The 57,671-nt window shown below is 38.6% G+C and carries 54 protein-coding genes and 1 tRNA gene; 24 read left to right on the top strand and 31 right to left on the bottom strand.

The window, feature by feature from the left end; translation table 11 throughout:
* Positions 1-134 precede the first annotated feature (134 nt).
* Together queA and L1283_RS10060 are read left to right on the top strand one after the other, a co-directional pair.
* The gene (gene queA, locus L1283_RS10065) at positions 135-1,184 is read left to right on the top strand and encodes a tRNA preQ1(34) S-adenosylmethionine ribosyltransferase-isomerase QueA (protein ID WP_075993349.1); all 1,050 of its coding nucleotides are present in this window, start codon (positions 135-137) and stop codon (positions 1,182-1,184) included.
* 86 nt (positions 1,185-1,270) lie between these two features.
* Positions 1,271-1,954, top strand: coding sequence for a 2-C-methyl-D-erythritol 4-phosphate cytidylyltransferase (locus L1283_RS10060; protein ID WP_145327018.1), 684 nt, complete (start codon positions 1,271-1,273; stop codon positions 1,952-1,954).
* A gap of 4 nt (positions 1,955-1,958) precedes the next feature.
* Here L1283_RS10060 and L1283_RS10055 read toward each other — a convergent pair whose 3' ends face one another.
* The 8 genes from L1283_RS10055 to L1283_RS10020 form a co-directional block, all read right to left on the bottom strand.
* Entirely contained in the window at positions 1,959-2,114 is a 156-nt protein-coding gene (locus L1283_RS10055; protein ID WP_104382583.1) for a lmo0937 family membrane protein, read from the bottom strand.
* A 79-nt stretch (positions 2,115-2,193) separates the two neighbouring features.
* Positions 2,194-2,961 carry an MBL fold metallo-hydrolase gene (locus L1283_RS10050; protein WP_088162196.1) on the bottom strand — a complete coding sequence of 256 codons (768 nt, stop codon included), beginning with the start codon at positions 2,959-2,961 and terminating at the stop codon, positions 2,194-2,196.
* Between the two features lie 356 nt (positions 2,962-3,317).
* Entirely contained in the window at positions 3,318-4,445 is a 1,128-nt protein-coding gene (locus L1283_RS10045; protein WP_075993352.1) for a glycosyltransferase, read from the bottom strand.
* 6 nt (positions 4,446-4,451) lie between these two features.
* A complete protein-coding gene (locus L1283_RS10040) occupies positions 4,452-5,402 on the bottom strand; it encodes a glycosyltransferase family 2 protein (protein WP_075993353.1) in 951 nt (316 codons plus the stop codon).
* Between the two features lie 98 nt (positions 5,403-5,500).
* On the bottom strand, positions 5,501-6,103 hold the full coding sequence (locus L1283_RS10035; protein ID WP_075993354.1) for a DUF4199 domain-containing protein: 603 nt from the start codon (positions 6,101-6,103) through the stop codon (positions 5,501-5,503).
* A gap of 4 nt (positions 6,104-6,107) precedes the next feature.
* Entirely contained in the window at positions 6,108-6,782 is a 675-nt protein-coding gene (locus L1283_RS10030; RefSeq protein WP_075993355.1) for a hypothetical protein, read from the bottom strand.
* A 5-nt stretch (positions 6,783-6,787) separates the two neighbouring features.
* Positions 6,788-8,056, bottom strand: a complete 1,269-nt coding sequence (locus L1283_RS10025) for a dihydroorotase (protein ID WP_088162198.1) — start codon at positions 8,054-8,056, stop codon at positions 6,788-6,790.
* 215 nt (positions 8,057-8,271) lie between these two features.
* Positions 8,272-8,841 (bottom strand): UbiX family flavin prenyltransferase, encoded by a 570-nt coding sequence (locus L1283_RS10020; RefSeq protein WP_075993357.1) that lies wholly within the window; start codon positions 8,839-8,841, stop codon positions 8,272-8,274.
* A 349-nt stretch (positions 8,842-9,190) separates the two neighbouring features.
* Between L1283_RS10020 and L1283_RS10015 the strand changes: the two genes are divergently transcribed.
* Positions 9,191-9,841: an ankyrin repeat domain-containing protein gene (locus L1283_RS10015; protein WP_088162200.1), complete on the top strand. Its 651-nt coding sequence runs from the start codon at positions 9,191-9,193 to the stop codon at positions 9,839-9,841.
* On the opposite strand, the gene L1283_RS10010 is transcribed toward L1283_RS10015, so the two are convergent.
* Together L1283_RS10010 and ribD are read right to left on the bottom strand one after the other, a co-directional pair.
* Positions 9,838-11,121 carry a DUF2851 family protein gene (locus tag L1283_RS10010; protein ID WP_286848449.1) on the bottom strand — a complete coding sequence of 428 codons (1,284 nt, stop codon included), beginning with the start codon at positions 11,119-11,121 and terminating at the stop codon, positions 9,838-9,840. The genes L1283_RS10015 and L1283_RS10010 overlap by 4 nt on opposite strands.
* A gap of 66 nt (positions 11,122-11,187) precedes the next feature.
* Complete coding sequence (gene ribD / locus L1283_RS10005; protein ID WP_088162202.1) at positions 11,188-12,234, bottom strand: bifunctional diaminohydroxyphosphoribosylaminopyrimidine deaminase/5-amino-6-(5-phosphoribosylamino)uracil reductase RibD; 1,047 nt, start codon at positions 12,232-12,234, stop codon at positions 11,188-11,190.
* 34 nt (positions 12,235-12,268) lie between these two features.
* Between ribD and prmC the strand changes: the two genes are divergently transcribed.
* The 3 genes from prmC to L1283_RS09990 all read left to right on the top strand — a co-directional run bounded on the left by prmC (position 12,269) and on the right by L1283_RS09990 (position 15,141).
* On the top strand, positions 12,269-13,129 hold the full coding sequence (prmC, locus tag L1283_RS10000) for a peptide chain release factor N(5)-glutamine methyltransferase (RefSeq protein WP_145327017.1): 861 nt from the start codon (positions 12,269-12,271) through the stop codon (positions 13,127-13,129).
* A 115-nt stretch (positions 13,130-13,244) separates the two neighbouring features.
* Positions 13,245-13,317: transfer RNA gene (locus L1283_RS09995), tRNA-Lys, on the top strand.
* Positions 13,318-14,103: 786 nt separating this feature from the next.
* Positions 14,104-15,141, top strand: a complete 1,038-nt coding sequence (locus tag L1283_RS09990; RefSeq protein WP_286850908.1) for a LacI family DNA-binding transcriptional regulator — start codon at positions 14,104-14,106, stop codon at positions 15,139-15,141.
* A gap of 95 nt (positions 15,142-15,236) precedes the next feature.
* Here L1283_RS09990 and L1283_RS09985 read toward each other — a convergent pair whose 3' ends face one another.
* The 4 genes from L1283_RS09985 to L1283_RS09970 are packed head-to-tail and all read right to left on the bottom strand — an operon-like array spanning position 15,237 to position 18,108.
* On the bottom strand, positions 15,237-16,082 hold the full coding sequence (locus tag L1283_RS09985; protein WP_088162205.1) for a hypothetical protein: 846 nt from the start codon (positions 16,080-16,082) through the stop codon (positions 15,237-15,239).
* A complete protein-coding gene (locus tag L1283_RS09980; RefSeq protein WP_070567719.1) occupies positions 16,079-16,462 on the bottom strand; it encodes a GntR family transcriptional regulator in 384 nt (127 codons plus the stop codon). Before L1283_RS09980 ends, L1283_RS09985 begins: the two co-directional genes overlap by 4 nt.
* Position 16,463: 1 nt before the next feature.
* A complete protein-coding gene (locus L1283_RS09975; protein WP_145328624.1) occupies positions 16,464-17,273 on the bottom strand; it encodes a hypothetical protein in 810 nt (269 codons plus the stop codon).
* Positions 17,257-18,108 carry an ATP-binding cassette domain-containing protein gene (locus L1283_RS09970; protein ID WP_088162207.1) on the bottom strand — a complete coding sequence of 284 codons (852 nt, stop codon included), beginning with the start codon at positions 18,106-18,108 and terminating at the stop codon, positions 17,257-17,259. Before L1283_RS09970 ends, L1283_RS09975 begins: the two co-directional genes overlap by 17 nt.
* 723 nt (positions 18,109-18,831) lie before the next feature.
* Between L1283_RS09970 and L1283_RS09965 the strand changes: the two genes are divergently transcribed.
* Positions 18,832-19,308 carry a hypothetical protein gene (locus tag L1283_RS09965; protein ID WP_088162208.1) on the top strand — a complete coding sequence of 159 codons (477 nt, stop codon included), beginning with the start codon at positions 18,832-18,834 and terminating at the stop codon, positions 19,306-19,308.
* Here L1283_RS09965 and L1283_RS09960 read toward each other — a convergent pair whose 3' ends face one another.
* From L1283_RS09960 to L1283_RS09950, 3 genes are read right to left on the bottom strand one after another with little or no spacing between them, the layout of a single operon-like run.
* Positions 19,309-20,085 carry an enoyl-CoA hydratase/isomerase family protein gene (locus tag L1283_RS09960; protein ID WP_088162209.1) on the bottom strand — a complete coding sequence of 259 codons (777 nt, stop codon included), beginning with the start codon at positions 20,083-20,085 and terminating at the stop codon, positions 19,309-19,311. It lies immediately after the preceding gene.
* On the bottom strand, positions 20,086-20,925 hold the full coding sequence (locus L1283_RS09955) for a hydroxymethylglutaryl-CoA lyase (protein ID WP_286848105.1): 840 nt from the start codon (positions 20,923-20,925) through the stop codon (positions 20,086-20,088).
* A 6-nt stretch (positions 20,926-20,931) separates the two neighbouring features.
* Positions 20,932-22,080 carry an acyl-CoA dehydrogenase family protein gene (locus tag L1283_RS09950; RefSeq protein WP_070567729.1) on the bottom strand — a complete coding sequence of 383 codons (1,149 nt, stop codon included), beginning with the start codon at positions 22,078-22,080 and terminating at the stop codon, positions 20,932-20,934.
* A gap of 154 nt (positions 22,081-22,234) precedes the next feature.
* Between L1283_RS09950 and L1283_RS09945 the strand changes: the two genes are divergently transcribed.
* Positions 22,235-23,842, top strand: a complete 1,608-nt coding sequence (locus tag L1283_RS09945; protein ID WP_088162211.1) for an acyl-CoA carboxylase subunit beta — start codon at positions 22,235-22,237, stop codon at positions 23,840-23,842.
* A 91-nt stretch (positions 23,843-23,933) separates the two neighbouring features.
* Here the strand turns inward: L1283_RS09945 and L1283_RS09940 are convergent, their stop codons facing one another.
* Entirely contained in the window at positions 23,934-25,862 is a 1,929-nt protein-coding gene (locus tag L1283_RS09940; protein ID WP_088162212.1) for an acetoacetate--CoA ligase, read from the bottom strand.
* A 122-nt stretch (positions 25,863-25,984) separates the two neighbouring features.
* Positions 25,985-27,031, bottom strand: a complete 1,047-nt coding sequence (locus L1283_RS09935) for a ferredoxin--NADP reductase (protein ID WP_075993369.1) — start codon at positions 27,029-27,031, stop codon at positions 25,985-25,987.
* A 261-nt stretch (positions 27,032-27,292) separates the two neighbouring features.
* Between L1283_RS09935 and L1283_RS09930 the strand changes: the two genes are divergently transcribed.
* Positions 27,293-28,009 carry a superoxide dismutase gene (locus L1283_RS09930; protein WP_075993370.1) on the top strand — a complete coding sequence of 239 codons (717 nt, stop codon included), beginning with the start codon at positions 27,293-27,295 and terminating at the stop codon, positions 28,007-28,009.
* A 53-nt stretch (positions 28,010-28,062) separates the two neighbouring features.
* Here L1283_RS09930 and L1283_RS09925 read toward each other — a convergent pair whose 3' ends face one another.
* Complete coding sequence (locus tag L1283_RS09925) at positions 28,063-28,461, bottom strand: SRPBCC family protein (protein ID WP_075993371.1); 399 nt, start codon at positions 28,459-28,461, stop codon at positions 28,063-28,065.
* 19 nt (positions 28,462-28,480) lie between these two features.
* On the bottom strand, positions 28,481-29,131 hold the full coding sequence (gene pyrE / locus L1283_RS09920) for an orotate phosphoribosyltransferase (RefSeq protein WP_070567741.1): 651 nt from the start codon (positions 29,129-29,131) through the stop codon (positions 28,481-28,483).
* 22 nt (positions 29,132-29,153) lie between these two features.
* Between pyrE and L1283_RS09915 the strand changes: the two genes are divergently transcribed.
* The 4 genes from L1283_RS09915 to gloA2 all read left to right on the top strand — a co-directional run bounded on the left by L1283_RS09915 (position 29,154) and on the right by gloA2 (position 32,177).
* Positions 29,154-29,741, top strand: coding sequence for an NUDIX domain-containing protein (locus tag L1283_RS09915; RefSeq protein WP_232475558.1), 588 nt, complete (start codon positions 29,154-29,156; stop codon positions 29,739-29,741).
* A 58-nt stretch (positions 29,742-29,799) separates the two neighbouring features.
* Positions 29,800-30,516, top strand: coding sequence for a 3-ketoacyl-ACP reductase (locus L1283_RS09910; protein WP_286848099.1), 717 nt, complete (start codon positions 29,800-29,802; stop codon positions 30,514-30,516).
* Positions 30,517-30,635: 119 nt separating this feature from the next.
* The gene (locus L1283_RS09905) at positions 30,636-31,697 is read left to right on the top strand and encodes an NADH:flavin oxidoreductase/NADH oxidase (protein WP_088163629.1); all 1,062 of its coding nucleotides are present in this window, start codon (positions 30,636-30,638) and stop codon (positions 31,695-31,697) included.
* Between the two features lie 87 nt (positions 31,698-31,784).
* The gene (gene gloA2, locus L1283_RS09900; protein WP_145328632.1) at positions 31,785-32,177 is read left to right on the top strand and encodes an SMU1112c/YaeR family gloxylase I-like metalloprotein; all 393 of its coding nucleotides are present in this window, start codon (positions 31,785-31,787) and stop codon (positions 32,175-32,177) included.
* Between the two features lie 64 nt (positions 32,178-32,241).
* Here gloA2 and infB read toward each other — a convergent pair whose 3' ends face one another.
* The 4 genes from infB to L1283_RS09880 form a co-directional block, all read right to left on the bottom strand.
* The gene (gene infB, locus L1283_RS09895) at positions 32,242-35,382 is read right to left on the bottom strand and encodes a translation initiation factor IF-2 (RefSeq protein ID WP_429626087.1); all 3,141 of its coding nucleotides are present in this window, start codon (positions 35,380-35,382) and stop codon (positions 32,242-32,244) included.
* A 103-nt stretch (positions 35,383-35,485) separates the two neighbouring features.
* Positions 35,486-36,727, bottom strand: a complete 1,242-nt coding sequence (nusA, locus tag L1283_RS09890; protein WP_070567754.1) for a transcription termination factor NusA — start codon at positions 36,725-36,727, stop codon at positions 35,486-35,488.
* Between the two features lie 5 nt (positions 36,728-36,732).
* Positions 36,733-37,197, bottom strand: a complete 465-nt coding sequence (rimP, locus tag L1283_RS09885) for a ribosome assembly cofactor RimP (protein WP_075993376.1) — start codon at positions 37,195-37,197, stop codon at positions 36,733-36,735.
* A 237-nt stretch (positions 37,198-37,434) separates the two neighbouring features.
* On the bottom strand, positions 37,435-38,211 hold the full coding sequence (locus tag L1283_RS09880) for an XRE family transcriptional regulator (RefSeq protein ID WP_075993377.1): 777 nt from the start codon (positions 38,209-38,211) through the stop codon (positions 37,435-37,437).
* 102 nt (positions 38,212-38,313) lie between these two features.
* Here L1283_RS09880 and L1283_RS09875 point away from each other — a divergent pair, with 102 nt between their 5' ends.
* A complete protein-coding gene (locus L1283_RS09875; protein ID WP_429626086.1) occupies positions 38,314-38,637 on the top strand; it encodes a GIY-YIG nuclease family protein in 324 nt (107 codons plus the stop codon).
* A 72-nt stretch (positions 38,638-38,709) separates the two neighbouring features.
* Here the strand turns inward: L1283_RS09875 and L1283_RS09870 are convergent, their stop codons facing one another.
* On the bottom strand, positions 38,710-41,106 hold the full coding sequence (locus L1283_RS09870; RefSeq protein ID WP_286736060.1) for a penicillin-binding protein 1A: 2,397 nt from the start codon (positions 41,104-41,106) through the stop codon (positions 38,710-38,712).
* A 383-nt stretch (positions 41,107-41,489) separates the two neighbouring features.
* On the opposite strand from L1283_RS09870, the gene rpoN reads away from it, so the two are divergent.
* The 3 genes from rpoN to L1283_RS09855 all read left to right on the top strand — a co-directional run bounded on the left by rpoN (position 41,490) and on the right by L1283_RS09855 (position 45,079).
* A complete protein-coding gene (gene rpoN, locus L1283_RS09865; RefSeq protein ID WP_075993380.1) occupies positions 41,490-42,956 on the top strand; it encodes an RNA polymerase factor sigma-54 in 1,467 nt (488 codons plus the stop codon).
* Positions 42,957-43,036: 80 nt separating this feature from the next.
* On the top strand, positions 43,037-43,912 hold the full coding sequence (locus tag L1283_RS09860) for a carbon-nitrogen hydrolase (RefSeq protein WP_075993381.1): 876 nt from the start codon (positions 43,037-43,039) through the stop codon (positions 43,910-43,912).
* A gap of 90 nt (positions 43,913-44,002) precedes the next feature.
* The gene (locus tag L1283_RS09855; RefSeq protein ID WP_088162215.1) at positions 44,003-45,079 is read left to right on the top strand and encodes an agmatine deiminase family protein; all 1,077 of its coding nucleotides are present in this window, start codon (positions 44,003-44,005) and stop codon (positions 45,077-45,079) included.
* A 107-nt stretch (positions 45,080-45,186) separates the two neighbouring features.
* Here L1283_RS09855 and agaR read toward each other — a convergent pair whose 3' ends face one another.
* The 3 genes from agaR to proS form a co-directional block, all read right to left on the bottom strand.
* Entirely contained in the window at positions 45,187-45,948 is a 762-nt protein-coding gene (gene agaR, locus L1283_RS09850; RefSeq protein WP_075993383.1) for a transcriptional repressor AgaR, read from the bottom strand.
* Positions 45,949-46,170: 222 nt separating this feature from the next.
* Positions 46,171-46,959, bottom strand: coding sequence for a GDP-L-fucose synthase (locus tag L1283_RS09845; protein ID WP_429626085.1), 789 nt, complete (start codon positions 46,957-46,959; stop codon positions 46,171-46,173).
* 19 nt (positions 46,960-46,978) lie between these two features.
* A complete protein-coding gene (proS, locus tag L1283_RS09840; protein WP_075993385.1) occupies positions 46,979-48,451 on the bottom strand; it encodes a proline--tRNA ligase in 1,473 nt (490 codons plus the stop codon).
* Positions 48,452-48,629: 178 nt separating this feature from the next.
* Between proS and L1283_RS09835 the strand changes: the two genes are divergently transcribed.
* From L1283_RS09835 to purH, 6 genes are all read left to right on the top strand, one after another.
* Positions 48,630-49,823 (top strand): hypothetical protein, encoded by a 1,194-nt coding sequence (locus L1283_RS09835; RefSeq protein WP_088162217.1) that lies wholly within the window; start codon positions 48,630-48,632, stop codon positions 49,821-49,823.
* A 70-nt stretch (positions 49,824-49,893) separates the two neighbouring features.
* Entirely contained in the window at positions 49,894-51,486 is a 1,593-nt protein-coding gene (locus L1283_RS09830) for a hypothetical protein (protein WP_120332620.1), read from the top strand.
* 159 nt (positions 51,487-51,645) lie between these two features.
* Positions 51,646-52,401 carry a hypothetical protein gene (locus L1283_RS09825; RefSeq protein WP_286736058.1) on the top strand — a complete coding sequence of 252 codons (756 nt, stop codon included), beginning with the start codon at positions 51,646-51,648 and terminating at the stop codon, positions 52,399-52,401.
* Positions 52,402-52,412: 11 nt separating this feature from the next.
* Positions 52,413-53,336, top strand: coding sequence for a LysM peptidoglycan-binding domain-containing protein (locus L1283_RS09820; RefSeq protein WP_075993389.1), 924 nt, complete (start codon positions 52,413-52,415; stop codon positions 53,334-53,336).
* Between the two features lie 32 nt (positions 53,337-53,368).
* Positions 53,369-54,007: a uridine kinase family protein gene (locus tag L1283_RS09815; protein ID WP_075993390.1), complete on the top strand. Its 639-nt coding sequence runs from the start codon at positions 53,369-53,371 to the stop codon at positions 54,005-54,007.
* A 122-nt stretch (positions 54,008-54,129) separates the two neighbouring features.
* Complete coding sequence (purH, locus tag L1283_RS09810) at positions 54,130-55,656, top strand: bifunctional phosphoribosylaminoimidazolecarboxamide formyltransferase/IMP cyclohydrolase (RefSeq protein WP_075993391.1); 1,527 nt, start codon at positions 54,130-54,132, stop codon at positions 55,654-55,656.
* Between the two features lie 54 nt (positions 55,657-55,710).
* On the opposite strand, the gene L1283_RS09805 is transcribed toward purH, so the two are convergent.
* Positions 55,711-56,079 carry a YkvA family protein gene (locus L1283_RS09805; protein ID WP_075993392.1) on the bottom strand — a complete coding sequence of 123 codons (369 nt, stop codon included), beginning with the start codon at positions 56,077-56,079 and terminating at the stop codon, positions 55,711-55,713.
* A gap of 330 nt (positions 56,080-56,409) precedes the next feature.
* On the opposite strand from L1283_RS09805, the gene L1283_RS09800 reads away from it, so the two are divergent.
* Positions 56,410-57,120, top strand: a complete 711-nt coding sequence (locus tag L1283_RS09800; RefSeq protein ID WP_201667767.1) for a DUF4397 domain-containing protein — start codon at positions 56,410-56,412, stop codon at positions 57,118-57,120.
* Positions 57,121-57,206: 86 nt separating this feature from the next.
* Here the strand turns inward: L1283_RS09800 and L1283_RS09795 are convergent, their stop codons facing one another.
* Positions 57,207-57,512: an FtsB family cell division protein gene (locus tag L1283_RS09795; protein WP_075993394.1), complete on the bottom strand. Its 306-nt coding sequence runs from the start codon at positions 57,510-57,512 to the stop codon at positions 57,207-57,209.
* Between the last annotated feature and the right edge of the window lie 159 nt (positions 57,513-57,671).

The following is a 57,671-nucleotide window of genomic DNA, read 5'->3' as shown; positions in this document are numbered from 1 at the left end:
AAAATATATACATAAATTAGAAATAAGCCCTTTCTATACCCGAAAAAGTTATAACTTTGTATGCTTTTTGCAACCTAGTATTTGGTGCACTGTAATGCACTGAAAGGCAGACATTAAAATATATATCATTAAAGATGAAGTTATCTCAATTTAAATTCAACTTACCAGAATCATTACTTGCTTCTGAACCTTCTGAAAATCGTGACGAATCACGCTTGATGGTCCTACATAGAGATACTGGTAAAATTGAACACAAAATTTTCAAAGATGTATTGGATTATTTCGATGACAAAGATGTCATGATCTTAAACAATACTAAAGTTTTTCCAGCCCGCCTTTACGGTAATAAAGAAAAAACTGGAGCTACGATTGAAGTTTTCTTGTTGCGTGAATTGAACAATGAGCTTCGTCTTTGGGATGTGTTGGTAGATCCTGCGCGTAAAATTCGTGTAGGCAACAAATTATATTTCGGTGATGATGACTTATTGGTTGCCGAAGTGGTTGACAATACAACTTCTCGTGGCCGTACAATTAGATTTTTATTTGATGGTACCGATGAAGAGTTCCGCCGTAATATTGAAATCTTAGGTGAAACTCCGCTTCCTAAATACATCAAACGTAAAGCCACGCCGGAAGATAAATTCCGTTACCAAACGATCTACGCAAAAAATGAAGGTGCTGTTGCTGCTCCTACAGCTGGACTTCACTTCTCAAGAGAGTTAATGAAACGTCTGGAACTAAAAGGTGTTGATTTTGCAGAGGTTACTCTTCACGTTGGTCTTGGAACTTTCCGTACCGTTGAAGTCGAAGATTTAACCAAACATAAAATGGATTCGGAACAGTTCATCATCACTGATGAAGCTGCACGCGTTGTCAATAGAGCAATCGACAACAAACGTCGCGTGTGTGCTGTAGGAACGACTTCTATGCGTGCAATAGAATCTTCTGTTTCTGCAGATCACCACTTAAAAGCGGCGTCTGACTGGACGAGTAAGTTCATCTATCCTCCTTACGATTTCAGTATTGCAAACTCAATGATTACAAACTTCCATACACCAGAATCCACACTTTTAGTAATGATTGCTGCGTTTGCAGGCTACGAAAATGTGATGAATGCCTATGAAGTTGCTGTAAAAGAAAAGTATAGATTCTACAGCTATGGCGACGCTATGTTAATCGTTTAACGATGTGGCTTAAAAGATAAAATAAAAAAACGTGGATAGCCTTAAACTATCCACGTTTTTTTAAATAGTAACCTTTCAATAACAACATGAACTTTGTAATTATCGTTGCTGCCGGAACCGGAAACAGAATGAATAGCGATCTTCCAAAGCAGTTTCTTGACTTAAATGGACTGCCGATTGTTATGCATACAATTAATCGATTTTGCCAATCAGAAACCATTTCGGAAGTTATTTTGGTCATCAGCGAGCCAATGGAAAGTTTTTGGACCGAACTGTGTTTGAAGCATCAGTTTGATCGCCCTATACATATCGCTTTTGGCGGACAAACCCGCTTCGAAAGTGTAAGGAACGGAATAGATTACATTCAGCAAAATTTTGATATCGGTCCAAAAGACTATATTGCGGTGCACGACGGAGCTCGGCCTATCATCACTGAAGCTCTTATTAAAAAAGCCTTCCAGGGGGCGTATGATCATCAGGCAATTGTCTTAGCACAAAAGAGCATTGAATCAGTTCGGATGGGAGACACCACATCCAACTCTGCTGTTGATAGAAATCATACCTGGTTAGTACAAACTCCACAGGTTTTTCATGGAGAATTGCTTCTAAAGTCCTATCAGCAAGCCGAAGATCCCCTTTTTACAGATGATGCGTCGGTGGTAGAGAAAATGGGCAAGCGTATCGCTATCATTGAAGGTGACTCCAGAAATATAAAAATCACCTACCCTCAAGACTTACAAATTGCCCAGTTCTATCTGAATTTGATTTAATGGATTAAGCATTGCCACGAATAACGCGCAATAAAACCACAATAATAGCAATGACCAAAAGGATGTGGATAATGTTATTGCCAGCCGCATAACCTCCAAAAAAACTTATCGCCCAAATGATAACTAAGATAACGGCGATGATATACAGTAAATTTCCCATTTCTTTATAATTTAATACCTAAATCTATTTTTTATAGGTATAACAACGAAAAAAGAACTATAGTTTTATTTTAAATGGATTAGCTAATTTCAAGCTGTAATCTATCGTAGGCTAAAAACATGTTTTCGGGCAATTCTCTGGAAACAGCTTCATGCAGTCCCATTCGATGCCCTATATGTGTAAAATAGGTTTTATCGGCATGAATATCATAGGCAAATTCAATCGCCTCATCCAATGTTAAATGTGAAATATGAGATTCCTTTTGCAAAGCATTTACCACAAGAATCTTTACTCCTTCCAATAATTTCCGTGATTCTGCGCTGATAAATTTCGCATCAGTAATGTAGGCGAAATCTCCGATCCTAAAACCCAAGACTGGCATTTTATAATGGAGAACCTCAATAGGCATAATTTCTTTTCCAAATAAAGACAAGGGTACACCGGCCTTTATCTCTTCCAAATCCAACCGCGGAGCTCCGGGATATTTAACTTCTGTAAACGCATAATAAAATTCTCGTCTGAGCGCTTCATGGAGAGCTGCTGTACCGTAAATAGAAATTGAGCTATGCTGCTGATAATTAAATGCCCTTACGTCATCTAAACCAGCAATATGGTCTTTATGTGAGTGTGTCATTAACACCGCATCCAAATGCATAACTTTCTCGCGCAACATCTGATACCTAAAGTCTGGGCCAGTATCCACAACCAATGTATGTTGATTGTATTCAATAAGAATAGAAGAACGTAACCTCTTATCACGTCTGTCTTCAGATTGACAGACCTGACATTGGCATGCTATTACAGGTACCCCTTGTGATGTTCCGGTTCCTAAAAATGTTATTCTCAAGCTACAATTTTTGATTTCAATATTTCTTCATAAATCGGAAGAAGTTTTTCAGAAATGGCCTCCGAATCAATTTCAATATCCAATAATATGTTCCACAATGACTGGATTTTTATTTCAAGATTCGAAAACTTATTGACTACTACAACTTTTGTCGTCTGCAACATACAAGCGCCTGTGCGGAATGAACCTTTCTCGTATCTAACTTTATACCCTTGCTCCTTAAAAAACTCTTCTAACTTAGTTAAACTGCTTTGTGTAAACGGCAACAAAATCTCTCCTTCCTTTTAAATTTCTACCTCAGTCTTCCAAACTTAGATAAATTTGATTTTATATACAAATAAAATCACTGCTACTCATCAACGCGCCAACTTAAGAAGTTCATTGCCAAAAGTATCCCAGCTGTATTTCCTTTTTTCATCGATAATATTCGTTCTAAATTGCTCTTCTTTGTTGTAATGGTAAAATGAAAAAATACCGTCGGCTATTTGACAGGCATCAGGTTCCACAACATAACCAACGTAGCCATCTTGAACCAATTCCGGCAATCCCCCAACATTACTCACAATCATGGGAAGATCAAAATGATAAGCAACTTGGGTGATTCCACTCTGCGTAGCGCTACGATAAGGCAATACAACGCAATCCGCAGCTGAAAAATAACGTCCCACCTCCTGATTTGGAATAAAATCGGTATGCATAAAAATAAACTCTTCGAGTTTATACTTTTTTATAAGCTCCAGATAGGGAGCAGGATCACCATAAAATTCTCCGGCAAGCAATAATTTAACACCGAGATCGCGAACCTTGGAATTAGCTAATGCTTCCAGCAAGATATCTAAGCCCTTGTATTGACGAATAAAACCAAAAAACAATACGACTTTATCCTCTTCGGCAATCTTAAGTAATCGACGTGCTTCCTTTTTACTTTGATGCGCACCATAGTTATCGTAGAGGGGATGCGGCGTATATACCGCTGGCATTTTGGGGCTTAACATTTTCAGATCTGCCAGCACACTTTTACTCATAGTGAGACAAGCATCAACAGATTTCAAAAAGTAGCGGATCAACATCTTATCCCCTATGCGCTGTTCATGAGGGATTATATTATCAGCGATACATACAATTTTAGTATGTTTATTTTTTCGAACCTGTCGCTGGATTGTTCCCAAACAAGGCCCAAAAAATGGCATCCAAAATCGCACGATAAGCAAATCGTAGTTCGCCTTCCTAAGCTCCCTACCAACCTTTATCCAATTAAGTGGATTAATAGAATTCACTATTGTTTTAATATGAAGACCGGTTGGTGCAGGCTCATCTGAATATTGGGACTTCCCAGGGAAAAGAAAATTGGGATACTGTAGACTAAAGGAATAGATATCCACTTCATGACCTAACTCCTGAAAATGGAATGCCAATCGTTCATTAAAAGACGCTATCCCCCCTCCCCTCAATGGATAGGCGGATCCTAAAATCACAATTCGCATAATTATTTAGATGACTTTCTCAATTTGATAATCATTCCGATCGGAGCTGCTTCTAGAGACTAATTCTGCCAAGAAACCTGTCAGAAATAATTGTGTTCCCAAAATAATCGCTGTCAGCGCAAAGAAAAATAATGGTTGATCTGTTATATCTCTAAATGGTGTACCGCTAGCTATACTCATGAGTTTGTGGCAAATCAGATAAATGGAGATAAATAAACCTGCAAGAAAACTAATCACCCCCATAACACCAAAAAAGTGCATCGGTCTTTTCGCAAATTTGCCGACAAAAAATATGGATAATAAATCCAAGAAGCCTTTCACAAAACGGCCCGGCCCAAATTTAGTTGTACCGTATTTACGTGGGTAATGCTGTACAACCTGTTCCTGTATATTGGTAAATCCAGCCCATTTCGCAATAACGGGTATATAACGATGCATCTCGCCATAAACCTCAATGTTTTTAACAACATCTTTTTTATAAGCTTTAAGACCACAGTTAAAATCATGCAGGTTATGAATTCCAGACATAGATCTTGTTACCCCATTAAACAATTTGGTTGGGATTGTTTTGGTCAATGGATCATAGCGCTTTTGCTTCCAACCCGATACTAAATCCGCTCCCTTGTTCACGATCCGATCATACAGTTCAGGAATCTCATCTGGACTATCCTGTAGATCAGCATCCATTGTAATAACAACATCGCCCTGTGCAGCAGCAAAGCCTACATTTAAAGCCGCAGATTTTCCATAGTTGCGTCGGAACTTTATCGCAGAAATATTCGTGTTCTTTAACTTCAACTCTTCAATAACTTTCCAAGAATTATCTTTACTCCCATCATCAACTAAAATAATTTCATAGGAAAAATGATTGGCCGCCATAACACGGTCGATCCAAGCTGTCAATTCGGGTAAGGATTCTTCTTCATTAAATAAAGGAACAACAACAGAAATATCCATGTGAATGTTAATCATGCTAAAAATGTAGTATTATAATACCAACAAAGGTATTACTTTTTCAGTAATACCTTATAGGGTCAATTTTATTTTATTAAACACTAATTGGTCTCTTGCTTAATCACCAATTTTTCTCGTTTTGTCAAGGCTGATAATAGTAATGCAAAAACAAATTGAAACATCAATGTGATTGCCAATCCTTTGAACACCTGTCCTAAGGTTATCTTTCCTATAGCATCAACTTGCTTTTCAAGTTCTGCGATTTTTGAATCTATAACTTCATCTGGCACGTTGTTTTTCTCCATATACTCAATGGTAACATTAATTGTATGCGTCACCACCTTTTCTTGTAAAGTTGGATTAATGAAATTAACATAGAGTTGCGTACCAATAGTGGAAATAATCGTAGAAATAGCAAGCATCATAAAGATCGATTTCAATGCTATAGAAAAGTTCCAGTATCCACCATTTGCTTTCCTAAGAGAGAAGGCGAACAGCGCAGAGATAACAACAAAAATCCCCGTATTAACAATAAATGACATCGACATTACCCCCCAAAAGGAATTTAAGTCTTTGACAACAAACAAAACAACTAATCCTAGAATAAAAGAAATTATTCCTAAAATAACACCATAGATAATACTTTTCTTTTTGTCGATTACCGCATCAAATCCTACATTACTTTGGTTGAATGATTCTGCCATAAAATTATTTGTTATAGTAAGTACTAATTATTTGGTAAAGGGCGATATCAAAAGCCTTATTGGAAGAAGCGTCAGCATACTCTTCAAATTGTTTTTCAGATGGTTTCAACTCGCTAAAGAAACTCATAATAGGATAGAAAAGTTCATAAACTTCGCTTCTCGGATTTATTCCCTTTCCTACTTTTGCAATTTCGGCATACGGGCTATCTACTACAATCTGATTAGCAATGATATCTTCATAAATTTCATGCTCGTCTTGGAATTCATCTTCGTCAACCAGTAAAAATTCTTTTAGGAAATCATCCAATTCAGGTTCAATCTCATCATCCTTACATTCCCCTAAATAAAGAAAAATATTCAACAATTCTGTTCCACGATCTATTGTTTCATCTTCGATCGCTTCCCATTCTTCAGAATCCAAATAATCATCTTCCAATTTTAATACGTCATTGGAGAAAAAGTTCATCAATAAAAGATCGACATATACTTCACGAAGTTCGTCAAACAACGGATAGTCATCAAAAGACTGATCCAACAGTTCTAATTTCTCTAGATAACTGGCCTCCGTATTGAATACGCCAATGATCTTTTCAAGAAACTCCGGGGCTGTCGAGATTCCATCAACCTTGCCATAATTTAATATACCTGCCTCAACGGCTGCTTTAACATTTGCTTCCATGGTTTTTAATCGTTTTTAATGATTTGACTATTATTGATGACCAATTCGACAGCGCCTTTTAAGATCTGTCCGAACAATGGAGAATTTTTTGATTTGGATTTATTGGTTTTCTCATCGAAGCTCCAAGTCTTCGCTGAGTCAAATACGACAAGATTGGCTACTGCCCCTTCTTCAATAAGAGGAACGTCAAGTCCTAGAATCTGTCGGGGTCTAACTGAAAGACTATTGACAATTTGTTCTTCGTTTAATCCAGCACGAACCATGAGTGGCAATACGGTCTGTAGTCCAATAATTCCATTTTTTGCAATATGAAATTCTACATTCTTAAATTCTATTTCATGCGGTGTATGTTGCGAAACAACAGCGTCAATAGTACCGTCCTTAATTCCTTTGAGTAATACCTTAAGATCTGCCTTTGTGCGTAACGGCGGACTCACCTTATAATTACTATCAAAACCGACAATATCTTCGTCAGTAAAGACCAATTGATGTGCAGCAACATCACATGTCACTGGAAGACCTTTTGCTTTAGCTTTTTTTATCAGGTCAACGGCTTCCGGTGTGCTAATGGATGCAAAATGAATTGGAGCTCCGGTATATTCCGCCAAATACAGATCACGAGAAACCATTAACGATTCGGCAAGATTGGGAATACCCTTCATCCCCAAATAAGTACTCATCGCACCTTCATTCATTTTGTTTCCACCTGCCATAGATTCATCTTCAGCATGTGAAAAAATCAACCCATCGAATCCCTTCGCATATAACAACGCTCTGCTCATTAATCCTGCCTGCTGTACACTCCTATTTCCATCACTGAAAGCGACAGCACCCGTTTGCTTCATATCAAATAGCTCGGCTAGTTCCTTTCCTTCTCGCTTTTTACTGATAGCTCCAATTGGATGTACATCAACAAGATTCCCTTTCGCTGTATTGACAATAAGTGCAACTTCAGAACGGCTTTGAATCGCCGGTTCGGTATTTGGCATTACAGCAACTCCAGTAAATCCTCCCGCTGCTGCTGCTGCGGTTCCACTTACAATGTCTTCCTTGGTTTCTAATCCAGGTTCTCCAAAATTGGCATGTAAGTCAAAAAAACCTGGCGCTAAAATTTTTCCTGCGCCATCGATGGTCTCTATGTTTTTATCAGCTACTTTGACAGATTTCCCAATCTGCGCAATCTTTCCCTTTTCGATAAATACATCAACTTGCTGCTGATGAAATTCATTACCAGGTAAAATTACTTTAACAGAAGTAATCAATAAGCTTTTCATATATGAATGTGATTGAAATTAAAAGGATACAACTTATTTATCGAAGCATATAGCGTGCGCAGTGTTAACAGACAAACGGTGGCTTTATCACTATAAATTATATAGCTGCAAATAACTTTTTCGCGTGATGCCTGTGATTGCTTCATTTCGAGAAACAAAGTTACAAAATACAAATTTATTAAAGAACATTAAAAATAGATTTCAACGAGGAATAACTAGGCATTTTCTCCCCACTGATAATGTTTAAATTCAAACCCTGCAAGACTCAAAATCCGATCAACCACAGTTTCTGCAACATCCTCCAAAGTCTTTGGCAAACTATAGAATGAAGGTGATGCAGGGCAAATGATACCTCCGGCCTCTGTCACCAATTTCATGTTTTGAATATGTATAATACTTAGCGGTGTCTCACGGGTAACCAAAATCAATCTTCGTCGTTCTTTTAGCATTACATCTGCCGCGCGAGTTGTCAGATCAGAAGAAATTCCGTGGGCGATCCTTGATAATGTCCCCATTGAACACGGACAGACAATCATCGTATCATAGCGAGCCGACCCTGACGCAAAAGGAGCAAAGAAATCACCCTTATCATAAAATTTGAACGGTACATCCTGATAACTCTCATCGCCTAACTCCGCACGCCATACATCCTTCGCATTGTTCGACATTACAATCCCAACTTCTGCGATCTGTGTTTTTAATACCAATAGTTTTTTAAGTAAAACTTTAGCATAGATTGAGCCGCTAGCTCCAGTAATGGCAATAACAATTTTTCTCTTAGACATCTCTTTTAAAATAATAAAAACAAAGCTATAAAAAAAGGGTCGTAGTGAGAAACACCCGACCCTACATCTACCTATGAAAAACATGCCCTTGGGAGGGGCTTAACAAAAGTACATCTACTTTTTAATTTACAAAAACATTATGCGCATTACTACACATTTGTGTATATAAAATACCCCAAAAATAACTTTTTCCCGGATTTTAAGATCCAATTCACCCCGTAAAAACACCCTTCTTCTAAATTTCAGTTCAATCCCAAGCAAAATTAAATACAAATATTTTCGCAAATCAAACATTTATTCTCATCAATAAAGTCTATTTTAGTGACAACGTTAGACAATTTGTTAAGACATGAACCTTTCCGTTTTAGAACAATATATTGAAGAAGGCAGAAGCCATGATATCGACTTATTATTGATTGGAAATCCCGAACTTTTACAAGAAACAACGAGTCATGGAATTTCTCCCCTCCTATTGGCTTGCTATTATAACAAACCCCAGATCATTCGGACACTTTTACAACACACCAAATCCATGACTATCCATGAGGCCTGTGCGGCCGGGTTAACCTCATACCTGGAGGCTATTATTTTGCAAGCTCCATCTATTGTCAACGAATGGTCATCACAGGGTTTTACGCCATTGACCTTAGCAACATATTTCAACAAAGCAGACATTGTCCGTCTTTTACTATCCAAAAAAGTCAATCCCAATGTCGTAACCAAAAATGAACAACTCACCACTGCGCTACATATTGCTGCGGCAAACAACAATGAAGAGATCGGCAAGTTGCTTATCGATGCTAATGCAAATGTCAATGCCATTCAAGCTACTGGTGAAACTCCACTTCATTTCGCGGCTCAATTTGGTAATATCGACTTTATTGTTGCCTTACTCGAAAATGGAGCCGACACCAGAGTCATCAATATTTCAGGATTAGCTCCAATGGATATGGCATATGAAAAAGGCCATAAGGAGATTGCAGAGATTTTAAAGAATTAATTTCTTTTTAAAATTTCTGATCCTATACTGCAATGAAGGCAGCGCTTCCTATCACAGTAAAATCTCTTTAATTGCAAAATCCCTTGACTTTGCAATGCGCTTTGAACAGGCCAATCATATTGAGTAAATTGTCTCACAACAACATTTTTTTCTGCAGGAAGCTGCTCCAAAAGATCTAGCGCTTTATCAATATATGACTGAATACTAAAATATTTACCGTATGAAAAAAGAAATACGATAATCACGTTAATAACAAGCGTGTCAATAGTTTCTTTACCCAGCCGAACCGATGTTTTTACCTTCGTTTTTGTACCGAAAGAAAAATATCCCCCAAAATAATCACCCGGCGACTCTATCTTAAATAATTTTCGAGCAGCCTCCAAATCATCCACAGCCAAAATCTTAGCAACGCCCAACTCGTTCTTACTAAACAAAAGAGCTAATTGCGTGATTCGCCGTTCAGGAAAATTATAAGGTCTCATTCTCATCCTTTTCCAAACCCCATAAATAGCCTCTATACCATGAATACGTTTTTGATACTCAAATTCACCAGCTAGCCGCTTCATATACTCGCTTTCTTGTCCTTGAATAAACAGCCTGCTGATCCCAAAGAAAAGAGCCTCTATTTTAAATAGGTTGGAACGATATTTTTGTAAAATGTTCCAAGGTAATTTTTCCCCAAGCTCCTGAAATGTATCTGCATTAACTTTTAATCCCATACATCTGCAGATCCATACCCATAAAGTTTTTTCCCAATCCGTATTACATTGTTTTAAGATCACCGACATTTGTTGAAACTTCATTTCTAGGCGTTCAATAGCTAAACTACTCAGCCATATGGATTTTTTAAAAAGATCGACAGAACTAATCTGAAATTCACAAGGTATCGAACTTTTAGTATTCATCATCACTGAATACCGCTCCAAGAGATGCTGTTCCACATATTCCGAAAGCACCAATGTCGGTATAGATGTCCCATCATTTCGGTAGATAACTTTATCATTTTTCCACACCACATGTAAGATAACGTTATTATAAACGACATCTTCTTGATGACAATGTCGATCCCAATCCGAAGATTGGATATGCATCTCGACATGACCAAACCAATCATTATCTTTACACCTAATATGTGACATGAGAAAATCGGGGCCGGAATCTGTATTATATTGCCCCACATGAACAACGACCAAGGGTTCTCCATCAGTAGAATTCAACCCATTTGCACGGAATAGCCGAAGTTTCCAGATAAACTGCATTAAGTTTTCTGTAACTAACATAATTGTAATTTTAGAATTAAATCAACCGGCTATTGCTTATAATTCCTTAAATATACAATTTAATAATTACTGTTTCTTATAGATCTTTAAAAGATCATTGGAAACCAATTTGCTTTCTAGCAATTGTCCTTTAAATTGAGGAGCCTCAATCCCATTCAATAATCTTGTTTCAGACTCAAATACCCTTGCCTCATCCCAGAGATCCGCATCTATAAACATTTGCAGAGTAGCACGCCCTCCTTCTATGATTATTGACTGAACATCCATTAAATAAAGTTGATAAAGAATATTCTGCGGTAAATACAACCCATAATTTTCGAGCTCAATATACTTCACATTTGCTGTCCATTCTGTCTTTTTAGCATTGAACACAATTGTATCAGCTTGATCATTGAGGATATTAGCATCTAGCGGGATAGCAAGATCTCTATCTAAAAGAATACGCAATGGGTTTTTACCCTGCCATTCTCTTACGGTCAGACTGGGATTATCTACGACTGCAGTATTTGTACCAACCAAAATAGCATCTTCCTCCGCTCTCCAACGGTGAACCAACTGTTGGCTTGCGGCATTACTTATCCAAACCTGCTTACCCTCTTGTCCTATAAAACCATCCTTGGTTTGTGCCCATTTTAAAATAACATAGGGACGAAATTGACCGATACGTGTAAAAAACCTACGATTGAGCCATACGGCCTCTTTTTCCAGTAAACCAATTTCAACCTCAATACCAGCTTCCCGTAGTATTTCTACTCCTTTGCCATTGACCTTTGCGAAAGGATCCAAACAGGCTATAAAAACTTTCAAAGGTTTCAGCTCCGCAATCATATTAGCACAGGGTGGCGTCTTTCCATAATGCGCGCAAGGTTCAAGGCTGACATAAAAAGTACTTTCCGCGATAAGCCGCTTTGCCTTTTCCCCATACTTTTGCATAACCTGTTGTACAGCATTGACCTCAGCATGTGGTCCACCATACGGAGAAGTATACCCTTCACCGATAATTTTACCGTCCAAAACAATGACAGCCCCAACCATTGGATTGGGACTCACTGAACCCGCACCCATTTGGGCCAGTTCCAAACAACGATGCATATATTGCCTGTGCATATCCATAGATACAAATCTATGAAAATCGTACCTTTGACACATGAAAATACTTCAAGATTTCGAATTATTATTTCAACACGAGCTTCAGGAGTTATATGATGAGGATGAAATAAAAGCAATATTCTTAATGGTTGTTGCCGAAAAGTTTGGGTTAAATAGAACCAATTATCATTTGAGAAAAACAGATATTGTCAACGAGGCGAATAAGGCTGAAGTACTTAGCATCCTTCAGGATCTAGAAAAGCACAGACCTATACAGTACATACTCAATAGGGCAGATTTTTATGGTGAAGTTTTCCAGGTCAATGAATCGGTCCTCATTCCACGCCAGGAAACTGAAGAACTTGTCGATCTGATCATCAAAAACCATAAATCTTCTCAAAACCTAAAAATTATAGATATCGGAACTGGCTCTGGCTGCATCCCTATCACCTTATCAAAGCATCTCAATAATGCCCTGGTAACCACGATAGACATCTCAAAAGAGGCGATAAAAACAGCACAGGAAAATGCTAATAATTTAAAAACTCAGGTTCAATTTATCAATGCGGATATATTTGAATGGGAATACATTTTCTCCGACCAACAATACAATATCATTGTATCCAATCCGCCCTATATAACCCCGGGAGAAAAGCAGCATATGAATCAAAACGTATTGGCTTACGAACCTGAGCTCGCATTATTCATTGAAGAAAGCGCTCCGTTGATTTTTTATGATGTTATTTCATCCTTTGCACTGAAACATTTAGCCCCAAATGGAGATCTATATTTTGAAATCAATCAATATCTCGGTGCAGAAATGAAAGAACTTATGGTCAAAAAAGGATTTGAACAGGTCAGACTCATAAAAGATATCAATGGAGCAGACCGAATAATCCATGCAAAAAAAGCGCGATAAAAAATAATCCGTTTATTTATTAAGCAGTTAAGGCCTTTTTATCAAAATTTGCACGCAATAATTTGGCATATATCAAAAGAAATTCTACCTTTGCATCACTTTCAAAAACAGAAAGGATTCCGTAGCTCAGCTGGTAGAGCAATACACTTTTAATGTATGGGTCCTGGGTTCGAATCCCAGCGGGATCACTAAAGAAAAGCTAATCGCAAGATTAGCTTTTCTTGTTTTAAAGATATTAGGATTCGAAAGAAGGGTCGGCCGGGTTCGATCCAATGGAGGCTCAGGGGTGTGCTTGGGAAATGAGGGGCTGAGCCAATCCCAGCGGGATCACTAAAGAAAAGCTAATCGCAAGATTAGCTTTTCTTATTTAACACTCACGGGAACTTCTTTTTGTCCCGCAAAAATTACCGGTAAAACCGAAAAGCTACAACAAAACCAATGCGCAACCCCATTCAGCCTATAGTTTACCGATAATCTAATATTGGACTGTTCTCACAAAACTATTTTCATTATCAGTTGTCTCTATTTATACAGACAAAAATTTTAATGATGAAAAGGCAATTAACATACATAATAATGTCATCCTCTTTTTTCCTTATTACAAGCTGCTCCGTAATAGAAGGGATATTTAAGGCTGGTGTTTGGACAGGCATCCTCATCGTAGTTGTTATAGTCGCCCTTGTCCTTTGGATCATCAGTAAACTTTTCGGTGGCACCAAATAACAGCCTCCTCTTTTAACAAACTTTTCGACACCTTTCGCCCGAATACCAACAACATCTCATCAATTCTCATTAACAACGCTTTTCTTGATCTCCATTTGAAAACATGTTTTTTATCTTATCTTTATAATTTCAAGAATTTACGGGCTCAATACATTAAAAATAGTAACCGATAATTCAAGAATAATTCTAGCGCTATCTTACCATCGTATTGACGCTAGAACATTTGTAATCAATGAAAGAGGATCGAGCACATGAAGAGATTTACGTTAAAAGAGATTGGCCAACAGTTAAACCTATCTCCAGGAACCATTTCCAAAGCACTAAACGATAGCCATGAAATAAGTGCAGAAACAAAAAAGCTAATCTTAGATTTTACGCAGAAAATCAATTATATACCAAATTTCTCCGCAAAAAGCTTAAAAACGGGGCGTTCAAACACCTTAGCAATCATTGTTCCATTTATTTCAAGCTTTTTTTTCTTTGATTTCTACGAAGAGATCTCGCACATTCTATCGCAGACGAATTATAAACTGATCCTATTGCAGACTTTTAACGACGAGAAAAAAGAAAAAGAAGCGCTGGAACTTTGCATACAAAGCAATATCGAAGGAGTGATCATTTCCCCTGTGAAAAATGATTCAAGCTTATCGCTTTTGTTTTATATGATGGAGCAGGTTTGTCCCGTCATTATTTTCGACCGAATAAACCATCAGCTCGATACATTCAAAATCGGAATCCAAAACAACAAGGTCATCTACCAGGCAACAGAAGAAATGATCAAAAACAGAAGAGAAAATATCATTCTTTTACTATGTAAAGATATTGGCGGAAATGTAAGCCGCATAAAAGGATATAAAGATGCACTCTTCAACGCCGGCGTACCCTTCAAAGAAGAAAATATTATAGAAATATCCTATTCCAGCCCCAAGGACAATATCGATGACGAACTGGAAAGCAAAATAAACACGTTATTAAATAAGCCCTCCGCTCCAAATGCACTCCTCTCAACGACAGACACCTTGTCGTTAAAAGTTTTGCACATATTAAATAAATTGAAGGTGAAAATTCCTGATGACATGAACTTAATTGGCTTTAGCAACACCCCTTTTGCCAACAGTCTCAATCCATCTCTAACAACAATTACCCAACCAACACAGCTGATGGCAGAAAAATCGGTAGAACTCCTCTTGCAGATGTTAAAGAAAAAAAACAAAAAGAATTATTTCGAATTCGAGACGTTTTTTTTGGACTGCAGTATCGAACACCGAAAATCTACATCATCCCTTTAAAGAAAAGGTCAAAATCCCACTATGGAATTTTGACCTTTTCAGAAAATATCGATCTCCACTATTAACGATCGACCGCAACATCCACCAATTAAACCTTACTTAAGCAATGATCGCAATGCATGGACAGGCAAATCTATTTTAGTATCATTGGATAGATTCCCGTTCAATGTTCCCCATTGCAAACTATCTAAACGGACAGATGATTTTCCTTCAGTTTTGATATTCAGAAGACCAACTTTGGCTTCAGGTCCTTTCCTATTGAAATAAACTTCTGAATTGTTTGCCACAATATCTGCACTTTGATAATTCGTACGCGGAAGTCCCAAAACACTATTCGTCGTGTTAACAAATAAACGACCAACAAGAGAATTCCCCTTACTGTCCGTCCCGCCAAGATCATCAATAGTGGAATTTGTCAGGTTCAGGTTCAACGTATTTATAACGGATTTTTCTGCAAGGGAAAATACCTCAACGCTATCACCTACAACAGTCAACTCGTTCAACTTAGCGGACAACTCGTTAATACCCGCATTTTTTAATTTTAAAACCTTAAAATCAGGTGAAAAAATATAGATTGACTTATAAAACCCCTCTCCTCCTGATAAAAGATCTAAGGTAAGATTGCCAGATTGATCAACATTCGCTTTCACAAAGTCGGCTTGACTTTTATTAACTTTAACCATAAACTTATCGCTTTTCACCCAATACAACCCTACACCGCTTGCATTGGTACCTACAATATAAAGCTTATCGAAAGCTGCCAAGGGAAACGACCGGTAATAAACATCCTTTGCACCTGGCTTAGATACCTCCTGCTCAACATCAGCATTATATTTTTTCGCATCCACTCGATTTATACGAACAAGGTAGGACGCGACAAGCATCGGAACCGCGAATAAGCCTATTGCTAATCCCATTATTATTTTTGTACTTAATTTCATGACTCATTTTGATTAAAATTCTGACTTACAAACCGTCTATAACGTTGCTCTAACTCATCCAGACCGATTTCCAATAAATAAATATTACGAAAAAACAAGGGAAGATCTTCTTCTAGAAAAATTGCCTTTCTATATAACTTCACATTCTTCACCGATTCTTGTGTCAGAAAAAAACCGATCCCGCGCTTATTGGCTATAATTTCTTTCTGCTGCAACATATCGTAGGTCCGCATAACAGTATTGGGGTTAACCTCCATCTGAACTGCCAATTCCCTTACTGAGGGGAGTTTTTCATCCACTTTCCAGGTCGCTAGCAAAATATGATCACATACATACTCAGCAATCTGAAGGTAAATGGCTTTATTTGCATTGAACTCCATACTAAATCTCCTTTTCTTTTAACCTTAAAAAAGCAACCGCCCAAATCATTATGGTAAGCAACACTCCTACAGCGCCGATCAATGCAAAAATATGATTTGAATCAGACCAATAGTTATTATCCATTGTACCTACGGTATCCTGGGTCTGAGTCTTCATTAAGTAAACAAAAAGACACATCCAAACAACACAGTAAAGCACAAGAAAAATAGCCGTCTTTACATATTGATAGTTTTGGTAGACGATCCCACCAAGTAAAAAAATTGCATTTAGAAGAATTGGTACAAAACAAAAATAATAAGCCGGTTCAGGGTATTGAATCTTGAAAAAGTACTGCCATAGATCCACACTGACCGTCCCCCCTGATGGCTGCACTTCATTTACAACCACAGAACCAACGCTCCTCAAATAAGAAACAAATGCCAGATCGATCAAATAAAAGACCAATAAGTATGAACCAATACTCACGACAACCGTATAGAATAAGCTGACCAGAAACTTTTCCAATTGTGACGCCGGAATCATCAGCTCAAAAATCGCCCGGGTCTTCTTCCCTAAATCGGCAAAATAACTACTTGAGATAACCGTTACAAAAAAGAGTCCCAAGATACAAAACAACGGTGCTCTGAAATTTAGCAACGAATAAACAGTATTCTTTTTGATGTCATCATAATTTGACCCCAAATTAACCGCATAAAAACCAAAAATTACCCCGGCAATAATCCCTATTGACATCAGATAAATTCGCCCAAAACCAATCCATTGTCTTCGAATCAGTCCAAAAAAACGCGTAGCATTAAATAGATTTGACATATTCATCAAGTTTAATAAGGTCCGTAATTTTTTCCTTGCACTGTAACACAGCATTAAATAACAACTCCAAATCCAGTTTCGAATCTTCTACCGCCGAGTTTGGGAGAATAACATTAAAACCGCCTACTCCTTCTTCGGAATAGAGTGTATCCAAAGGCAATTCTCTTACTTTTTTAAAGCATAAACGATCAGTAATCACATGCATCGGAGCATTGAGTGCAACCTTATGATCATCAAGCAAAATAACAGCATCAATAAGATTATCCAGATCACGCACCTGATGTGTGGAGATAATCACACATCGATCGTCAGTAATGGCAGAAGCCATGATCTTTCGAAACTGAACCTTAGAAGGAATATCCAAACCATTCGTTGGCTCATCCATGATGATCACTTTCGTGTTAGACGCTAAACCGAAAGAAATAATATATTTCTTTTTCTGTCCATAACTCATGTTTGCTAATTTTTGCTCAATAGGAATATCGAACTCACGAATAAGCTGATCGAAATATACCTGATCGAAGTTGGGGTAGAACCCTGCATTAGCCTTCAGAAACTGTTCCGATTTTACGGCAGGGAGATAAAACTCTTCCGGAATAAAACTAATCTCTCTTAACAAGGAAGGTTCCCTTCGATTAGGGTTATGCCCCAGCACATCAACTCGCCCCGAAACAGGATATACCAAACCGGCAATATTCTTAAGCAAAGTTGATTTACCAGCACCATTCTTCCCCAACAAGCCATAGATATGCCCCTGCTTCAATTCAAGATCCATATGAAGAAAGAGTGGCCTTGATTTACTATAGCTGAAATTTAGATTTTGGATAGTAATCATACTACTGTATTATTTAATTAATACACTAATATAGAAACGAATTTTATATAATTCCAAAAATATTTTAAAAAAAATACAGGCAGGGCTTTGCTTACGCTCAGGCATTACTTTATTTTAATAGCGCCAATCGGGCATAGGACAACATAAACACTCAATTTATGTAATAAACATAATGCAATGACAAACAAATAGTTATTTAAATACATTGTGAAATTCATAATAAACAAAAGGCAACTTTAACGAGATGCGTTATCCGTGTTAAAAAACTGAACAAATTACAACTATCCGCCAAAACTAAAATAACCCCATTCTAAGCCTAAATAAATTAAAACCACACAAACCCCTTGAGAAAAACAAACAGCACCTCAGAGAGGCTAAAAACAGCCAAAACCAAAACATACAAGAGTAGTATTGATTACTCAATAGGAAATACCTTTGTTCTTGCAATCATTTGAACTGTGTGTTTGGGCTAGTTAATCGTTATTCTCCACCTTACCGATGAATACCAAATTACACGCAATAGTAGTATTAACCAAGAGTTAAACAAAATACAAAACAAACTAATAATCAAAACGATAAAAAACTTATATAAACAAGAAATACACATAAATATGACATACTTTGAACAACAGATTAGTCAACTGATGAAAAACCTTCGTTTATTTTATGTGATGATATTGCTTAAAATAGCTTTAAATCTATTTTATTACCATCTTTGTCTGTATGATGAATTACATTTATCCTTTCATTCTAGCGATGCATTCTTTATGGAGATGGGAGGTATTGATTGTAGTAACGATTAGTCTCGTGAACTTTTTTTACAAAAGAAAAAAGGAACTTCCATTCTCCCCTACCGATCAATTTCTTGTAAAAATTACGGTTATTTCTTTTTATATTCAGCTATTTTTAGGTTTTAGTCTCTATGTACTGAGCCCCATCACACAGTACTTTCTGCAACATTTTGACGAAGCAGTTCACCTCAGGCAAATTCGCTTCTTTGGCATGGAGCACAGTAGCATGATGATTATTGCCGCAATCTGCTTAACAATAGGTGCCCTTAAAAGCAAAAACGCCGATACAAACGATCGACGTTTTAAAATATTATTAATCTGGTTTGGACTAGCTCTCCTGATCGTTCTTAGCTCCATTCCCTGGGAATTCTCGCCGCTGACAAGCAGACCTAGTTTTCGATCATTTTAATTAGCTATTTTGCCAGTTGGCTTTTCTCTTATTTCGCATTGCATCCATTCCTTCTTTGAAATCATTGGTTTTACGCAAATCCGCCAAGCTCTCCAATAGAAAGTTATACTTATCATCATAATCTTGCTCTTTTAATTTTCGCAGTGCTACAAAACCCCGTGATATGGCCAAGGGAGCATTTTCCAAGATCGTCCTTTTCAATTCAATCAATACTGTTTCTTCAGCATCCAGGATGCCATAAACGATTTCCCTTTTCAAAGCCTCCTCCGCAGAAAAAGACCGACCACTGATACAGAGATCCATGGCTTTTCTTTCAGGCATATATTCTGTAAGCAACGCCAACACCTGAAATGGAAAGAGCCCAATTTTCACTTCAGGCAAAGAAAAACGTACATGTGGGAGAGCAAATAAATACGTACAGGATAATGCTATCAAAAAACCACCTGCAATAACATCTCCCCTAACAACACAGATTGAAGGCTTATCTAAACAGGCAAATATTTCTGCCAGTGACTTTTCAACCTTGGGAATTGCCGAATTTCCAATATCTAATGTAGGGTCCTCAAAAGCTTTAAGATCCATACCAGCACAGAACACCGGACCTTCAGCCTCTATTTGTACTAAACGAACATCAGGATTGCTATTCGCCAGATTCAATGCATAGGCTATTTCGCTCACCATTGTCGGACTAAAAGCATTTCTTTTATCCGAACGGGCTAAGGTCAAGTTGAACACATGCCCCTCAACGTGCACTTTAATAAAATTCAGTTTTTCCATCTACAAAATCATTTGTCTGAAGCTATGCTCCAATCCGATTATTTCAGCATCAGTTCCTCGTCCAAAATAATGCAACAACAGCTCTGAAGGTATATTACCGACCAAATCATCTTTTGCAAATGGACAACCGCCATAACCGAGCAATGCGCCTTCAAATTTACGGCAACCCGCCAGATAAGCTGCTTCAATCTTTGCAAGACTCTCCTCTCGCCTTGCATGAAAATGTGCGCCTACTTCCAGTGTTGGAAAACGAGTTTTAACAAAACTAAATAATTCTGAGATCTGATTTGCATCGGCTTCTGAAGTTGTGTCTGCCAAAGAAAATTCCCGAATGCCAAGATCGCATAATTTTCCAATCCACTCTTCTACCAAAAGCGGGGACCAAGGGTCACTGTATGGGTTTCCAAAAGCCATGCTAATATAAACAACCAGAGATTTATGCTGCGAGTCGGCCAAAGCTTTCATTTCTTTTACCTGCTGATAAGAAGCCGCCAAGCCCATATTGGTATTTCGAAGTTGAAATGTTTCCGATATTGAAAATGGATACCCTAAAAAGTGGATTTTTTCCTCTAGAGCTGCCTCCTGCGCGCCCCGAAGATTGGCGACAATCGCCAATAACTTCACTTTTTCATTCGTTCTGATTCCTTCCAGTACTATTTTTGTATCCGCCAACTGCGGAACTGCTTTCGGCGAAACGAAAGATCCAAAATCAATAACATCAAACAGCCCACTTTCGATCAACGTATTGATATGTTTAATTTTCTTATCCGTCTCAATAAAGTTATGAAGCCCTTGAACAGCGTCTCTTGGGCAATCAATCAACACAACTTGATCCCTCATAATATGCTATAAAATATCTTTCTCAATCTCTCTAGCGATCACCATTTTCTGAATGCTTGAAGTCCCTTCACCTATTGTACATAACTTGGCATCTCTAAAAAACTTCTCGGCAGGATAGTCCTTTGTAAATCCATAACCACCAAAGATTTGTACAGATTCATTCGAAACACTAACGGCAGCCTCCGACGCATAAAGTTTAGCCATCGCACCAATTTTAGAAACACGATCTCCATGATCCTTTAAATAGCCTGCCTGCCTCGTCAACAGTTCACTGGCTTCCACCTGTGTCGCCATATCTGCTAGCGCAAAAGAAACCGCCTGAAATTCGTAAATCTTTTTCCCAAACTGCTCACGCTCGTGCGCATATTTCAACGCGCACTCGTAAGCTCCGCGTGCAATACCCAAAGAAAGTGCCGCAATAGAAATACGTCCGCCATCCAATAATTTTAAGGCCTGCACAAAGCCCTGCCCTTCTTCACCGATGAGTTGATCCCGATGAATCCGACAATTATCAAAAAACAGACAGGCAGTTTCTGAGGCACGCATCCCCAATTTATTTTCTTTCTTTCCTGCGGTAAATCCAGGTGTACCTTTCTCAACAATAAAAGCAGACATCCCTTTTTTATCTCCCTTAGCCCCCGTCCGCGCAATAACGACAGCAACACTAGAACTGATGGCATGCGTAATAAAATTCTTAGAACCATTCAACACGTAGTGATCACCATCTCGCTCAGCAAATGTCGTCATTCCACCAGCGTCCGAACCAGAACCGGTCTCTGTAAGTCCCCAGGCACCGATCCATTCAGCTGTCGCCAACTTTGGAAGATAACGTTTCTTCTGTTCTTCACTGGCAAAGCTTAATATATGATTTGTACATAACGAATTATGCGCCGCTACGGAAAGTCCAATTGAGCCACACACCTTGGAAATCTCATCCAAAACGGTAATATACTCCTGGTATCCGAGTCCCGATCCACCATATTCTTCAGGAACGATCACACCCATGAAACCGTGTTCGCCTAACTTTTTAAAAACTTCTATTGGAAATATTTGGGCTTCGTCCCATTCCATCACATAAGGTTTGATATGATACTGTGCAAAATCTCGTGCACTTTGTCTGATCATATCCATTTGTTGTTTATTTTCAATAAACATAAGCATGAATATTAAATTTACAATCGGTAATTCAATTCAAATATATCAAAATATTTAGGAATAAAATTGCAAATATTTTAAAATTTTATTTTAAATTTATCTAAAAATAAGAAATTCTTAATTCAACAGCTTTTTAAAACCAAGATTATAAATTATGAAGGAGCTACTCGCATTACTTCGCCAAAAAAGAGAAAATTTAAAACTAGGTGGTGGCATCGATAAAATAAAAAAACTGAAAGAAAAGGGTAAAATGTCAGCCTGGGAACGAATAGAATATCTACTGGACCCAGACCGAGAATATCTGGAAATAGGCATGTTTGCCGGCGAGGGAATGTATAAAGAACATGGTGGATGCATAAATGCGGGCTGTGCAGCGGTACTGGGCTATGTAAAATCCAAACTATGTGTCATCGTCTCTAACGATGCAACCGTAAAAGCAGGAGCCTGGTTTCCTATTTCTGCCAAGAAAAATCTACGCGCACAGGAAATTGCCATGGAAAACAATCTTCCAATCATTTATTTGGTAGATTCTGCAGGTGTGTTTTTACCGATGCAGGATGAAATATTTCCCGATAAAGAACACTTTGGCCGCATATTCCGTAACAATGCCCGAATGTCTTCCATGGGAATACCTCAAATTGCAGCAATCATGGGAAGTTGCGTGGCAGGTGGCGCTTATCTCCCTATCATGTCCGACTACGCCTTTATCGTCGAAGGAACAGGCTCTGTATTTTTAGCAGGCCCATACCTGGTCAAATCTGCGATAGGTGAAACCGTAGACGCTGAAACACTCGGCGGAGCTTCTACCCATTCGGAGATATCCGGCGTGACAGACAATAAATTTCCCGACGACCAAAGTTGTTTAGAGGCCATAAAAAATGTTATCGATAAAATCGGTGGAAATCCAAAAGCTAATTTCAACAGAAAGCAAAGCCTTCCTCCAAAAACAGATCCGAGTAAAATAGTAGAGATTCTTCCCGAAGACAGAACAAAACCTTATCGCATGCAGGATATCTTGAATGCAATTGTAGACGCAGATACTTTAGAGGAATACAAACCCGATTATGGAAAAACCATTGTCTGCGCCCTCGCACGTGTAGACGGTTGGGCTGTCGGGATTGTTGCCAATCAACGTGAAATTATCAAAGCCAAGAAACCCGGTAACGCAATGGAAATGCAGATGGGCGGGGTTATCTATAGTGATTCAGCAGATAAGGCAGCGCGCTTCATCATGAATTGCAACCAGCAGAACATTCCGCTTGTGTTTTTTCAGGACGTCACTGGATTTATGGTAGGAAGCCGATCAGAGCAAGGGGGGATTATCAAAGACGGAGCAAAAATGGTAAATGCAATGGCCAATTCCGTAGTTCCAAAATTCACTTTTATTGTTGGAAATAGTTATGGCGCAGGAAACTATGCGATGTGTGGAAAAGCGTATGACCCACGACTAATCTACGCTTGGCCTACTGCCCAAATGGCTGTCATGAGCGGTGCCGCTGCAGGCAAGACACTGTTTCAAATCCAAGAATCAGCTTTAAAAGCCAAGGGTCAAGAAATTAATGAAGAAGAAAAAAACAGTCTCCTTAAATCAATAGAAGATCGGTACAACGAGCAACTGAGTCCGTATTACGCTGCTGCAAGATTATGGGTTGATGGAATTATAGCGCCTGAAGAAACACGAAAAGTCATCAGCATGGGAATTGAAGCTGCCAACGAAAAACCTATTCTAGAACGGTATAATGTCGGTGTTATACAGGTCTGAGTGGAGTAAAATTAAATTAGAAAACCCCTCAAACGATAAACTTCGTCATCCGAGGGGTTTTCTAATTAGGTATTTTTATATCATACTATACTTAAGATCTTCTCCAGATTTTACTGATCGCTTCAAAGTCTAACAAAGATTCTCTGTTCCGCATAATATCTACTGACACCGCTTTTTCTACAGTCATTCCCGAAAAAATCTTCTTAATAGGCAGCTCCAGTTTTTTACCGCTTAACGTGTAAGGAATAGCCGATACCTGAAAAATATCGTCAGGCACATGTCGCGGACTATATTGTTGCCGAAGCTCCCGTTTAATCTCCCCTTTTAACGCATCATTCAATAAACCATTGTCCAATTGAACAAAAAGCAACATATCAGATGATCCATTTTCATGATCTACACAGATAACCAAACTATCCAAGACCCCTTTGGTTCTATTTAAAACATTATAGATCTCTGCAGTACCGATACGTACGCCACCGCGGTTTAGCGTTGCATCTGAACGACCGTACATAATTATTCCATCATGTGCAGTGATCTTAATCCAATCACCATGACTCCAAACACCGCTATATTTATCAAAATAACTATCAAAGTATTTTTTATTCGCCAAATCATTCCAAAAATAGATGGGCATACAGGGCATGGGAGCTAAAATAACAAGTTCTCCCACCTCTCCATAAAGATGATGACCATGCTCATCAAATGCTTCTATCTTAGAGCCTAGAGTGCGACATTGGATCTCCCCTGCATAAACATCAAGCAATGTACACCCCGAAAGAAAGGCACTGCAAACGTCTGTACCACCACTTAGCGAGACAATTTGACTCTTTGGAAACTGTAGATTTAGCCATTCAAATACATCTGGTGGAAGTGGTGAACCTGTCGATCCTATTGTTTTCGGCTGATAAGCCAAGGATCTTAAATCTTGATCCTGACAGGAGATGAGATAAGCAGCGCCAACACCAAAATGGTCAACCTTGCTTTCCTGTGCAAACTTCCATAAACTTAATTTATCGGGATAATTCGTAGCCCCATCATATATACACAATGTATTTCCCATTAAAAGGGCCGAAAGTGCGTAATTCCACATCATCCATCCAGTAGTGGAATACCACATGAATCGATCCCCGTCTTGCACATTTTGATGCAGTCCAAGTGCTTTCATATGTTCTAATAGCATACCACCAACTCCATGTGTAATGGCTTTGGGCTTCCCGGTAGTTCCGGAAGAATACAAAATCCATATTGGTGCGTCAAAAGGCATTGCCGTAAATTGGAGCTCAGCCTGTGTAAGATCCTTTTTCAGAATCTCTTCCCAAATATTGTCATCAATCAAAACACAAGCCAGTAAAGATGGTAGCCGCAGAGAAAGTTGTTTAATACTCTCCGCTTTTTCAAAAAGACGGCCATTATAGTAATAACTGGAATTTGCGAAGAGCACTTTGGGTTCAATCTGCTCAAAACGATCCTGAATACTCGCCTCCCCAAAATCGGGCGAACAACAGGACCAAATAGCACCGATGGAATTAGCAGCTAAAAATAACGCAACAGCTTCAATGCCATTAATCAATACACCAGCAACGCGATCTCCACTTTGTACCCCTAGTTCTTTCAAATAGACCTGAAGTTTGAGAACCATGGATTCCAACTCAGTCCATGACACCTCTCTTTTAACTTGCTGTTCAGATTGAAAGATTAATGCCGGACGCTTTTTCGTTGTGTTTCGAAATACGTGTTCAGCATAATTCAAGGTAGCCCCAGCAAACCATTTTGTTCCGATAAAGCTTGTAGGATCTGTTGGCGAATCAACAATAGTTGTAAAGCCTGAATGAAACTTTATATTAAAATAGGCGGCTATACTCTTCCAAAAACTAGCCAGTTCCGTCGTAGACCATGCCCAAAGCTCCTGATAGGATGGAAAGAATACGCCATGCTCCTTCTCGACATATTGTTTAAACTTATTGATCTCAGATTGAGATTTTTGCTCTTCTGTTGGGCTCCAGAGTAATTTCCCCATAATAGTTAGATATAAAACGGTTATATCCAAACTTAGATAAATTTACTTGTATATGCAATTTTAAATATTTCTGGCACCCCATAACTGCACAGCATATTTTTGGATTAAATACGAATGCTCAATTATAGCACTTCAATAGCTGTATTCATTTCTACCGGATGCCCCGTGCACAACAGTATTCTTCCTTGTTCAACTTCGCGGTCTGTTAACACCTCATTATAGTCCATTCTTACTTTCCCCCTTGTACACTGCGAAATACACGTACTACACATACCGGATTTACAAGAATACGGCAACTTAATTTTATGTTCCAGCCCTATATCTAAAATAGATTTATTGTAGGGAACCTCTAGATGATAAGTTTTACCTTGAAAAGATAGTTCGATGGCATAGGTTGTTGTATCGACTTCCTTTTCAGTCTCATCATCATCATCCTCTTCATTTTCGGGCAATAGAAATGTCTCTCGTTTTATCTGATTGGAATCAAACCCCATCCCCAAAAGTGTAAAACGACATAAGTCCATATAAATCACAGGACCGCAAGTATAAAACAAAGCATCTTCCTTATTTCCAAACAAATGATCGTTAACAATAGCATGTATATAGTCTCTATTTAACCTGGCTTTCATCAAGTATTTACTATTGGAGTAAATCCACACAATAGTTAAGCGGTCAGGGAATCGATCTGCCCAGTGCTCCAATTCCGATCGGAACGGTGTTAACTCCAGCGTACTATTACTGTAAATTAAAACTATTTTGGACTTACTTTCAGCAAGAAGCGCTGTTTTCAGAATAGCATACAAGGGTGTAATGCCAATTCCTGCAGCAAACAAAAATAAGGTCCGAACCTTTTCTGCTTCAGGTTCATATACAAATAAACCCTGAGGTTCCATTGCATTCACGATATCCCCCTCCACAATAGTATGGTGGAGCAGTCGGGATATTTCCCCATTTTCGACACGCTTAACAGTGATACTTAAGGGCTCATTATTATCAGGCGAACTATTAAAAGAATAAGAACGACGTACCTCACGATCACCAAACACAAAAGAAAGTGTAATAAACTGCCCAGCTTTATAGGAAGGATAGTCTCCTGCTATAGACTCAAGCTGAAAAGTAATGTTATTATTAGGTTGGGGGATAATTTTTGAAATCCTTAATGTATACATAAATCAAACTTAGCTAAATTTGCCTTTATAAACAATTATAATTCTCTGGATACCTGCCCTAAGACTACCTTGAAGCGTTCTTAAAAGCATGCAAATTATATGTTACATAAATATCGTAAACCAAAATTCAAAACAATATATGCCACCCTAAAAGATGAATTTATAACAATTTTGTTGTATTACAATTAACAGACAATTCTTGCACAATATTTGTAAAATTTCACGTTATATTTATATCAAAACTAATCACAATAAGATTATATGCAAACACGCAGAAACTTCCTTCAAAATGCAGCAAAGGCTACACTAGGCATCGCTGTATCTGGATCAATATTACAAGATATTGCTTCCGCGAAAGCTACTGAATTAAATGCCGCTACCTTAAAGTTTTCCCAAGTAAAATTACCTTTCAGTTATGCCGCTTTGGAGCCTAATATTGATGCGTTGACAATGGAAATCCATTATACAAGGCACCATATGGCCTATATTAACGCCGTTAACGAAGCCATTCTTGCTGAAAACATCAAAGAAGCCTCAGAGGAGCAACTTCTAGCAAACATATCTAAGTACTCTCCTAAAGCAAGGAATAACGCTGGTGGAGCTTGGAACCATAACTTTTTTTGGGAAAGTCTGTCCGATAAGCCGAGCCAGCCCTCTGAAAAATTATTGACCATGATCAATAAGACATTTGGTTCTTTAGACAAATTCAAAGAACAATTTGCCGCAGCAGCAACCTCACGATTCGGTTCGGGATGGGCCTGGTTGATTTTGGATGACTCAGGTAACTTAAAAATTACCTCTACTCCAAATCAAGACAACCCTTTAATGGATGTTGCAGAGGTAAAAGGTATCCCCGTTTTAGGCCTTGATGTATGGGAGCATGCTTATTACCTGCACTACCAAAACAAAAGAGCTGATTATATTAAAAATTGGTGGAATGTTGTGAATTGGAAAAAAGTCAATGAAAGACTAGCATAAAAAAAGCTCGATTATTACTAATCGAGCTTTTTTTTATATCCGTTATGAACAACCTATCCCAACTTTTCTTTTAATTTGTTGACCTGAAAATCAACTAATTTTTGAAGTGGTCCAGAAGCGATCATCTTCATCATCATGTTGAGATCAGCATCTATAATAAAGGTTGCCTTTGTCACCGTATCAGCAACAACTTGCAATTCCCAACGAAGAGCAACTTCAAAAGGCGCCTTCTCCGACGGAACCAACTTAATAAATTGATTCTCACTACGCTCTTCTACCTTAAGAGCCAATTTTGCCATATTCTGAATTGTAAATCGAGCTTCGTCCGTAGTCGAAGACCAATTGTAGATATTTTCCGGCATCAACTGTTCATGATTGTTGAGATCCGCCAAAAATGCATACACCGCGCTGACATTTTTGTTGATTTCTGTTGTGTTCTGAATAGTAGTCATAACGATAAATTAATCTTTTTTATTGAAAATTATCTCCCCAAGTTGCAGGGTTCAATCGCCACTTTTTCAAGATCTCAATATCCTCTTCCAATACATAACTATTTTCAGCAGCGACCTGAATCAAAGCATCATAATTACATAAACTGAAATAAGGACATTTTGCATCGGCAAAATTATCAGTAGCTTGTTGCAATCCATAAGTAAAAATAGACACCAACCCAACAACATTGCAGCCAGCCTCACGTAATGCCTTTACAGCCACTAAACTACTCTTACCTGTCGAAATTAGATCTTCTATTACAACTACACGTTGACCGCTAACTACTTCACCTTCAATTAAATTCTGACGACCATGGTCCTTAGCTGAGCTTCTAACATAAGAAAATGGTAGTCCCAAATCCTGTGCTACCAAAACGCCTTGTGGAATACCTGCCGTAGCAACTCCAGAAATCATATCCACTGATCCAAACTCTTCTTGAATAAGCTTAGAAAGCTTTTGACGAATGTATGTACGAATCGCAGGATGAGATAAAGTGATACGGTTATCACAGTAAATTGGAGACTTCCAACCCGACGCCCATGTAAAAGGACTTTTAGGTTGCAATTTTATTGCTTTAATTTGCAATAAGGATTCAGCAACTTTTTGTTCAACCTCATTTAAATTATTCATGGCGCAAATTTATAAAATTTATATGAACGAAACCGTGCTAATTTTAGCAGATTTTGTTCCATCGAAAACCAAAAACCCACAAACAATTAGTTTTCAAGAGATTGACCTCCAAAAACTTTTCAAACAATCTGAAATTGATAAAGTTCCAAAAACATATCTCTACATCAACAAGGATTTTGAAACTGTATTTCAAAACTTAAAAAATAAAATTAAGCTCATCAAAGCAGCCGGTGGATTGGTGAAAAACGGTGATGGAGATTATCTTTTTATCTACCGATTAGGAAAATGGGACCTCCCTAAAGGTAAAGTCGAAGACAATGAAAAAATGCGGGAAGCAGCTGTACGCGAAGTTGAAGAGGAATGTGGCATTAAAATCAACTACTTAGGAAAAAAAATTACCACATCATACCATACTTATTTTTTGCGAAATGGAGAATTCGTCCTAAAAGCAACAAACTGGTATGAAATGGGAGTCAACAAAGTCCCTAAATTGATTCCACAAACCGCAGAAGATATTACAAAAGCGGAATGGCGTCATGTGGACCAATTTGAAGACATACGGAACAATACTTACCCTATTATCGAAAATATCCTCAAAAAGGCAAAATAAGTTGCCTTTTTGAGGTTCATCTGACACGAATAAAAAAGATCATACCTATTTTTATGTTATGGAAAATATAACAGGAAAAAGAGCCTTAATTACAGGTGGCGCGCGGGGATTAGGAAAAGCAATTGCCTATGCATTAGCGAAAGAAGGTGTTCATATCGCGATTACTGGGAGAAATGAAGCTGCTTTGAAGAATACGGCTGCGGAACTTGCCGAGCTAGGCACTGAGGTCACTTATGCCGTTTTTGACGTATCAAATTATAGTGCTGTACAACAGGAGATCGAGCAACTGAAAAACACTTTCGGCAGCTTTGATATCTTAATTAACAATGCGGGAGTGGCATCATTTTCCTCTGTGCTCGACATGGACGTTGCCGATTGGACATCGATCATTCATACCAATCTCTTGGGTACATACTTTGTTACAAAAGCTATCCTTCCACAACTGATTGAAAAAAATCAAGGCGATATCATTATGGTATCTTCGACTGCCGGATTAAATGGCGCGGCCACCACTTCCGCTTATAGTGCGTCAAAGTTTGGCGTCATCGGCTTCGCCGATTCTTTAATGCGGGAAGTACGGAAAAACAATATTCGTGTATGTACGTTAATGCCAAGCACGATCGCTTCCGATATGTCCAAAGAACTTGGACTTACCGATGGCGATCCAGAAAAAGTTCTCCAGCCTGAAGATTTCGCAGAGTTAGTAGTTGCCAATTTAAAACTACCAAGAAGAGCAATGCTAAAATCAGCATCTTTATGGTCTACAAATCCTTAACAGTTGAACCACGGTTCGCAAAGATTTAAATAAAGGCTTCTGAGGGGCTCTCTTTACAAAACAAAGAATTGATCAAGGCGGGAGCTTTCCTTGCTCCTGCCTTCTATAAACACGCAATTATGAGTCAATTATTTTCATCAGTAAATATTGGAAACCTCCAATTGAAAAATCGTTTGGTCGTATCTCCAATGTGCCAATACTCCGCAAAAGATGGTTTTGCAAATAACTGGCATTTGGTTCATTTGGGCCAGTTTGCAATCGGCGGAGCTGCAGCAGTAATACAGGAAGCAACAGCAGTTAGCCCTGACGGTCGAATCAGTGATGGAGACCTTGGTTTATGGGAGGACCAGCATATCGAAAAACTAAAAGAAATAACCGAGTTCATTAAAGAAAATAATTCCATACCGGGCATACAACTTGCTCATGCAGGCCGCAAAGCAAGCAGTAATAAACCTTGGGTCGGGCGGAATCAATTTTCACCAACGGATCCACAGGGTTGGCAAACAGTCGCCCCATCTCCGATCCCTTTCCATGCTGGAGATTATGAACCACAGGAGCTTGATCTAGACGCCATTGAAAATCTGATTGAACAATTCGGAACAGCAACGAAAAGAGCCATACAGGCAGGCTATGAAATTATTGAACTCCACGCTGCACATGGATATCTGATCCATCAATTTCTTTCACCACTGAGCAACTTACGGACAGACTCTTTCGGCGGGATCTTTGAAAATAGGATACGTTTTCTTATTGAAATTGTGAAAAGAGTAAAACGAGAAATAACAAGCCAAAGTTTATGGGTACGTATTTCAGCAACAGATTGGGCCGAAGCAGGCTGGGATCTACAGCAGTCTATAGCCTTATCGCAACTACTGTATACATTGGGGGTAGATTTAATTGATGTGTCGAGTGGAGGCTTGGTCTCCTATCAAAAAATAGATGTCGGACCAGCATATCAGCTCCCTTTCGCCATCGCGATTAAGGAACATACCAAGAATAACGTTGCCACAGTAGGTTTAATCAAAACGGCTATTCAAGCGTCTGAGATCATCGCACAAAAGCAAGCTGATTTAATCTTAATCGCACGGGGATTTCTTGATGATCCACATCTTCCATTACATTTTGCCAAAGAATTAGATGCTGACATCCCCTGGCCTAAACAATATGAAAGAGCAAAATAAGATGAAACATTGTAAAATAGTCTGTAGATGATCCATATCCTTAAGGAACAACCTTGTATAACAAACACAATGAGATAAGATTTAAAAATGAAATTAAACCTCAACAAGATACATCATATCGCTATTATCTGTAGTGATTATGAGCGTTCAAAGAAATTCTATACTGACATACTGGGCCTAGAGATTGCTAGAGAATACTATCGTGTGGAACGTGATTCCTACAAACTGGATCTCAAACTCAATGATCATTATATTATAGAACTTTTTTCGTTTCCATCACCGCCTAATCGGCTCAGCTTTCCAGAAGCCGCCGGTTTAAGACATCTTGCATTCGAAGTCGATAATCTCGACCTAGAATTAAATAAGCTCGAAAAAGCAGGTGTATCACACGAAGGGATCAGAATAGACGAGTTAACAAATAAATGCTTTACATTCTTCTTTGATCCTGATCAGGTACCAATAGAACTATACGAACGTTAAAACAGAAAGCGGCATTGATTAAAACCAATGCCGCTTTCTGTTTTATTAGTGTATCACTAAGTGATTACAATTTACGTTTTACTTCAACTTGTTCGTAAGCTTCGACAATGTCTCCTACTTGAATATCATTGAAACGGTCAATATTTAAACCACATTCATAACCCATTGAAACTTCTTTCACATCATCTTTGAAACGTTTCAAAGATGCCAGTTTACCAGTATGAATTACGACACCATCTCTGATTATGCGGATATCATTATTTCTATTGATCTTACCTTCTTTAACCATACATCCGGCAATCGTACCAACTTTAGAAATTTTGAAAGTTTCTCTGATTTCAACCTCAGCAACAATTTTCTCTTCAAATTTCGGAGCCAACATACCCTCCATCGCAGACTTGATTTCATCAATCGCATCATAGATGATCGAATATAAACGTACATCAATTTGCTCGTTCTCTGCCAACTTACGTGCGTTTTGTGTCGGACGTACTTGGAAACCTATGATGATCGCATCGGAAGCAGAAGCTAACAATACATCTGATTCAGAGATCGCACCCACTGATTTATGAATGATATTAACTTGGATCTCGTCAGTAGACAATTTCAATAATGAATCTGATAATGCTTCAATAGAACCGTCCACATCACCTTTAACGATAATATTAAGTTCTTTAAAGTTACCGATGGCCAAACGACGACCGATTTCATCCAAGGTAATATGTTTAGTTGCACGCATACCTTGCTCGCGTTGTAACTGAAGACGTTTGTTGGCTACAGTTCTAGCTTCAGACTCGCTTTCAAGAACATAAAGCTTATCCCCTGCTGTTGGCGCGCCTGCCATACCCAAGATTTGTACTGGAACAGACGGTCCCGCCTCTTTAACACGTTCACCTCTTTCATTAGTCAAAGCCTTCACTTTACCTGAATGCGATCCCGCTAAAATAGGGTCTCCAACACGTAATGTACCACTTTGTATCAATACCGTTGTCACGATACCACGACCTTTATCCAAAGCTGCTTCAATTACTGAACCAACAGCGCGTTTTTTCGGATCAGCTTTTAGATCTAACATCTCAGCTTCCAATAGAACTTTTTCTAATAATAGGTCAACATTTTCTCCCGTTTTTGCTGAAATCTCTTGCGCTTGGAACTTACCGCCCCAGTCTTCAACTAAGATATTCATCGCAGAAAGCTGCTCACGGATTCTATCAGGATTTGCTCCCGGTTTATCTACTTTAGTAAATGCAAATACGATTGGTACTCCCGCTGCTTGCGCGTGGTTGATTGCTTCTTTTGTTTGCGGCATGACAGCGTCGTCCGCTGCAATAACGATAATAACAATATCCGTCACTTTAGCACCGCGGGCACGCATAGCCGTAAAAGCTTCGTGACCAGGAGTATCCAAGAATGTAATTTTACGGTCATCCTCCAATTTCACCGCGTATGCACCGATATGTTGGGTGATACCACCAGCCTCACCAGAAGTAACGTTCGCCTTACGGATATAATCCAATAAAGATGTTTTACCATGGTCAACGTGTCCCATGACCGTTACAATAGGGGCTCTTGAAACCAAATTCGCTTCGTTATCCGGTTCCTCAAGTTCAGCAGTCTCCTCATCCTCAGGTTTGATAAACTCTACCTGATAACCAAATTCATCCGCTACAATTGTTAAAGTTTCCGCATCTAAACGTTGGTTAATTGACACGAACATACCCAAACTCATACAAGTTGCAATAATTTGGGTTACCTGAACGTCCATCAAATTAGCTAATTCGTTTGCTGTTACGAATTCTGTAACACGCAATACTTTCGCCATCATTTCTTGCTCCATTGCAGCTTCTTCTGCATGTTGAGCAACATCGTCACGTTTCTGACGTCTCAATTTGGCACGTTGCGCAAATTTACCAGATTTACCTGCACCACTCAAACGAGCAAGTGTTGCCTTAATTTGATCTTGGATTTCCTTTTCAGTAGGTTCTTCCTTATTCTCAACAGGTCTTCCCTTACCTCTATTGTCAAAACGATTACCGTGTTGCGGTCTCGTACCTTGTCCTGGTCTACCTGGGTGTTGGTTGTTACCTCCTTGTCCTGGTCTACCCGGATGTTGGTTGTTGTTTTGCCCTTGACGATTGTTCGGGTTGTTGTTAGGACCATGATTCCCTCCTCGGTTACCCTGTTGGTCCCGGTTGTTGGGATTGTTGCCATCACGCGGCCCACGGTGTTGGTTATTATGACCTTGCCCCGCATTTGGGTTTACTGGACCATTTGGATTCGTACGCTTACGCTTACGTTTCTCATTATTATTTCCAGCATTTGAAGATGAAGCCACTGGTTTGTGGGAAGGTCTAGCAGATGGTAATTCAATCTTACCAATGACTTTAGGACCTGTCAATCTCTCTGCACGAGCAGAAATAATTTCATCTCCTTGTTTTTTCACAGGCTCCACTATTGGAGTTACTGGTACAGCTTTCGGCGCTGTTTCTTCTTTTTTCTTGTCTTCTACCTTCACAGGTTCAGTTTTTGTCTCTACAACCGGAGTTGCTTTTACTTCAGTTTTATTTACTTCGGGTTTTTCTATTTCAGCTTTTGGTACAACAACTTCCGGCTTCTTTTCAATAACCTTTGGTTCTTCTTTTTTCTCTTCAACAATAGGCGCTTTGACTTCGGCTTCTTTCTTTTCTTCCACCTTAGCTTCAGCTTTAACCTCTACAGGTGTTTCTTTAACGGTTTTTGGTTCCTCCTTAACAGGTTCTTCCTTCTTGACCTTATTTCCGCCTCTATTCAATGCGTCCAGATCAATCTTACCAACCACCTTCATACCACCTTGATGAACGGGCTCCTCTACTTTTGCCGGAGTAGGTTCCTTAACAGAAGGGATTTCTACCGTATTTTTGACCAGGATTTCCTTGGATTCATCATGATCTTCGAAATCCTCATTCTTAGATGATTCCTTAGGAGAAGTGGACGGCGACTCCTCACGACGAATTTTGCCAATCACAATTTGTTTAGCTTCATCTTTCAGTGATTTGTCTCCCTGAAACTCTTTTAACAGCACACCATACATCTCTCCGCTCAATTTAGTGTTAGGCTTTGCTTCTACATCATATCCTTTTTTCACTAAACATTCCACGGCGGTATGTATCCCGATGTTGAGTTCCTTTGCTGCTTTAAGCAAGTTTGTTCCTTTTCCTTCAGTCATCTATAATATAAACTATTTTAATATAATTACAAAAATATGTTTTTTTCCATCCATAAACAATTTATTCCGAATGTTAGATAGAAAAAAATTAATGAGCTGAATTTTATTCAAATTCAGCTTGTAAAATACGTACAATCTCACGAACAGTATCTTCTTCCAAATCGGTACGTCTAACCAGCTCTTCCTCGCTAAGAGACAACACCGACTTTGCAGAATCCAAACCAACACGTTTCAATTCATCAATAACCCAGCTTTCAATCTCATCGCTGAATTCTTCGATATCAACATCTTCATCAAACTCGTCATTTTCGCGATAAACATCAATTTCATAACCAGTCAATTTACCAGCCAACTTGATATTGTGTCCTCCACGACCAATTGCTAAAGAAACCTGATCCGATTTTAAATATACAGCCGCAGTCTTATTTTCTTCATCGATTTTGATTGAGCTAATCCTTGCTGGACTCAAAGCGCGAGCGATATACAATGAATGATTTGTTGTAAAATTAATCACGTCAATATTCTCGTTACGCAATTCACGAACGATACCATGAATACGGGATCCCTTCATACCAACACAAGCTCCTACAGGATCAATACGATCATCATAAGACTCAACGGCAACCTTCGCTCTTTCTCCTGGTTCACGAACGATTTTCTTAATCGTAATCAAACCATCAAAAATTTCAGGAACCTCAAGTTCAAATAAACGTTGTAAGAACGCAGGTGCGGTACGTGAAATGATAATCTTTGGATTATTATTCATCATATCCACTTTATGCACAACTGCGCGAATGCCATCTCCCTTTTTGAAATAGTCAGCTGGAATTTGTTCTGATTTAGGAAGAATTAATTCATTACCATCCTCATCCAATACCAAGATTTCTTTTTTCCAAATCTGATAAACCTCACCAATGACCAACTCTCCTTCTCTATCTTTATATTTCTTAAAGACTTCGTCTTTTTCCAATTCCAAAACCTTAGATACAAGCGTCTGACGTGCAGCTAAAATTGCACGACGGCCAAAGCTTTCCAATGTGATCTGTTCAATAAAATCATCGCCTACTTCCAAATCTTCATCATGCTTTCTAGCTTCCGCCAATTCGATTTCAAGATCATCATCCTCTGAAAACTCATCTTCAACAACGACACGCGTCCTCCAAATCTCCAAATCTCCGTTATCTGGATTCACGATAACATCCACATTTTCATCCGTACCAAAACGACGACGGATCATACTACGAAAAACCTCTTCCAATACTGTAATAACAGTAGGTCTATCGATATTCTTAAACTCCTTAAACTCTTGAAAAGAGTCTATCAGATTGATGTTGCTGTTACTCATTATTATTAAAATGAAATTACCACTTTTGTTGCTTTTATTTGATCAAAAGGAAGTTCTTTTTCTACCTCTTGTGCTTTTTTACCTTTTTCTTTTATCTTCTGAAGAACATTGATCTTCATCTCGTCTACGGTCAATAATGTACCTTCAACTTTTGTATTATCGTTCAACTTTACCTGAACTGTACGACCAATATTCTTTTGGTACTGTCGGATATTAACAAAATTAGCATCAATACCTGGAGATGAAACCTCTAAACGGTAAGCGTCATCAATTACATTTTCCTCCTCCAAGTGGAAACCAACATGACGGCTCACCTGTGCGCAATCATCAATATTCACACCATTATCTCCGTCCAAAAGAATCTCAAGAATTTTATTTGGGCGCATCTTCACGCTGACGATAAACAAATCCTCGCGATCTGCAATTTTTTCCGCGATGAGTTCAATAACTCTCTTTTCTATATGCTGCATTGTTCTGTTTCTAGAAATGCTAAATTAATTGAATTAAAAAAAGGGGGCAATACGAGCCCCCTTCCTTTCAGATATGCAAATATAGCATTTTATAAAATAAAAAACAAAATTAGATAGATTGTTTTTATATTCGACACCCCTACATTCCCTATAAAAACAAGCTATCGATCGCTCCTCGGTCATAGAAATTATCTTCACAGTGCAACTATATCGTAAAAAAACGCAGACAATTCTCTACTATTTTGAACCATCTACCACCGCATTAATTGTTTTCTGCATTTGCGCCATCATACTCGTCAGCGTTTCCATTGTTGGCTCTGGCGTAGGCTCAGGCAATTGTGTACTGATAAAAGCCTTCGCTTTCCATACTTCAAGAATGTCCGCAGTCTCCACCCAATAAGGTTCATATGTTTTATTGTCTGAAACGAGCTTCAAACCCTTATCTTCTTTAAATTTAAAAGCGATACGCTTATAAACCACGCCATCTTCCTTAGACAATATAACATAGGTACTCCCCGGCTTGATATCATGCCAGTTCTCCACATACTCCGCTACAATAATGGACCCCGATGGCAAAGGTAACATCGAGTCTCCCTTTATTTCAAAAGCACGAAATGTCCCTTGACCAAACATAGGCAGCGAAAACTTAGGCAACTCAGCAACATATTCCGGATCACCATACCCATTTAAATACCCGGCACTAGCCTTAACCGGAACAAGTTCGATATTTTCACGATCATCCGCATCTACAGTCACACTAAGCACCCTTAAATTTGAGGCATTGCTTTTGGGAACCGGCTTCCATTTATCATCAATAACATCGTTTGCCAATTCATCCATAGTCAAACCATAGAATTCGGCAATCTTCTTTAATAACTCATATTTGGGCTCTGCTCGATCTTCCTCGTACGCGCCCACAGACGCACGCTTAATTTCCATAAGATCAGCAAATTGTTGCTGTGTGATTTTTTTTCCTTTTCGAAGGAACTTCAGATTGGACGAAATATTTGACATATTATTTTTTCAAAAAAATATTTTGCAAAAACTAATTTTATTAGTAATATTGTGCCAATAAAATTAGTAAATATATTTTAAACGTCCAAATAATTTAGCATTATGAACAATTTTATTGTATATATATCAACTGACAACAATCGTAAACACTTCAAAATCAGCCTCAGTTCCAACATCTTTAGTACAGTAATGGAATTACAGCAATCCAATAGTTTTATTTTCAACCAAGGCCCCAGTTTAAATCGAATAATCTACACAGAATCTTTCACGAATTCAGAGACCGCCAATAAGAGAATAAGCGAACTGCAACATTTTACAACCATGCAAGTCGAACGGCTCATTCGTAAATACAACCCTAACTGGAATAATCTTTTTCCACAGCAACACCAAGCGTTCGCCAAAAGAGATTCCAACCATGCAGCCTAGCATAAAAAAAGCCACCTTATTTAAACTAGGCGGCCATCTTTATTTTTTAGATAGAATCCTCTTTAAGTAGTATCAGTTTTGACTACCAACCTCCTCCAACGAGGATGACCCTTCGCTACTCGTTCCACTATCAGCACCTTCAGTATGATTACGCTCAACAGGATGCTCCGCTCCTTCTTCCTCAGGTCCGATAAATCCTTCATCAGCGGGCTCTTCTACCTGTGTAGAATCACTCTGATCTGGCTCTGGATCACTATAACGCGGAGTTTCGCATTTGTAAGATTTCGTAATTTCAACTGTAGGGCTAGGAAACTTACCTTGCGTATACCCCAGCTGTTTATCTTTATAAACAGACTCCATATACACCCCAAATATCGGTAATGCTGTACGAGAACCTTCTCCCGAATGAGAATTTTTAAAGTGAATACTCCGCTCGTCACAACCAACCCAAACACCTGTAACCAAGTCTTTGGTCACCCCCATATACCAGCCATCCACATATTCCGAAGAAGTACCTGTCTTTCCGCCGATTTCATTTTCTTTATCAAATAAATCCCATTCCCACAATCCTTGAGATGTACCACCAGGTTCTTCCATACCACCGCGCAACATATACGTCATCAACCAGGCGTCTTGCTTATCCACCACTTGTTTACGCTCCGCCTGAAAAGTAGCAATAACATTGCCATCATGATCTTCGATCTTAGACACTAATAAAGGAGTGACACGCTCACCATGATTCATCATCGTCGAGTACCCATTCACCATTTCAAAAACAGAAACATCATTAGGCCCTAACCCCACAGAGGCAACGGGATTTAATTTACTTGTGATACCACAACGATGGGCCGCATCAACAACTTTCGCAGGCGTAACCATATCAGTTAACTGAACCGTAACCGAATTGATGGAACGTGCCATCGCATGACGCAATGACATTTCACGATAGGAAAAATTCCAGTCTGCATTTTTGGGTTCCCATATCTCCACGGAATCCCCTTTATCAATCTTGATCGTAACAGGCTTGTCGGTAATCTTATCACACGGAGACATCCCTGACTCCAAAGCAGCCAAGTATACAAAAGGTTTAAATGTAGACCCCGCTTGTCTCTTCGCCTGCATCACGTGATCATACTTAAAATATTGATGGTTTATTCCACCCACCCATGCTTTAATTTCACCCGAATACGGATCCATAGACATCATGCCTGCATTTAACATCATGGCATAATATTTCAAAGAATCCATTGTAGACATATCCTTTTCGATCTTACTACCATCCTTCCAATTATAAACTTCGATCTTCTTCTTTTTATTTAGGAAGTAATTGATGCTATCAGGGGTATTTGCATATTTTTTACTCAAAAAAGCATAATAAGGAGTTTTCTTTGCCAAATTATCCAAGAAGTTGGGGATAACCTTACCTGATAAATCACGCCAAGGCTCCTGTCCCTCCCAGGTGTTATTTAGACGTTGCTGTAATTCAATCATTTGTTTCGCCACAGCCTCTTCAGCATGCTTTTGAAGTTTAGAATTTATCGTCGTGTAAATTTTCAAACCGTCTGTATAGATATCATAATTGTTATCCTCAGACCATTTTTCCAACCACTTAGCTACTGCAGCACGTAAGTAAGAATCTCCACCCGCATTAAGATCTTGACTATTTGTATTCAAAACAATCTTCTCCTTAACCAGATTATCATACTCTTCTTTTTTCAGAAAACCACCTTTATACATTTGACTTAAAACGGTGTTTTTTCGCACAAAAGCATTTTCGGGATTACGAATAGGATTATATAAAGTCGTACCTTTTAACATGCCAATCAAAACAGCAGCTTCGGTCTGATTCAATTGATTCGCTCCTTTTGAAAAATAGCGCTTTGCAGCAGTTTCAATCCCATAGGCATTATTACTGAAGGATACCGTATTTAAATACATCTCCAATATCTGATTTTTGGAATAACGTTGCTCCAATTTATAAGCCGTCATCCACTCCTTAAACTTCGTGATCACCAAGCCCGCGACGGGAAGACGCGTCAACAATCCACCGGCCTTATTATAACGTGTACGATAAAGATTTTTAGCTAACTGTTGCGTAATTGTACTTGCACCACGCTTATCCCCTTTTAATGTAGAGATAATACCTGACCCTAGACCAAAAAAATCAACACCATTATGACTATAAAAACGCACATCCTCAGTTGCTATCAACGCATTAGTAACAGACTTCGGAATGCTATCAAATGGAATTGGATTTCTATCCTCGTCGAAATAACGACCAATTAAAACACTATCTGCCGTGTATAATTCCGTGGAGATATTCACACTGGGCATAACAATATCCTTTTTTGTCGGAGAATAACCAAAGAGCCACAGAAAATTCAATTGTATAGCACACACCAATATAATGATAAAATATATTGCTATAAGGAGATAACGAAGAATCCTATTCTTAATACGTTTAAACATAAATGGAAATTTATCTTATATTCAACACATCCGACCAGCAAAAGGTTTTACGCCCGTCCAATATGCCTTTTTATCTATTTTCAGGGGCTAAATATACAACTAAATAAATCGCTGTAATCAACTATTTACATTTTTTAACAATAAAAAACACCCGCCAAAGAACTGTAAAATACGACATAATTCGAAAGGATGGATTTTGGAAATTACAACGACGACTAAATAAGAACAGCCCGGTATGGAGAAAACAAGCCCAGTCTCAAATTTGTTCATAAATTCTCCCGCGTTCCACAAATATTATACCCATTTTTTATTTATTATCGATTTTATTTTAAAATAATAATGATATTTGTTTAAATTTAGATGTAAAAAAGTCAACTATTAGCATGTTAAAACAAACATTACAACAAAAGCTATTACAGAAATTGTCCCCGCAACAAATACAATTTATAAAATTGTTGCAGGTTCCGACTGTTTCATTAGATGCGAGAATCAAGGAAGAATTAGAAGAAAACCCTGCGTTAGAAGATGGTAGCTTGACTAATATGACCGATCCTATAGAAGAGTATCCCGATAAAGATCCAGACGATAATTTTGACAATGAAGATGGATTTGACTCAGAAGACTTTAGTTTAGAAGATTACATCCAGGAAGACGATTTCAAAGATTACGGCAATGGCTATGACTACGGAGACGACGATGACGACCGGAAAGAAATGCCCGTTGCTATTCAGCACTCCTTTTATGAGCAGTTACAACAACAATTAGACCTTTTAGCTTTAGATGACAAGCACTTTTTAATTGGCCAACAAATCATTGGCAGTCTAGATGACGACGGCTATTTACGCCGTCCAATAATCAATCTTGTCGACGACCTAGCTTTTGGTCAAAATGTAATGACTGATGAGCAGGAAGTTCTAGACATGCTAAAAGTAATTCAAGATTTTGAGCCTGCGGGAATTGGAGCACGAGATCTGCAAGAGTGCCTATTGATCCAATTACAAAAAAAAGACACACAAAATCCCACAATCAAACTCGCTATTAAAGTCGTAGCGAATTACCTTGAAGAATTCACCAAAAAGCATTATGATAAATTAGAAAAATCTTTAGGAGTTTCATCAGAGGATTTAAAAAACGTCGTCAACGAGATCCTAAAACTTAATCCTAAACCAGGAGATTCTGGTGCAGTCGCGGGCAAACAGCTTCATATTATCCCGGATTTCCATATCAGCAATAATGATGGAACACTGCATTTGACTTTAAATGGCCGAAATGCGCCTGAGCTCCGCATAAGTCGTGATTACCAACACATGTTTGAACATTACGAGAAATCGGATCAAAAGGATAAAAAAATGAAAGAGGCTGTGCAATTCGTCAAACAAAAACTTGACTCAGCCAAATGGTTTATTGATGCAATAAAACAGCGTCAACAAACCTTACTAAAAACAATGAATGCAATCATGGAATACCAATATGATTATTTCCTCACTGGTGATGATCGTAAGTTAAAACCAATGATATTGAAAGACATCGCCGACAAAATCGATATGGATATATCTACGGTGTCGCGGGTAGCAAATTCAAAATACGTGCAAACAGAATTCGGAACATTTCTCTTAAAATCATTTTTCTCTGAAGCGATCCAGACTGATTCTGGTGAAGAAGTATCCAATAAAGAGGTTAAGAAAATATTGGAGGAATGCATCTCAAAAGAAAATAAACGGAAACCCTTGGCTGACGAGAAACTAACTGAGATCCTAAAAGAAAAAGGATACAATATTGCGCGGCGAACGGTGGCAAAATATCGGGAAGCATTGAATATTCCTGTGGCAAGATTACGAAAAGAGCTCTAAGAGCTCTTTTTGTTTTTCCCACAGACCAAATCCAAATTAAGAATAGTATCTTTGTGCTGTATTAAAATAAGCATTAAAGAATGAGCAAAGTAAAAGTTGGAGTTGTACAGATGAGCTGTACCGCAAGCAAACAAGAGAATCTCGAAAAAGCTATCGCTAAAGTAAAAGAAGCCGCTGCAAAAGGTGCGCAAATTGTGTGTCTGCAAGAACTATTTACCTCTTTATATTTCTGCGATGTGGAAGATTACGACAATTTCGCACTGGCTGAATCCATTCCCGGCCCATCGACGGACGCCCTATCGGCTGTTGCTAAAGAAGCAGGCGTCGTAATTATCGCTTCATTATTTGAAAAAAGAGCAGAGGGACTGTACCATAATACAACCGCTGTATTGGATGCAGATGGTTCCTATTTAGGAAAATACCGCAAAATGCATATCCCAGATGATCCTGCATTTTATGAAAAATTCTATTTTACCCCAGGAGATTTAGGCTACAAAGTATTCAAAACAAAATTTGGAAGAATAGGCATTTTAATTTGCTGGGATCAATGGTACCCTGAAGCATCTCGAATTACCGCATTAATGGGTGCAGAAATCTTATTCTACCCTACAGCTATTGGATGGGCAACAGACCAAGATGAAGAAACCAACAAAGATCAATATAATGCGTGGCAAACAATACAACGCTCCCATGCCGTTGCAAATGGTGTTCCTGTTGTATCCGTTAATCGCGTAGGATTTGAGCAAAATGGCGCAATGAAATTCTGGGGTGGAAGCTTCGTAACAAATGGACAGGGTAAATTGCTTTATCTTGCCTCACATGACAAAGAAGAAATTGAAGTCGTCGAATTGGACTTAAATGAATCAGACTATTTCAGAAAACATTGGCCATTTTTGAGAGACCGAAGAATCGAAACATACGCACCGATCACCAAACGTTTTATTGACGAAGACTAATATCGGATATTCTAGCCATTTCGGTTTCGAACGCACACAACTGTGCTGAAACGAACTGAAATGGCTTTTTTTAATCCCATTAAAATAAGTATGGAACAAAAAAAGACATTCACACAGGAATATTTTGACAATTCCCCAAAACAACAGGGCTTCTCATTTCCCGCAGAATGGGCAAAACAAGAAGCCTTATGGTTGAGCTGGCCACATAAAGAGGAATCCTGGCCTGGGAAGATCGAAACAATATACAAACCCTATTGCGAATTTATTAAAGTCGTAGCAGCAGGGCAAAAAGTAAGGATTAACGTCGCTAACGAGGAAATGCAAAATTTTGCTATTACCGCGCTTAAAGAAGTAACAACAGATTTTAGCAATATCGAATTCTATTTTAATCCGACTAACGATGCTTGGTGTAGAGACCACGGTCCCGCTTTTATTATTAACCAGGCTACAAATCAAAAAGCAGTTGTCGACTGGGGCTATAATGCCTGGGGTGGAAAATACCCTCCTTTCGACCTGGATGACGTCGTTCCTACGCGTATTGCCAAAGAATTTAACCTTCCTTTGTATACCCCTGATATCGTCATGGAGGGCGGTTCAGTTGAGTTTAATGGCGCAGGAACAATCATGACAACAACCGCTTGTCTATTGAATAAAAACCGAAATCCACACCTGACAAAAGAACAAATAGAAACCTATTTGAAAGAATTTTACGGTCAGGAACAGGTTTTATGGCTTGGAGACGGTATCGTTGGAGACGATACAGATGGGCACATTGATGATATTACACGTTTCATCAACGAAAACACCGTTTTAACGGTTGTAGAGGAAGATCCAACAGACGAGAACTATGAGATACTTCAAGAAAATCTAGCAACACTTCGTTCATTTAGACTCTTAAATGGAGAGCCTCTGCATATCATTGAGCTCCCAATGCCAGCACCGGTCATCTATGACGAAACAAGATTACCTGCTTCTTATGCTAATTTCTACATTGCAAACGATGTTGTTGTAGTACCGATCTTCAACGATAAAAATGACCAAAGAGCACTGGATATCATCCAAGGCTGTTTCCCTACACGTAAAGTCATAGGAATAAATTCCGTCGACATTATTTGGGGGCTGGGAAGTTTCCACTGTTTAAGCCAGCAAGAGCCGGCGTTGAGCTAAAAAAAACTATCCATAAAGAAAATGTCCCCAAATAGTTAAACACTCTTTTGGGGACATTTTTTATGATAAAGATAAGCAGCTCCGCTTTGATTTTTAGTTAAGCCGTGTTAAACAACAATAACATTTACCCCCGCTTTTTCTAACGATTCCACAAAGCTTGTATTTACTTTGTCATCGGTAATTAATATATCAATTTTATCAAAACCACAAATCCGCCCGAAGCTTCGTCGTCCGAATTTAGACGAATCTGCTAGTACAACAACCTTTTGAGCCGTATCGATCATAATGCGATTTAATTGTGCCTCCTGCGCACTTGAGGTTGATACACCATATTCTAAGTCAATACCGTCCACACCCAAAAATAATTTACTGCAGTAAAAATCCTGCAATAAATTTTCTGCATACTTTCCAGTTACGGATGTTGAAGTCTTGCGAAGCGTTCCGCCCATCTGCATGATTTCAACCGAAGGATATTTGATCAATTCCATCGCAACATTCAATGCCGAAGTTACTACAGTGATATTTCCTTTAGGAATGATCTGTTTTGCCAGCGACTGCATGGTCGTTCCTGAAGCGATAATGATTGAATCATTTTCCTCAATCATTTCAGCCGCTTTTTTTCCGATCCGGCTTTTATCGTCCGAACGAAGCTTCTCTTTTTCAAATACTGTACGGTCAGTCGTATAAGGATTATATTGTGTTGCCCCGCCATGCGTTCTAAACAACAATCCACTATCTTCCAACAAGGTCAAATCTTTCCGAATGGTTACAGAGGAAACGCCCAATTCCTCACATAGATCAATTACCTGAACTACGCCGACCTCCTTTAATTGTTTTAAGATATATTGATGTCTTTCTACATTTGTCATGGCTCTATTTATAATAAGCTGTTAAAATACTAAATCTATTATCGGTTTGTTTAAAGGAATATGTCGATATCTTGAAAAAATCCATCGATATCAATAAATTTCAACAAATATGACTTTCTACTTAAATTTCCCTCAGTAGAATTGATGTTAAAATAATGAAATTATTTAATTTTTTCACGCTGACAATCATAAATTCATTTTTATTTTAAAAAGAAAAATGAATTAAAATTGCAAAGGATCAGGCAGGACAAATTGATAATCCAGTTCCTCTAGAAGTAATCTTCCGCTAACTATTTTTTGCGTCACATCCCCGGCTTCGAACGCAAGTGGCAAAGCATAGCCATATTTTTTTGCCGAAGCTAGAATAACATCCTTTTTCTTAGGATGTAAGGGAGCAACAACATTGTATACAGTATGCTTAAGCGCATTGCAAGATGCTGCCTCTAACAGTCTGATCACATCATCGATATGAACAAAATTGGCGGGCTGTTCCCCCGTCGTACAGATACGTTCGGAAAAATATTTGGCAAAAACACGATTTTTACCAAACAAACCTCCTAATCGATAAATTATAGTATCATCCAATCCCAACATACTTGCTTCAGCAAGCAAGAGTTTTGATGAAAGTTCGGTTATATCTGCATAGGATTCATCAAATACGCCATCTTTGTCCGGATAAATTCCAATAGAGCTCAGGAAGACTTGTTTCTTCCATGTCATATGCGCATAAAATGATTTGATATTCGAAAATCTGTTTTCAAGGATCGCTACACTATTTTTCTGACTTGCAGGTATACTGTTTAATACGAAGTCAAATTGAGTAGGTAAATCTACCTGTGCTGGAAAATTTTCATAATCAAAGTCTAAAATAAACGAAAAAATACCATCGGCTTTAAGCCGATGGTATTTCTCAGATGTTGTTGTACTAGCCCAAACCTCATGGCCTTGATGCTTCATATGCATCGCAAAAGATTCTGTGAGCCAACCGCATCCCAAAATGAGTATCCTCATATTACGACAACACTATTTATTAATAAGCTTTTGCAAACAGTACACGTCGACTTGAAGGTTTCCCTGTAAAGATACAGATACCTTCCTCTTCCTTCGCATCCAAAGGAATACAACGAATTGTTGCCTTAGTTTCTTCTTTTACACGTTTTTCCGTTTCTGTTGTTCCATCCCAATGACAAGAGATAAAACCACCCTTACCTTCCAGTACTTCTTTAAACTCATCATAAGAATTCACTTCAGTAAAATGAGATGTCCTGAAATTTAACGCTTTTTGATATATATTTTCTTGTATTGTATCCAGCAATTGTACAATGGTACCAGCCAAGCCTTCCTGAGCAACCGTTTCTTTCGTTTGAGTATCACGACGCGCCAATTCTACTGTACCATTTTGCATATCTCTCGCTCCAACAGCTACACGTACAGGAACACCCTTTAACTCCCATTCTGCAAATTTAAAACCTGGACGTTGTGTGTCCCGATCGTCGTATTTTACCGATATATCGTTCACACGCAATTCATTGGTCAACTGATTCACAAATGCATCAATTTGCGCTTTTTCTTCTTCAGTCTTAAAAATCGGAACGATGACAACTTGAATTGGTGCCAATTTTGGCGGCAATACCAATCCTTGATCATCTGAGTGAGCCATAATCAATGCGCCCATCAGACGTGTAGAAACCCCCCAGGAAGTCGCCCAAACATGTTCCAATTTACCTTCTTTAGAAGTAAATTTCACGTCAAACGCCTTTGCAAAGTTTTGGCCAAGAAAATGAGAAGTTCCTGCTTGTAATGCTTTTCCATCCTGCATCAATGCTTCAATACAATACGTATCCAAGGCACCCGCAAAACGCTCGTTTTCTGTTTTTCTACCACGTACAACAGGCACAGCCAGTATCTTTTCAGCAAATTCAGCATACACATCAAGCATACGTTCTGTTTCTTCAATAGCCTCTTCTCTTGTTGCATGGGCTGTATGGCCCTCCTGCCATAAAAACTCGGCAGTACGCAAGAAAAGACGTGTACGCATTTCCCATCGTACAACGTTCGCCCATTGATTGACCAAAATTGGAAGATCACGATAAGATTCAATCCATCCACGATAGGTGTTCCAAATAATCGTTTCGGAAGTCGGGCGCACGATCAACTCTTCCTCCAATTTCGCGTCTTCATCCACGACGATCTTACCTGTACCATCGTTTTTTAATCGATAATGAGTTACTACCGCACATTCGGTAGCAAAGCCTTCCACATGCGCCGCCTCTTTAGAAAAAAACGATTTGGGAATGAATAAAGGGAAATAAGCGTTGCTATGACCTGTTTCTTTAAATCTTTTATCTAAGATCGCTTGCATCCTTTCCCAGATAGCGTATCCGTAGGGTTTAATCACCATACAGCCTCGTACAGCTGAATTTTCAGCTAGATCAGCTTTAATCACAAGCTCGTTATACCATTGTGAATAATCTTCAGCACGACTTGTTATTCCTTTACTCATATGAAATTGATAAATTATTGTAACATTATTACGTTAAATCTCGTCTGTAATTCTAATACGAAAAGCGTTCAATAAAAAATATTTGTATTTTTGATTACTTCGATTAAACCCCCTTGAGAAATTTGCGTCTAAGATAGTAAATAAGGCTGTATAATCGAAAATAAGGATTTAGGATATTATGAAAAAAAATAGATTATTTATCGGAGCACTTGCCATAACAGGAGCGTTCATGCTTGGTTCCTGCGGTACAAGTAGGCAAATCTATGGCGACGATGTCTATGGCAATAATGGGCAAGCTAGACAAAAGGTTTATCAAAGCCCAGATTACTATTACACAGATGCAGATCAGGCCCAACCAAACGGGCAAGCGCAAGGCGGTTACTATGATGACGAATATTCTGATCAGGATTACAACAATGATTCCTATGAAGATCTTGAATATGCCAATCGTATCAACCGTTTCTATTACGCTAGTCCGGGCATGACGTATTTCGACCCATTTTTTGATCCATGGTATGGTTATGGTTTCGGCGGTTGGTACGGATACGGCCCATCGTTCGGAATGGGATGGGGATGGAACTCTGGATGGGGTTCATCTTGGTCTATCGGCCTCGGATGGGGTTGGGGATCTAGCTGGGGCTGGGGATCTCCTTGGTATGGCGGTTACAGACCTTGGGGTGGCTGGTATGGCGGCGGCTACTGGGGATCTGGTTGGTACGGAAACGGTTACTGGGGCGGTGGTTACTGGGGTAACTCAAGACCACGCTATGCATCAAGTAGATCTGTATACAGAGACAACTATAACACGCGCAGTTCATCATCAAGAACCCGAACTTCAGGTGGATATGACCGCAACAGCGTTGCTCGAAATTCTGGAGGATATGACCGTACCGGCGTAGCACGTGATTCTAGAGGAAGGATTACATCCGTTGCTAGCAGATCAAGAAATTCTGATGGCACAGTATCGTCACGGAGCTCTTCATACGATAGAACTGGAGGAAGAACAAGAACTTCGGACGGTGTGTCGAATAGAGCTTACTCAGACGGTATGCGTTCAAGAACGTCAGATAGAGTCAATGGTTCCTATCCAAACAACACACGGAGCACCTCTAGCGGATATTATAATAATGATTCCAGGTCACGAAACAGTTCAGGTGAGGTATCTCGTCCAATGAGCCGTTCGATGGAAACACGTTCTAGCAACCCAAGCTCAACGTCAAGACCATCGTATACTCCGCCAACAAGAAGCTATGATAGTGGTTCATCATCACGCTCTAGTGGTGGTTTTTCTGGAGGTGGTAGTTCTAGATCTTCGGGAGGAGGCTTCTCCGGAGGCGGTAGCTCAAGATCAAGTGGAGGACGTACTCGATAGTTAAAAGCATTTAAACAGTAGCATACAGCATCTTGTGTGCTACTGATTATTATTGACGATATTTTAGCATATGACAATCAAAAAATTACTTTTTGGAACTGCATTCGTTTTAGGTGCAGCAGGGACTACTCAAGCGCAATATACGAAAGATGTACTTTTATTCTCCCAAGGGGACAATGGCGGAACAGCTCGTTTTAAAGCCATGGGAAATGCTTCAACTGCTTTAGGTGGAGATATAAGTTCAATTACGAGTAACCCTGCAGGTTTGGGTTACTTCAATCAGTCTGATGTATCAGTAACTGGTAGGTACCTTAACAATAAAAACAAAACCGACTATTTTGGTCAAAACTCAAACAGCAGCAAGAATAATTTCAACTTAGATAATGCTGGAATCGTTTTTCACCTCCCAACTTACCGCAATGGAGGTAACCTGGATAGAGGCTGGTTGAATTTTAATGTTGGTATTGCTTATAACCGCAATTATGTCTATAACAACCTGCTAGAGTATCGAGGAGTAAATAATACAAGTTCGATATCAGATGCTTATTCAGACCGTCTTTCGGACGTCGGAGGAACACAAGGTTGGGGCCAGGAAGTCTATAACAACTCTTTATTATTCGACGTAGACCCCAAAAATGCAGGCGCTTATATCCCGATTACTGTCGGCGGAACTTTTGATGGAAAAAATGGCTTTAATCAAGTAAATTCCATTCTAGAAAAAGGTAGTAAATCCGAATCTGTATTGTCATTTGGAGCCAATTATAGTAACAAATTGTATTTAGGAGCCTCTTTAGGTTTCACCGCATTTAGCTACGACAATTCCAGCTGGTTTACAGAATATGGTCAAACAATGACCGCCGACCAATTAAAAGCCATCAACAAAGATTCAGAATTTTTAAAACCAACCAATGCCCAAAAGTATGCCATGTTGGATAAAGATTATGAATTATATGATGATTATGCGCAAGCCACTGATGGTACCGGTGTCGACTTTAAACTTGGGGTAATCTATAAATTTACGCCAACGTTTAGCATGGGATTCACCGCTAAGTCACCTACATTTATGAGCATCCGGGATGAATCGTATAGTAATTCTGAGTTCCGTTACTTCAGACCAAATGAAGACAAATCATTTAAAGAGTATAGAACCAGTGATGACGCAGGACACAGTTACTTGGAATATAATATGAATACCCCCTATAAATTGTCTCTTGGGGCGAGCCAATTATTTTCAAGAGGGCTAATAACCGCTGATGTCGAATGGGTAGATTATGCAGCTATGCGTTTTAAAGATGTAGGAAACTACAGTAAAACGTTAGAAAAGAACATGAACCAAAACATCAAAGATACTTACCAAGGTGCTTTTAATGCCCGAATTGGTGGTGAAGTGATGTTTGACAATGTATTCAGCGGAAGAGCTGGTTTCAACTACAGTGGTAATCCCTATAAAAATGCAGACTATACGAATTATACAGCATCTTTAGGTATTGGCGCTAAACTTGGCCGTGGCATGTATGTTGATTTGACTGGCGCGTATAATGCAGTCAACTACAAAGAAAGCCCATATTTGATTAATGAGAACTACTGGAATAATGCTAGTCCTGTAGCAGACATAAAAAATCAACGGACTAATGTTGTACTAACAATTGGTTCAAAATTTTAAACTATATTTTTCTAAAAAAAGTCCAGCGATGTCTGGACTTTTTTTTGAGAAAAAATAGCAGAAAACAAACATAAAACACAATAAAATTAGTTTACGCGTGATTATACTTGTATATAAAGGTAACTTTATCTAAGTTTGTCCCCTTGGATTGAAAATTACATGGCAAATCACACAATTTCAAAAGCATTCAATTTCATTTTTACATACCCCATTTGGCGGATAGAAATCGATGCGGAGAATAAATTGATCGCTGTGGAGACCAGAAACCCAGACGATACCCTACCCTATTTTAATGTAGTCACTTTTGAAGGAACTTACGTATTACAAGACTTCAAGGCAATAGCCAAAGAGTGGGTCCTAGCTGGAATTCAATGCAAAAAATTAATACTTAAGAAGATTGCCAATAATTCACCTATCGACGCAGGCATACAGGTAATCGATTGCTACAACCCACAGCTACAAGAAACCTGGTTCAACTACATATTCATCGGTATGGTTGATCAAGGTGTACTTATTAGACCAAAAGTAATAGCAGAAGGCTTCCAATTATTTTTGAACCTCCAATCGATGTCGATTGAAAGCAAAAATGAAATTCCCTTTAAACCTTATGCCAGCGAGCTCGTCTATCCTATTATCTACAATGGTGAAATTCCCCTTTTTTTGAAGGACTTCCCAATTGATGGTGAAATCTGGATAAATACGGTGAATGACTACTTTATTTGGGCTTTCTATGAAAAAGACAGAAACAATCGTTATCAAATCAGGCTAGTGCAATCCACAAGAGAAAAATTGACAGAGTCTATTATTGCAGTTTCCGAGCTGGAACTAAAGCTCTTCAACATTTATTTTCTTATTCACGAACAAATATTCCTTTTGACAGATAATAAACGGGAGTTTGTTTCGTATTTAGTATAATTGCAAAATATATGAAAGTTTTATTCGAATTAAAAACATATAAAAAGATAGCTATTCTATCCATCGCGATATTAGCTATTCAACAAGTTGAAGCAAAGAATTCAACTTCTTTACGTACTGATTTTATCCCTGATTCAGTAGGAACTGAAGCAATCAATGGGGAAGAATATGTGTTGTTCAAAATTGAAAAAGGAGACAATTATTACCAGTTAAGTAAAAAGTATAAAACAACGGTGGGCCAATTGACCCAAATAAATGGTAATGGAACATTAAGCCTGGGGCAAATTGTTAAGATTCCAACAGGTCGAAAAGCGAAATCAACAGTAAGCAACGACCGTGGAAATACGGCAGTGCAAAACCCGCGTAATCCGCAACAGCAAGAAGGTTTTACGGAATATATCGTTGGAGAAAAAGAGACACTTTATGCCATATCTAAAAGATTCAGTATTTCTGTTGAAGATATCAAAAAAGCGAACAATTTAAAAAATAACGTTATTGGCGGTGGAATGAAGCTTATGATCCCCAACCAGCCCCTACCTCCTGAACGGCCAAAATTAGTTGAACCTAAAGGAATCGAAATTGTAACACCTGATTCTACAGACAATGACGATAAAGAAGAAAATCAAATTTCAACAAACCGCTACGGAATTCGTGAAAAGTCCGAACGTGGTATCGGTGTGTGGATTGATGGACTTTCATCCCAGGGTACAAGCAACCTTGCTCTTCATAAGAGCGCTCCAGTAGGTACTATTCTAAAAATTACCAACCCAATGACCAAAAGTGTTACTTACGCAAAAGTGGTCGGTAAATTTAATGATAATGCCGAAAACCAAAATGCAATTGTCGTGTTGTCAAAGTCTGCCGCCGCAAGCATAGGCGCACTTGACAAACGCTTCCAGGTCGAAATTGCGTATGGATTACCTCTAGAAAATTAACAGAATAAAATAGCTTTTATAGCATAGTAAGAATGAATAACAAACCGTATGTCATAGGAATTGCCGGAAGTAGTGGCTCTGGAAAGACTTTTTTTTTAAATAGTTTTTTAAAACATTTTAAGCCTAATGAGGTAACCTTAATTTCCCAAGATGATTATTACATCCCTGCCAATACTAAAACCCAGGAGGAAAATAGGCTCTATAACTTCGATATTCCGACATCAATCGACAGAGATGCTTTTTATAAAGATATCAAGGCACTCTTTAACGGTGAGACAATATATAAAGAAGAGTATACATTTAACAACCCTTCATTAACACCCAAAATACTAGAGATTAAACCGGCACCCATTTTAATTATTGAGGGCCTATTCATTTTCTATTATACGGAAATTAATAATTTAATCAATCATAAGATATTTTTAAGCGCTGATCAGGATATCGCATTAAGAAGACGTCTACACCGCGATCTAGTTGAACGGGGCTACTTTGAAGATGATGTCATGTACAAATGGATAAACCATGTACTACCATCCTACAACGAGTACCTACTTCCCTATCAGGATACGTGCGATCAGGTGATATTTAACAATACCGATGAACCAGAACCAATCTGGGATATCACCAACCAAATTTCTGAAGAGCTAAAATTAAAGCTCAATTTGGTATAAAATTAAAACAATGTAGAAAGGAGAATCTCGTAAACAGATTCTCCTTTCTATTTAAAGTACTTGATTTATTGATATCAAGATTTTAAATACCTATCTTTGCGCCACGAAACAAATCCATCATAATGAACCATCCTGTAAAGATTAAAAATGCATTGGTTTCAGTCTATTATAAAGACGGCCTTGCTCCTTTAGTTGAATTATTAAACAAATACGGTGTTACCTTCTATTCCACTGGTGGAACAGAAACATTTATCAAAGATTTAGGTATAGATGTTGTTCCAGTTGAAGACCTCACCAGCTACCCTTCTATTTTAGGAGGCCGTGTAAAAACATTGCATCCAAAAGTATTTGGCGGTATTTTGGCACGCCGCCCGCTTGAGTCGGATCAACAACAGCTTGCTCAGTATGAAATACCTGAGATCGATTTGGTTATTGTGGATTTGTACCCTTTTGAAGAAACTGTTGCTTCCGGTGCATCCGAGCAAGATATTATCGAGAAAATAGATATCGGTGGAATTTCATTGATACGCGCTGCCGCTAAAAACTTTAACGATGTCGTTATTATCTCTTCCAAAAATGATTACAAAGAATTGGAAGAAATACTAGCAAACCAAGAAGGTAATACGTCATTGGAACAACGTAAAGAATTTGCTAAACGTGCATTCAATACATCCTCTCATTACGATACAGCAATCTTCAACTATTTCAATCAAGAAAATCCGCTTCAGGTTTTTAAACAATCTGAGCAAAAAGCGCAGGTGTTGCGCTATGGTGAAAACCCGCACCAAAAAGGCACTTTCTTCGGTGATTTAGATAAGATGTTTGATAAATTAAACGGTAAAGAGCTATCTTACAACAATTTGGTTGACGTTGATGCTGCCGTTGCTTTGATTGATGAGTTCACAGAACCTACATTCGCGATCTTAAAACACACCAATGCTTGTGGAGTTGCCTCCCGTTCAACAATCAAACAAGCTTGGTTAGATGCTTTAGCATGTGATCCTGTTTCAGCTTTCGGTGGAGTCTTAATAACGAATGGTCAAGTTGATGCTGCAACAGCTGAAGAGATCAATAAATTATTCTTCGAGGTGTTGATTGCACCTTCTTATTCTGAAGAAGCGATCGCTATACTTACCGCAAAGAAAAACAGAATTATTTTGGTTCGTAAAGAGGTTACATTGCCAGAACAACAGTTCAAAACTCTATTGAACGGCGTCATTCTTCAAGATAAAGACAATACGATTGAAGGACCTGAACAAATGGTTACAGTAACACAAGTACAGCCAACTGCAGAACAACTGGAGGATCTTTATTTTGCGAACAAAATTGTAAAACACACCAAGTCAAATACAATCGTATTTGCTAAAAATGGCACTTTGTTAGCTTCAGGTGTAGGGCAAACTTCACGTGTAGATGCATTGAAACAAGCTATTGAGAAGGCCATTTCTTTCGGTTTTGACCTTAAAGGCTGTGCAATGGCATCGGATGCCTTCTTCCCTTTCCCTGACTGTGTGGAAATTGCTTCAGAAGCTGGTATCGCGGCGGTGTTGCAACCTGGTGGTTCAATCAAAGATCAATTGTCAATTGATATGGCCAATGAAAAAGGAATCTCCATGGTAACAACAGGTGTTAGACACTTTAAGCACTAGTTGAACTTCAATAATAAATAAAAAAAGCTACTTTAGAAAAGTAGCTTTTTTTATTTATCTCGCTTCTACAGGAAACTTTGAACGCTTATACTGTTCCATCTCAGCGCTAAGTTTGCGAATCGCATAACCAACAATGGCCACATCATCTATCCACCCGCCCACAAGAATAAAATCAGGAATCGCATCAATCGGCGAAACCACATAAAGTATCGTTCCAATAATAATCGATAAATTCCATTTATCCATTTTATACTTCCCCGTAACTGTGTCCTTACACATTGCAATTAATACGTTGAAGTCGTCCATATAGCCCCCTAGATTCCTCGCTTTTGCTTCCGCCTGTACAAATTCAGATTCCGTAATTTTACGATGCCTAAACTGCTCAAACATTCCCTTCGCAATTCTTTTGATTCTATTGTTCATACTTCAAAATTAGGATTACTAGTTTAACAATCCAAATCCTCGCCCTAAACCAAACTCGAATCAAAATCGGATTGCATATCGCAACATAAGCAAATCCTTTCCCTCAAACTGATTAAATTTTGCCTAGGAACCATATTCATCTGCTGCCGATCCGATTAACCACCATCTTTAAAAACTGGCTTGTAAAGGCTATTGGAATAAAAAACGAGGTCTGAATATAGATTTTTATTATTTTTACAAATCGCTGTAGCAAAGTGTCAGTCATCTCCGTATAATAGACAACACAAGCGCAATGTGAGTCACAAAAACAGATTTTAATATTACACGGTTATGAAAAACTATAGATTATTTAATTTTATTGCTATTGCTTTAGCGGCCTTCTTTCTAACAAGCTGTCTAAAAGATAACGATGACCAGCCAATTCCTGCTGCATTGCTTACCATGGTCAATGGATACACTGATGCGAATGCAGTTATATATTTCGCAGACGGAGGTTCGCTTCAAAACCCCAATTATCCACTGGGATTCAAGAGTTATGCTCAAATTGGCTTATTTACAGGCGCACGTAAAATTACAGTTTCCGCTGAATATAACACTAAATTAACGGATACAACTGTAACAATCAAAGACAGCACCATATATACATCCTTTTTATTTGGAACGAAATCCAAACCCGTACAGGTGATCACTACAGATCGAATCAATAAAGACATCAAAAATACAGAGTCTGGTTTACGCTTCTTTAACCTTGCTGAAGGTACGGATTTAGTTAGCCTTAAAATAGGCGATCAGGCTTCCCCATCAGAATGGACAAATAGAGCTCAAGAAACACAGAATTCGGCAAGTGCCCATCAGGGCTTTATCGCTCAAAAAAGTGGTACATTCACTGTAACAGCTCGTGATAAAGCGGGAAAAACAATCGCAACACGCAGCGACATTAAATTGGTTGAAGGCTATTATTATTCATTAATACTCATAGGCAAAGCTAATGATGAAAAGAAACCATTATACATTGGTTTAGTAGCGCAAGCCGCAAATTAAAATACCCATATCTATATACTTTATAACAACGGCCGTCATGTAAACATGATGGCCGTTGTTTTTCATTTTATACGATACTGTAGATCTTAATGATTCTCTTTAGCTGCTACTTTAGTAATCACATAAATATCCTCATTGTCTTTTTTCATCTTATACTTCTCACGAGCAATACGTTGCACTTCTTGCGGATTTGATCGAATATCGTTAATTGTCTTAATGATGGCGGCATTCTCCTTCAGATAGAAGGAGCGTTCACTTTCCAAATTTGCTTTCTGCTTTTGATAACTATACTGCGTGGCAAAGTCATTTCGATCAAAAAATAACATCCACACGAGAAAAGCCAAAGCGGCTAACAAATACTTATTTCTTATTAAAGACCATAATCGTTGCATAAGACAAAAATACTATTTAGCTTTTATACTTAGGATATTTTCTTCAAAAGTTGAACATCTTTAATTAAATTTACATTTAATTTTCCGATTACACACAAGCGGATAAAAATTGGCGAGAGCTATCGCAATCAAAGCAAGTCCCGCTGCTTATCTTTATGT

Origin of the sequence: Sphingobacterium sp. HSC-15S19 (genome assembly GCF_050433745.1) — a bacterium.
GTDB lineage: Bacteria > Bacteroidota > Bacteroidia > Sphingobacteriales > Sphingobacteriaceae > Sphingobacterium > Sphingobacterium siyangense.
The sequence above is the reverse complement of the archived record's forward strand: the minus strand, read 5'-3'. Positions and strand labels throughout refer to the sequence as shown.

Bases quoted from the DNA above. Each gene is read 5' to 3' on its own strand.
- queA (WP_075993349.1), top strand. From the start codon at position 135: ATGAAGTTATCTCAATTTAAATTCAACTTACCAGAATCATTACTTGCT.
- L1283_RS10060 (WP_145327018.1), top strand. From the start codon at position 1,271: ATGAACTTTGTAATTATCGTTGCTGCCGGAACCGGAAACAGAATGAAT.
- L1283_RS10055 (WP_104382583.1), bottom strand. From the start codon at position 2,114: ATGGGAAATTTACTGTATATCATCGCCGTTATCTTAGTTATCATTTGG.
- L1283_RS10045 (WP_075993352.1), bottom strand. From the start codon at position 4,445: ATGCGAATTGTGATTTTAGGATCCGCCTATCCATTGAGGGGAGGGGGG.
- L1283_RS10040 (WP_075993353.1), bottom strand. From the start codon at position 5,402: ATGGATATTTCTGTTGTTGTTCCTTTATTTAATGAAGAAGAATCCTTA.
- L1283_RS10035 (WP_075993354.1), bottom strand. From the start codon at position 6,103: ATGGCAGAATCATTCAACCAAAGTAATGTAGGATTTGATGCGGTAATC.
- L1283_RS10030 (WP_075993355.1), bottom strand. From the start codon at position 6,782: ATGGAAGCAAATGTTAAAGCAGCCGTTGAGGCAGGTATATTAAATTAT.
- L1283_RS10025 (WP_088162198.1), bottom strand. From the start codon at position 8,056: ATGAAAAGCTTATTGATTACTTCTGTTAAAGTAATTTTACCTGGTAAT.
- L1283_RS10020 (WP_075993357.1), bottom strand. From the start codon at position 8,841: ATGTCTAAGAGAAAAATTGTTATTGCCATTACTGGAGCTAGCGGCTCA.
- L1283_RS10015 (WP_088162200.1), top strand. From the start codon at position 9,191: ATGAACCTTTCCGTTTTAGAACAATATATTGAAGAAGGCAGAAGCCAT.
- L1283_RS10010 (WP_286848449.1), bottom strand. From the start codon at position 11,121: ATGTTAGTTACAGAAAACTTAATGCAGTTTATCTGGAAACTTCGGCTA.
- ribD (WP_088162202.1), bottom strand. From the start codon at position 12,234: ATGGATATGCACAGGCAATATATGCATCGTTGTTTGGAACTGGCCCAA.
- prmC (WP_145327017.1), top strand. From the start codon at position 12,269: ATGAAAATACTTCAAGATTTCGAATTATTATTTCAACACGAGCTTCAG.
- L1283_RS09990 (WP_286850908.1), top strand. From the start codon at position 14,104: ATGAAGAGATTTACGTTAAAAGAGATTGGCCAACAGTTAAACCTATCT.
- L1283_RS09985 (WP_088162205.1), bottom strand. From the start codon at position 16,082: ATGAAATTAAGTACAAAAATAATAATGGGATTAGCAATAGGCTTATTC.
- L1283_RS09980 (WP_070567719.1), bottom strand. From the start codon at position 16,462: ATGGAGTTCAATGCAAATAAAGCCATTTACCTTCAGATTGCTGAGTAT.
- L1283_RS09975 (WP_145328624.1), bottom strand. From the start codon at position 17,273: ATGTCAAATCTATTTAATGCTACGCGTTTTTTTGGACTGATTCGAAGA.
- L1283_RS09970 (WP_088162207.1), bottom strand. From the start codon at position 18,108: ATGATTACTATCCAAAATCTAAATTTCAGCTATAGTAAATCAAGGCCA.
- L1283_RS09965 (WP_088162208.1), top strand. From the start codon at position 18,832: ATGATGAATTACATTTATCCTTTCATTCTAGCGATGCATTCTTTATGG.
- L1283_RS09960 (WP_088162209.1), bottom strand. From the start codon at position 20,085: ATGGAAAAACTGAATTTTATTAAAGTGCACGTTGAGGGGCATGTGTTC.
- L1283_RS09955 (WP_286848105.1), bottom strand. From the start codon at position 20,925: ATGAGGGATCAAGTTGTGTTGATTGATTGCCCAAGAGACGCTGTTCAA.
- L1283_RS09950 (WP_070567729.1), bottom strand. From the start codon at position 22,080: ATGTTTATTGAAAATAAACAACAAATGGATATGATCAGACAAAGTGCA.
- L1283_RS09945 (WP_088162211.1), top strand. From the start codon at position 22,235: ATGAAGGAGCTACTCGCATTACTTCGCCAAAAAAGAGAAAATTTAAAA.
- L1283_RS09940 (WP_088162212.1), bottom strand. From the start codon at position 25,862: ATGGGGAAATTACTCTGGAGCCCAACAGAAGAGCAAAAATCTCAATCT.
- L1283_RS09935 (WP_075993369.1), bottom strand. From the start codon at position 27,031: ATGTATACATTAAGGATTTCAAAAATTATCCCCCAACCTAATAATAAC.
- L1283_RS09930 (WP_075993370.1), top strand. From the start codon at position 27,293: ATGCAAACACGCAGAAACTTCCTTCAAAATGCAGCAAAGGCTACACTA.
- L1283_RS09925 (WP_075993371.1), bottom strand. From the start codon at position 28,461: ATGACTACTATTCAGAACACAACAGAAATCAACAAAAATGTCAGCGCG.
- pyrE (WP_070567741.1), bottom strand. From the start codon at position 29,131: ATGAATAATTTAAATGAGGTTGAACAAAAAGTTGCTGAATCCTTATTG.
- L1283_RS09915 (WP_232475558.1), top strand. From the start codon at position 29,154: ATGAACGAAACCGTGCTAATTTTAGCAGATTTTGTTCCATCGAAAACC.
- L1283_RS09910 (WP_286848099.1), top strand. From the start codon at position 29,800: ATGGAAAATATAACAGGAAAAAGAGCCTTAATTACAGGTGGCGCGCGG.
- L1283_RS09905 (WP_088163629.1), top strand. From the start codon at position 30,636: ATGAGTCAATTATTTTCATCAGTAAATATTGGAAACCTCCAATTGAAA.
- gloA2 (WP_145328632.1), top strand. From the start codon at position 31,785: ATGAAATTAAACCTCAACAAGATACATCATATCGCTATTATCTGTAGT.
- infB (WP_429626087.1), bottom strand. From the start codon at position 35,382: ATGACTGAAGGAAAAGGAACAAACTTGCTTAAAGCAGCAAAGGAACTC.
- nusA (WP_070567754.1), bottom strand. From the start codon at position 36,727: ATGAGTAACAGCAACATCAATCTGATAGACTCTTTTCAAGAGTTTAAG.
- rimP (WP_075993376.1), bottom strand. From the start codon at position 37,197: ATGCAGCATATAGAAAAGAGAGTTATTGAACTCATCGCGGAAAAAATT.
- L1283_RS09880 (WP_075993377.1), bottom strand. From the start codon at position 38,211: ATGTCAAATATTTCGTCCAATCTGAAGTTCCTTCGAAAAGGAAAAAAA.
- L1283_RS09875 (WP_429626086.1), top strand. From the start codon at position 38,314: ATGAACAATTTTATTGTATATATATCAACTGACAACAATCGTAAACAC.
- L1283_RS09870 (WP_286736060.1), bottom strand. From the start codon at position 41,106: ATGTTTAAACGTATTAAGAATAGGATTCTTCGTTATCTCCTTATAGCA.
- rpoN (WP_075993380.1), top strand. From the start codon at position 41,490: ATGTTAAAACAAACATTACAACAAAAGCTATTACAGAAATTGTCCCCG.
- L1283_RS09860 (WP_075993381.1), top strand. From the start codon at position 43,037: ATGAGCAAAGTAAAAGTTGGAGTTGTACAGATGAGCTGTACCGCAAGC.
- L1283_RS09855 (WP_088162215.1), top strand. From the start codon at position 44,003: ATGGAACAAAAAAAGACATTCACACAGGAATATTTTGACAATTCCCCA.
- agaR (WP_075993383.1), bottom strand. From the start codon at position 45,948: ATGACAAATGTAGAAAGACATCAATATATCTTAAAACAATTAAAGGAG.
- L1283_RS09845 (WP_429626085.1), bottom strand. From the start codon at position 46,959: ATGAGGATACTCATTTTGGGATGCGGTTGGCTCACAGAATCTTTTGCG.
- proS (WP_075993385.1), bottom strand. From the start codon at position 48,451: ATGAGTAAAGGAATAACAAGTCGTGCTGAAGATTATTCACAATGGTAT.
- L1283_RS09835 (WP_088162217.1), top strand. From the start codon at position 48,630: ATGAAAAAAAATAGATTATTTATCGGAGCACTTGCCATAACAGGAGCG.
- L1283_RS09830 (WP_120332620.1), top strand. From the start codon at position 49,894: ATGACAATCAAAAAATTACTTTTTGGAACTGCATTCGTTTTAGGTGCA.
- L1283_RS09825 (WP_286736058.1), top strand. From the start codon at position 51,646: ATGGCAAATCACACAATTTCAAAAGCATTCAATTTCATTTTTACATAC.
- L1283_RS09820 (WP_075993389.1), top strand. From the start codon at position 52,413: ATGAAAGTTTTATTCGAATTAAAAACATATAAAAAGATAGCTATTCTA.
- L1283_RS09815 (WP_075993390.1), top strand. From the start codon at position 53,369: ATGAATAACAAACCGTATGTCATAGGAATTGCCGGAAGTAGTGGCTCT.
- purH (WP_075993391.1), top strand. From the start codon at position 54,130: ATGAACCATCCTGTAAAGATTAAAAATGCATTGGTTTCAGTCTATTAT.
- L1283_RS09805 (WP_075993392.1), bottom strand. From the start codon at position 56,079: ATGAACAATAGAATCAAAAGAATTGCGAAGGGAATGTTTGAGCAGTTT.
- L1283_RS09800 (WP_201667767.1), top strand. From the start codon at position 56,410: ATGAAAAACTATAGATTATTTAATTTTATTGCTATTGCTTTAGCGGCC.
- L1283_RS09795 (WP_075993394.1), bottom strand. From the start codon at position 57,512: ATGCAACGATTATGGTCTTTAATAAGAAATAAGTATTTGTTAGCCGCT.